We start from the raw sequence: 55,048 nt of genomic DNA, 5'->3' as shown, positions 1-55,048 counted from the left end.
GCCCGCCCGCGCCAGCATGGCCGTCAGCGTGCGCGTCGGCCGCTCGATCGGATAGACGCCCTGAGCGCCGATTCCGCCGATCAGCGACACTGTCGCGCCGTCGCCCGCCATGCGCTGTACCATGACCTGCGGGTCCGGTGTCTGAGCCTCGAGCTTCTCGGTAATGATGCGCCGGATCGCCTCGGGCGTGTTGCCGGCGGCGCGAATGCGGCCCGCGTAAGGCACGAAGATGAACCCGTCGCCATCGACCTGGACCTCCTGAAGCGCCGTGGAGTTCGCCCCCGCTGTCGCCAGAAGGCCGTCGTCGACGTTCTCCCAGATCATCAGGCCCAGCGTGTCGCCCGGCCGCACGGTGTCCGAACCCAGCACGGCCGCGTTGATGAGCCCCGAAGAGAACCCAAGCGGCGGAACGTATTCGGTCGCGCGGGTCACGCTGTCGTCGACGCTGACGATGAAGGCATTGCCCTGTTTCTGAACCGAGCCCGCGAAGATCTCGTTCTTCGTGGGGCCCGTCCTCGGAAGTCCGCATCCTGCAAGCATCGATGCGGATACGCACAGCGCCACCCAACGGGCGCGGGGTCTCGTCGAAAATGTCACTGCTCGGTCTCCTCGACCTTTTTATGTGCCTGCCTCTGGCTATTGCGGCGAGCTTACGCAGCTTCATCCGGAATTTTGACACATTTTGGCAGAGTCAGCGGCTTACGGGCCGAAGGTGTTGCGGTCGCGCCGCAGCGCCGCCCTCCGCGAGACGGGCATAGGGCGACGCCTCGGCGAGCATCAGGTCGGGCACCTGCCGCAACAGTTTCCGTCGCGAAAGGTAGCCGTAATAGCCCCCGGGCACCTGCGAGGTCGCAAGAAGAAACGCCCGATAGGTCAGGTAGGCGGCACGGTCCGGCGCGCGCGGATCCCGGAAGAACTCGGGCAGCGGCTGGTCCGACACGAACTCGGGCTTGCGATAGACGGCGTCGCCGAAGACCTTCAGCGGCAGCCCGCGCCAGAGCGCCTGCTCGGCGGCGGTGGAGTTGACTGTCAGCGCACTCCGCGCCGCGTCGAGAAGCCGCGCGAGCTTCCCGCCCGAGACGAAATGCACACGGCCTTCAAGGCCATGCTCCCCGGCCAGGCGCCGGACGAGGGGACGCAGCGGCTCGCGCCCGTCCTCCAGCGGATGCGCCTTCAGGACAAGGTGATGGTGCAGCGGCGCGCCCGCGACGAAGCCGTGGAACACCCTGTCCAGGAACTCGGCCTGAGTGCGGAAGGGACCATGCGACAGGAAATTCGCATCATGCGCCAGTTGCAGAAGGACAAGGTGATAGGGAAAGCCGCCATGCCGGATCCGCGCCGTCGCCGCCGCCCGCCCCAGGGCACGCGCGGGCGTCTCGAGAAATCGCCTCAGGTGGAGACCGAACTCGCCCCCGACGCCAGGTGTCCGGTGTGGCCGGAACCCCGGATAGCGCCGCGCCCCCAGCATCAGCCGCGCATGATAGGCCGCCCCCCAGGCCATGTGCGCCCCCATGTCGCCCCAGCGGTCCGGCGCCTCGGTATGCACCTGCGCGCCTTCCGCCAGCGACGCCGCCATCTCCGCGACCGTCATCCGCGCCGCCCTCGACCCGGCATTCGCGCCGCCGCGTTCGTAGGTCACCCAGTAGGGCCGCAGATAGCCTTCCTCGAAGACATGCGGCACCAGCCCCTCTGCCTCGGCCAGCGCCAGGGCCGTTCGATGAACGGGGCGGCTCGATCCATAGCAGGCGATGTCCGTCACCCCGAGGCGCCTCACCGTTTCGCCAAGGAAACCCGGGAACGCCTCGGGCGCGTCGCGATAGGCGACATAGCCGCCGCCCCGCCAGAACGCCTCGTCGCCCGCGTTGAACCCGATCCGGTGAACCTCGGCCCCCGCTGCGCGCAGTCCTGCGCCGAGCCCGGCAAAGAACGGCCCGTGCGGTCCCTGAAGGAACAGAAAGACCCTGCGCCGTCCCAAGTTCGCCCCCATGCACCAGTCCTAGCCTCGCGGAAGACCCCGGTCCATTTCATCTTGCCGCAAATACGCATCTCCCCGCCATCGCCCCGGGCTTGCGCGCGAAAGCCGGGGCGATTACCTCGAAAGGGTCAAATCGGAAGGGCCAGCGGCATGTTCACCGGCATCGTGACCGACGTGGGCGAGATCCTCGACATGCGGCAGGAGGGCGACCTCCGCGTCCGTATCGGCACAGCATACGACATCGGGGGCATCGACATCGGGGCATCGATCGCCTGCGACGGCGTCTGTCTCACCGTGATCGACCTCGGCGCCACGCCGCGCGGCTGGTTCGACGTGCAGGCCTCGGCCGAGACGCTGTCGAAGACCTCCCTCGGCGACTGGACACCGGGCGCCCGCGTCAACCTGGAACGCGCGCTGAAGGTCGGCGACGAGATCGGCGGCCACATCGTCTCGGGTCACGTCGACGGCATCGCCCGCGTCGTCGGTATCCGCGACGAGGGCGACAGCACCCGCGTCACCTTCGAAGCGCCCGCGAGCCTCGCCCGCTTCATCGCGCCCAAGGGCTCGGTGGCCCTCAATGGCACCTCGCTGACCGTGAACGAGGTCGACGGCGCCCGCTTCGGCGTCAACCTCATTCCCCACACCAAGGAAGTCACGACCTGGGGCCGCGTCTCCGAAGGCGACGCCGTGAACCTCGAGGTGGACACGCTGGCCCGCTACGTCGCGCGGCTGGCCGAGGTCGCGGCATGACCATGCTCGGCCACAACCAGGGACCCACGATGGAGCCGGGCGGCGCATGGCGCCGCTATGCCTGGGGCAGGGCGCGGGCCGAGCTTCTGCCGAAGATGCCGCTCGAGGTCGTGCGCCGCCGCGTGAAGCGCGCCCGCGAACTCGGCCTCGACTACAAGTCCTACGCCGGCATTCGCGCCGCCACGGGACGCGACATCGTGGCTCTCCTCTTCTCGGACAATGCGCTCCGGATGCTGCGCGACGCCCGGATCGACCCCCGGCGCGAGGCGAAGCTGGCCGACCTCGACAGCGTCGACATCCTCGCCCTCCTGCACCTCCCCCACGACCCGCGCGAGGCGCTCGACCGCAACGCGATCCTCCTCGATGCCGACCGCGCCCCTGGCCTCGCCGAGACCTGGGGCGAGACGCGCCGCCGCATCCTCGACCTCGCCGGCCGCACCCCGCGCGACGCCATCGTCGTCGTGGGCGAGACCCACATCGAACGCGGCTGGGCCGAGACCGCGCGCCTCGCCGGCTACGTCCCCGCCGAGCGCTACTTCCCCTGACGTCCCGCACCCCCGCGCCCTCTGGCCAAGGCACGGGCCATCCGCTATGGCGTGCCCCATGAATTACGAGACCCCCGGACCCGTGGAAGACGGCTGGCGCGATGCGATTTCGACGATCGAGGAGATCATCGACGACGCCCGCAATGGCCGCATGTTCATCCTCGTCGACCACGAGGACCGCGAGAACGAGGGCGACCTCGTCATCCCCGCCCAGATGGCCACGCCCGAGGCGATCAACTTCATGGCCACCCACGGCCGCGGCCTGATCTGCCTGTCGCTTCCGGGCGAGCGCATCGATGCCTTGGGCCTACCGCTCATGGCCTCGCAGAACTCGTCGCGCCACGAGACCGCCTTCACCGTCTCCATCGAGGCGCGCGAGGGCGTGTCGACCGGCATCTCGGCCCATGACCGCGCCCGCACCGTCGCCGTCGCCATCGACGCCGCCAAGACCGCGCAGGACATCGCCACCCCCGGCCACGTCTTTCCCCTCCGCGCCCGCGACGGCGGCGTCCTCGTCCGCGCCGGCCATACCGAGGCCGCGGTCGACGTCGCCCGCCTCGCCGGCCTCAACCCCTCGGGCGTGATCTGCGAGATCATGAACGACGACGGCAGCATGTCGCGCCTGCCCGAGCTCGTCGCCTTCGCGCAGCGCCACGGCCTCAAGATCGGCACCATCTCCGACCTCATCTCCTACCGCCGCCGCCACGACAACCTCGTCCGCATCACGCGCGAGGAAACCGTGCGCGCCGAATTCGGCGGCGAATGGCAGATGCGCGTCTTCACCGACACCGCCCACGGCGACGAGCACATCGTCCTGACCAAGGGCGACATCCCCGGCGACGGACCCTGCCTCGTGCGGATGCACGCGATGGACCCGCTCCTCGACGTCGTGGGCCTCGGCCCCACCGGCCGCCGCGACGAGTTCGGCGACGCCATGACGCTCATCGCGCGTGAGGGCAGGGGCGTCCTCGTCCTCCTCCGCGACACCACGATGAAGCTCGTCCCGGGCGGCGCGGCCTCGCCCCAGACGCTGCGCCAATACGGCCTCGGCGCGCAGATCCTCTCCTCCCTCGGCCTCCACGAGATCGTGCTCCTGACCAACTCGCCCAGGCCCCGCATCGTCGGCCTCGACGCCTATGGCCTCTCCATCGTGGGCACCCGCCCCGTGACGGCCGACTGACATGGCCGGACAGTCGCACCACACGCTCGACCTTCCGGCCTTCGACGCCCCCGTCCGCGTCCTCATCGTCGTCGCCCCCTACTACAAGGACATCGCCGACGACCTCGTGACCGGAGCCCGCGCCACCCTCGACGCCGCAGGCGCCGAAGCCGAGGTGATCGAGGTTCCGGGCGCGCTCGAGGTCCCCGCCGCCATCGGCATCGCCCGCGCGGGTGGCTTCGACGGCTTCGTGGCGCTCGGCTGCGTCATCCGGGGCGAGACCACGCACTACGACACCGTCTGCAACGACTCGAGCCGCGCCCTGACCCTCCTCGGGCTCGAGGGCGCCTGCATCGGCAACGGCATCCTGACGGTCGAGACCTACGACCAGGCCGCCGTCCGCGCCGATCCCGCGGGCCAGAACAAGGGCGGGGGAGCAGCGGCCGCGGCCCTCCACCTCGTCGCCCTCACGCGCCGCTTCGCGAAGGCCCGCGCATGACCCGCACCACTCGCCAGATGAAAAGTGCGGCCCGCCTCTACGCCGTGCAGGCGCTCTTCCAGATGGAGCACTCGGGCCAGGCCGCGCCCCGCGTCCAGAAGGAGTTCGAGGATTTCCGCATCGGCGTCGAGATCGACGGGGACGAGATGGCCGAGGCCGACCTCGACCTCTTCCGCAAGCTGATCGACGACGCCGTCAACTGGCAGGGCCGCATCGACCAGATGACCGACCGCGCGCTCGTCGCCAAATGGCCCATCGCCCGCATCGACCCCACGCTGAGGGCGCTGTTCCGCGCCGCCGGAGCCGAACTCGTCGAGGGCGCCGCCCCGCCCCGCGTCATCATCACCGAATACGTCGACGTCGCCCACGCCTTCTTCCCCGAGGGCAAGGAGCCCAAATTCGTCAACGCCGTGCTGGACCACATGGCGCGGGAGGCGAAGGGGGAGATTTAGGGGGGAGCGTTGGCTTCCGAAGCTCTAGTAAGCGCAGTTGACAAGGACCAGCCGGGTTAGCGCGTCGATACCGAACGCGGTATCAAGGTCCAGGTCATGCGCGTCCAGCCACTTGGCCTGAAGGTCATAAGCCTCTGCTTCGCCTGCAGAAGCACAGGCCAGCCGTCGACCGGACAACGCCTGTGCATGATGGACGAGCTCGTGCACGATGACGGATTGGTCGACGGCGTCGGCAGGGTTCCAATACCTGCTCAGAAGAATGCGGTGCCGCGCTCTGTCGTAGAGCGCCACTGTATCGAGGGCCGTGCCGGGGCGCATGGCTTGGATGACGTCGCTGTCGACGCGGCACACCTGTGGCGGGGGCAGATCATCCTCAAAGCTGAGTTCGCCTCGCACCCAGTCCCACAGGTCCGCAAGGTCTGGTCCGGGTCCATGCTGTCGCAAATTGTCGGCAGGACATTCAGCGGCATACGGCTCGGCGATGAGCGGGGGTGCCACTGAGAATGACAGGGACATGAGAATAGCGGTCCGCGACGCAAGGGATACCATCAGATCTCTCCATCAAGTCTTTTGGTTTGCATGGGCGGAATGATGGGACGGCCCGGGCTGGCTGTCGTGATCGGTGGGTGAAATCTTCCTAAAAATGCGCTAATATTCTGCTGAAAATCATTCTTGGCTCCGCCATCTTCAGAGCTGCACGGCGATGCGCTATGTGTTCGCAAACTTTCTTCTCGACACGGCCACGTGCGAGTTGAAGCGCGGCCAAACACTCGTCGCGCTTCGTCCCAAATCGTATGACCTTCTCAACCTTCTCGTCGAAAGGGCAGGCAGCGTCGTCGGCAAGAACGCCCTGCAGGATGCGCTCTGGCCGGATGTCACCGTACAGGAAAACTCGCTTACGCAGTGCGTTGCAGACTTGCGCCGCAGACTTGGTGACGAGGAAGGCCACCTGATTCGGACCGTGCCGAAACGGGGATATATGTTCACTTCGAGCGTCACCCGCGAAGACGATTTGCGCGGACGCAGCAAGGTCCGCCCCCTTGGCGCGGCAGCAGGTCTATTGATCTTGGGCGCGCTGCTGTGGCTTAACCTGCTGCCGAAGTCGGAAGCGAATATTCCACCTACCAAGGAACCTCGAGTTCTTCTGGACACGAAGTCAACGGTTCTTGATCAGCCTCTGGTCTGGCCCGCGTCTTCGGCCCGGCTGATGGCCGGGATCACCGTCATCGCGCCGGGTGAGGCATCGGAATGGCACACTCATGCCGCCCCGCTTTTTGCCTATGTGATCTCCGGCGAGATCGTCACGGATTACGGCACCCCCGGAGAAAGACGCTACCGCGCCGGAGATGCACTGATCGAGGCGGTCGATTGGCCTCACCAGGCGCGCAACGTGGGAGCGGAGTGGGCCGAGGTCCTGTACGTTCTTGTTGGTTCGGACGATACGCCCTTGCGATCTTCCGCCGATATTCTTCCGGTCCGCTAGGTGCGTGCATGGTCTCCCCTGCCCACTGGTTCCGCCCCGCGCACGGTATACAGCGAGCGGCGTCGCAAGGTGGTTTCCGACCTCACGCTTGAGAAGCGGCCGGTCTGAAACCGGGACAGGCCAGCTTCCGGTTCCTAGCTTGATGTTGCCATCGACGCTGCAGCGAAGGACAGCTTCCCGCCCTGCTGAGACCCTGGTCCCACCCCCTACCGCCCATCCAACCCGCACCGACGCAATACCGACGCAATACCGACGTGATACCGATGGGACGTTTCTCTCGGAATCCAGACAAATCAGAGGGTTGACGACCCCCGCCCCGGGACGCCGACCCGGGCCCCGTAGCCTCAGCAGTTCGGCACGTTGACCGCCAGCCCGCCGAGCGCCGTTTCCTTGTATTTCTCGCTCATGTCGGCCCCGGTCTGGCGCATCGTCTCGATGGCCGCGTCCAGTGGAACAAGGTGGGATCCGTCCCCCCGCAGCGCCAGCGAGGCGGCCGAGACCGCCTTGATCGCCCCCAGTCCGTTGCGCTCGATGCAGGGCACCTGGACCAGCCCCCGCACCGGGTCGCAGGTCATCCCGAGGTGATGTTCCAAGGCGATTTCCGCAGCATTCTCAACCTGTTCCGGGCTACCCCCCAGAACGGCCGCCAGCCCCGCAGCCGCCATCGCCGCTGCCGATCCGACCTCCGCCTGGCACCCGCATTCGGCGCCCGAGATCGACGCGTTGAACTTGATCAGCCCCCCCACCGCCGCCGCCGTCAGCAGGAACTCCGGCACCCGCGCCTGCGACGCCCCCGGCACATGGTCGAGCCAGTAGCGGATCGTCGCCGGAATGACCCCCGCCGCCCCGTTGGTCGGAGCCGTAACCACTTGACCTCCCGCGGCATTTTCCTCGTTAACCGCCATGGCATAGGTCGAGATCCAGTCGTTGATGACATGCGGCGCCGTCAGGTTCCGCCCCCTCTCGGCCTCGAGCGCCCTGAGGATCGCCGGAGCCCTCCGCTTGACGTTCAGACCCCCCGGCAGCACCCCATCCGTGGCCAGCCCCCGGTCCATCGTCCCCTTCATCACCTCCCAAATCCGAGCCAGCCCCCGGTCCAGCGCCTCGGCCGTCCCGCGCGACATCTCGTTCGCCCGCTTCATCGCCGCGATGGACAGCCCCGACGCCCGGTTCATCTCCAGCATCTCTGCCGCCGAGCGGAACGGGTAGGGCACGGCCGGCCCGCGGTCGGTGTCGCCCCCGGACGCAAGCTCCTGTTCTGTCAGCACGAATCCGCCCCCGACCGAATAGTAGGTCTGCGCCAGGATCACGTCGCCCTGCGCGTCGGTGGCTCTCAGGATCAACCCGTTGGCATGGCCGGGCAGGGGAGGCCCGTAGTCGAACACGAGGTCCGACGCGGGGTCGAAGGCCAGCGCCGGCAGCCCCTCGGGCGTCACCGTCCGCTCCGCCGCCACGCGCGCCAACTCGCTCTCGGCCCGCTCCGCGTCATAGCTGTCGGGCCTGAACCCCGCGAGGCCGAGGATCGTCGCGCGATCCGTCGCATGGCCCACGCCCGTGAAGGCAAGCGAACCGTGAAGCGAGGCCCGGACGCCGAAAGGCGTGAAGGCCGAAGCGCGCAAGAGGTCGAGGAACCGTCCGGCCGCCACCATCGGCCCCATGGTGTGGGACGACGAGGGACCGACGCCCACCTTGAACATCTCGAAGACCGACAGGAACATGCGCCCAACAACGCCGCAAGACCCGGCGAAGGCAAGTCCCGCTGCGGCATGTTTCGCGCGATTTCCGCCCTTTGTCCCAGTTTCGGCCACAAAGCCGGGCTAGGGCGAGACAGGATTCAGGAAAGGTGGGATATGTCGATACTGGAAGAGGTGGCCGACGGCCTCGCCAAGCGGACGACCGAACTCATGGCGCGCACCGGAATAGACACGATCGAGAAGCGGATCGCCGACGAGATCGGCTCGTCCTCCCCGACGTTGCAGGAGACCTACCTGACCGCGATGCGCATTCGGAAGGCCGAGGCGCGGGGTCACAGGCTTCTCGACAAGTACGAGAAGGGCGATGCCATACCCAAGGCCGGCATCAGCTCGGCGCCTCAGGAAATGGGGCATTAGCCGTCAGCCGATAGTCTGCGCCAGCCAGACCAGAAGGACGCCAAGCGCTACCGCGCCGAGCCCGTAGGCCCGGCGCGTCTCGATCGGTATCTCCGTGATCATCCGGATCAGCTCTTCCAGCCGGTTCGGCAGAAGTGCCAGCACCAGACCCTCGAAGACAAGGACGAGCCCGATGCCGAGGAGGACGAGGGTCATGCCGCCGTCCTCCCTGCCGTCAGTTGCCGCCGAGCGTCACACCCGAGCCTGGAGCCGGCTGGGGTTCGGGGACAGAGGCCTCGTCCTCAGGCGCTGCTTCGGGCGACGTCTCGACAGCGGCAGGTGCGTCACTCGCACCGACGCCTGACGAAACGCCCGCGCTGTCGAGGAATTCGAAGAACTCGCTGTCCGGCGTGATGACGAGCGTCGAGTTGGAACCCTTGAGCGCGTTCTCGTACGCCGTCAGCGAACGATAAAAGCGAAAGAAGTCCTCGTCGGCGCCATAGGCTTCGGCGAAGATCCCGTTCCGTTCGCCGTCTGCCTCGCCTCGCACGATCTCGGCCTCGCGGGTCGCTTCGGAGACGATCTCGACCACGGTGCGGTCAGCCTGCGCCTGGACGCGCTGCGCCGCTTCGGCGCCCCGGGCGCGCTCGTCGGTCGCCTCGCGCTCGCGCTCGGCCCGCATCCGGTCGAACGTTGCGGCAAGGTTCTGCTCCGGCAGGTTGGTCTGCTTCAGCCTCACGTCGACCACGTCAAGTCCCAGGGCGGCTGCTTCCGCGTCGGCGTTGGCGCGGATGCGGTTCATCAGTTCGGCACGCTCGGAAGACAGGATGGTGTTCGACGTCACGCCCTCGGCACCGAGGACCGCACGGATCTCGTCGATGAGAATCGAGGCAAGACGATCCTCGGCCGACTCGAGACCGCCCAGGCCGACGGCCTGGCGGAACTGGATCACCGCGTCGTCGGTGTCCCCGATCCGATACCGCGCAAAGGCATCGACCACGAGGCGACGGTCATCGGATGGCGTGATCTCGATGGCGGGTGTGTCGAGAGACAGGATGCGGTCGTCGTAACGCACGACCTCCTGAATGAACGGGATCTTGAAACCCAGTCCGGGGTCGTTCTTGACCTGCTTGATCTGGCCGAACTGGAGGATCAGCGCCTTTTCCCGCTCTTCCACGATGAAGACCGAGGAAAGGGCGACGACGAGCAGAACGACGACGGCGGCAAGGGCTATGGTAAGCCTGTTCATGTCAGTTTCCTCCGCCGTCGGCAGGCGCGTTGCGGCGCAGTTCGTTCAGCGGCAAGTATGGCACGACGCCCTCCCCACCACTTACGTTCTCGTCGAGGATGATCTTGTCGACGTCGCCAAGCACCTTTTCGAGCGTCTCGATGTAAAGGCGGCGGCGCGTCACGTCCGGGGCCTGCTGATACTCGTTCAGGACGGCGAGGAAGCGACTCGCCTCGCCCAGAGCGTCGTTCACGACCTGGGCGCGATAGCCCTCTGCGTCCTCGAGCACCTGCGCGGATTGACCCCGCGCCTCGGCAAGGACGCGGTTTGCATAGGCGTCCGCCTGGCGTTCAAGCCGGTCGCGTTCCTGCTCTGCGGCCTGCACGTCGCGGAAAGCGTCGATGACCTCGTTCGGAGGGTCGGCCTTGTTGAGGTTGACGCGAACGACGTTGATCCCGGCCTGATAGCTGTCCAGCGTCGCCTGGATCAATTCCTTCGCGCGCTGTGCGGTCAGCGCGCGGTCGCGGTTCAGGAGAGGCGCCAGTTCAGATCCCGCCACGATCTCGCGCATGGCGGATTCGGAAACCGCGCGCACTGTCTCGGGGCCGTCGCGAAGGTTGAAGAGGTACTCGGCAGGATTGGTGATGTTCCAGACCACCTGGAAGTCGATATCGACGATATTTTCGTCGGTGGTCAGCATCAGGCCATCGTCGCCGTCGCGGCCCATTCCGATGTCTTCGGATTGTTCGCGGGTGACAGGTATGACCTCGTAGGTGACCAATGGCCAGGGCGCGAAGTTGAGGCCGGGATCGCCGATCCCGCTTTGCTCGCCGAGGAACAGTTCGACCGATCTTTCTTCCGGCCGAACGGTGTAGAACGAGGCGAAGGCCCAGACCGCCAGCAGCGCCAGAGCGCCGAGGCCGATGGTCCCCTTCGAGAGGCCCGGTCCGTCGCCGCCGCGATTTCCGCCGCCGCGACCGCCCATGAGCACCTTCAGGCGCTCCTGTCCGCGCTTCATGATTTCGTCGATCTCGGGAATTTGCGGGCTGTCCCTGTCGGGCCGCCGCGGGCCGCGATCGTCGCCGCCGCCGCCGCCCCAGGGTCCGCCATTCTTACCGGCCATGCGTGGTCCTTTGTCCGTTTTCTGTCCTTGACGTGCTACCTGATCGTTCCAGCATTGATTTTCAAGCTGTTCTGACGGGAGCGTACATCGTCACCAGTTCCTCGGAAATGGTCGGGTGAACCGCCACGGTACGGTCGAAGTCCTCTTTCGTCAGCCCCGCCTTGACCGCGATGCCGACCATCTGGATCAACTCGCCCGCGCCGTCCGCGACGATGTGGCACCCCAGGACCTTCCGGCTGGCCTTCGAGACGACGAGTTTCATCAGCACTCGGTGCGGTCGTCCCGCGAAGGCCGACTTCATCGGGCGAAACGAGGTGCAGTAGACTTCGATCTCTTCCTGGTCGCGCGCCTGCTCCTCGGTCAGCCCCACGGTCCCCAGTTCCGGCTGCGTGAACACGGCAGACGGGACGAGGTCGTGATCCGGCTTCGTCGGATTGTCCTTGAAGACCGTTTCGGTGAAGGCCGCGCCTTCTCGGATCGCCACGGGGGTCAACTGAATGCGATCGGTCACGTCGCCGATGGCCCAGATCGACGGGACCGCCGTGCGGCTGTAGTCGTCGACCTCGATCGCGCCGCGGCGGTTCACCTTGACGCCCAGTTCCTCGAGTCCGAGGCCCTTCACGTTCGGTTGGCGGCCCGTGGCGAAGAGAACGTTGTCGAAAACCTGTTCCTTCCCGTTCGTCGCCTTGACCCATACGGGCTTGCCTGCTTCGGACGAGGGGTCGGTCTCGGGCTCCGGTCCGAGGCCCGAAGACCCTCCGAATTCCACCGGCGCGCCCATCTCGGCCGGACCCGACGGACGCGACGCGGCCGGACACATCTCGACGATGTTCGTGCCGAGGTGCAGATCGATGCCCTGCTCGCGCATGGCCTCGGCCAAAAGTCCTCGCGCCTCTTCGTCGAAGCCCCGCAGGATCTGCGCGCCGCGATAGAACTGCGTCACCTCGACGCCGAGACCGTTCAGGATGCAGGCGAACTCGCAGGCGATGTAGCCACCGCCGATGATGAGAAGGGACTTCGGAAGCTCTTCGAGAAGGAAGATGTCGTCCGACACCAGTCCCAATTCGGCGTTCTGCATGTCGGGCCGGACCGGATGGCCGCCCGTGGCGATGAGGATGTGCTTCGCCGTGATCGTCGCGCCCGTATCCAGCTCGACCTCGTTGGGCCCTGTCACCCTTGCCCGCGCATCGTGGATGACGACGTCGTTTCTCTCGAGGATGCCGCGATAGATCTGCTCGAGCCGGTCGAGCTCGGAGTGGAGCCGCGCGCGGAAGACGGGCCAGGCGAAGGTGCCGGGTTCGGCCGACCAGCCGTATTCATGGGCAAGCTTGACCTGCTCGCGGAACTCGGAGGCGAAGACCATCAGCTTCTTCGGCACGCAGCCGCGGATGACGCAGGTGCCCCCCATCCGGCTGTCCTCGGCCAGCGCGACGCGGGCGCCCGTTTCCGCTGCCGTGCGTGCTGCACGCACCCCGCCCGAGCCACCGCCGATGACGAAAAGATCGACGTCGAAGGCCATCAGTCGGCAATGTCGACGAACACGTTGTCCGTCGCCACCTCGTGGACCATCCGCCCGGTTTCGCCCGAGTTGATGTCGCGGGTCTCGACAGTGCCGTCGCCATGCCCGATCACGATGACGTCGCAGATGTCGATGAAGAGCCCGTTCTCGACCACGCCCGGCACCTGGTTCAGGATCAGCGCCAACTGCCGCGCATTGCCGATGCGGCCGAGGTGCAGGTCCAGGATGTGGTTGCCTTCGTCGGTGCGGAAGAGCGTGCCGTCCTTCATCCGCGGCACGGCCTTGTTGCCCATGACGTCCAGCCCCTCGAGCATTTCCTCTAGCAGCATCTTGGTCGTGTTCATGCCGAAGCCGACGACCTCGACGGGAAGGGGGAAGGCGCCCAGCTTCTCGACCCGTTTCGTCGCGTCCGCGATGACGATCATCCTGTCCGAGGCTGTCGCGACGATCTTCTCCTGCAGAAGAGCCCCGCCGCCGCCCTTGATGAGGTTCAGTTCGGCGTCGCACTCGTCCGCCCCGTCGATGGTCAGGTCGAGCCAGCGCGCCTCGTCGAGCGTGGCCACCGGTACGCCGACTTCCCGCGCGAGGGCGGCCGTGGACGAGGACGTCGGCACACCGACGATCTGCAAGCCTTCGTCGCGCACCCGCTCGCCAAGGCGCCGGACAAGCCAGGCCGCCGTCGATCCGGTGCCGAGGCCTACCTTCATGCCGCCCTCGACGTAGGTCGCGGCCTGCCGGGCGGCGGCATACTTCGCAATCTCCTGGGGGGACGTGGGACCGGTCATCTGCGCTCTCCGAAAGGTTCGCCAGACTTATAGGTAACTTGCGCATCGAGGGCGAGAGGGAAGGGCGAGGAAAATCCCCTCGCCAGGCGTAAGGGGAGTTGATACATGACGCCCCGGATGCGGGTGTGGCGAAACTGGTAGACGCACCAGATTTAGGTTCTGGCGCCGCAAGGCGTGGGGGTTCAAGTCCCTCCACCCGCACCATATTATAATCAAAAAGAAAATTTGGCTACAGCCCAGAAGAGCCGAGGGTGCGAGACTGCTACTGCTACAATTCTGCTACAGTCCGGTTCACGCCTGTAGCACGATGACATTTGACAAGCGAAGTGAACATTCGCAAAGATTTTGGACGAGATTTGTGATACACGATGAGCCATAGGAGCCATGCATGTTTCAGTACGAAGCCGTAAAGATCGTCGGAATGGACGCCGACAAAACAAGAACCTACGATGATAACGACTTGTTAGGAGTCCATCTTACACTGACGCGGGCACCTGATCGTCAGTGGATGGAAGACTTCAACGCCACTTGGCACAGTCACAGCCTAGGTCTTTTGAGGTCTGCTTCGATCAAAGACGGTGGGCTATTCATTCAATGTCTGCCGGACGAATTGGAGAACGAATACATGCCGCGTCTTCGAAAGGTTGTATCGGAAGTCGATGAACGTCAGCGGCTCACTGCGATGCGGGCCCACGAAGCCGCAGAGGCCAAATCTAAGGCGGACGTAAAGCAGCGATCCGAAATTTCGGAACTCGCAAAACGAATTAACAAGACGTAGCGCCTCGCATCGTACGCGCGACAAGCATCCTGTGCGCACGCTCTTCACCGTCAAAGCCGAAGACCTCCCAGACTTCGTAGAAGGCGGTGTTTGCCCCGTCAGGGGATCTGATGGCGGTGTTTGCGCTGGAACTTGAACTCTTTGCTCCTGCCCCAAGTTATTGTAGTAATGCAAAAAATTCGAATTTCGGAAGCGACTTTGCTTCTAACACAGAATCGCTAAAGTAGTGCACGTCATGTCCCATTCTCATGCACATTTTGGAAGAGGTCCTGCGAGTTGAAACACAAGACGATTGACTTAGCGTCCGAGGTTAAGCGCGCTGCGTTGCCCGATGGTCTCCACGGCTTTCTTTTCCCCATGTACGAAGGGATCTCAAACGCCCTTCACTCAATTGAAGACCGTTGGGAAGATGAGCTTGAAGAAAAGGGCCGCTTGGATGTGATTTTCAACGAACTCAAGCACGAGTTGGTAGTGGCCGACAACGGCAACGGGTTCGATGAAGGCAACTTATCGGCCTTTCTCACGCCATTGACCGGCAATAAGTACGATCGCGGCGGCAAGGGTTTTGGACGGTTCATGGCCTTCAAGGTCTACACAAAAGTTTTTTACTCCTGCGCTCAGAAGCAAGCCGATGGTACTATGACCAAAGGCTGTTATCGGTACGATCCATTCTCGGAGAATGACAACCTGATTGTCGTCAAGGAGACAGACGGCGCTGGTGCGCATCGCTATGACTCGGGCGTCACGATCTTGCTGCAGTCACCCAAAGCCGATTTCGAAGACTTCTTCATCTTGGAAGGGAAGGAACGCAAGCTCCACCACACTGCCGAAGACATCGTGTCTGCCGTACTGGATCATTTTCTGATCGATTTCATCCAAAAGAAAGTCCCGAAGCACTTCACCCTTTCGATCCAAGGGGCAGAGTTCAATCTATACAAGTACTTCCAAGAATCGCTTACAGTGGCAGGCAAGCGAACAGAGGAGTTGCGTATCGGAACGGAGACTGTCACATTCACATTCGACTACTTCAAGGTTGGTGAAGAGCACGCGAAGAAGCACCGCTTGTATTTCTATGCCAACAACCGGGCCGCTAGTGAGCTGGAAAATATTTCTTCAGGCCTCAACCCCAAGCCCTTCACTGAAAGCAACGGCGATGAAGAAGAGAGCTACTATTATCTAGTCGCCGTATCGAGCGACTTCTTGAAATCGTCTCAGTCACGCGACCGCATTACCAATCTCCATGGCAGAGTCGAGTATAACAAGTCTAAGAAATCAATTAAAGATCACCTTATTTCAATTGCCAAAGCGCATATCTTGGACCTTGAGCAAGGCTACACAACACGCCGAAGAACGAAGATGAAGGCTGAAGTTGATCACCTAATTGCGATTGATCCCCTGTTGCGTCGGGGCCTTGCAGGAAAGACGACCGAAGAGTTTGTGAGGAAACGAGGCATTACCGAAACCCGCGAACAATTGGCGCAGGACCTATTTGTTGAACGTTTCCGCCAGAAGTTTGATTTTACAAAGCTGGACAAGGACACAAGTATCGAAGACCTTGTTCACATAGTCCGAAACAAGATTCCCGAGGACGCAAAGGAAGCTCTTGCGGTTTATGTTGCATATCGGAACCACGTCATCCAAATCTTTCGTCAACTTCTCAATCGCGATGAAGATGGTCTTGCGACAGAAGACAAGGTCCATCAGCTAATCTACCCACGCTATCGCGATAGTGAACAAACCGATTACTCGTCTCATAACCTCTGGCTGATTGATGACGATTTGGCCTATGCCCGGTACATATCGAGCGACCGTACTCCCGAAGGAAACGCGCGCAAGAAGGGTGAATATGCACACGATCTGCTCATAAACAACGAGAATGAGCTTATGGTTGTCGAAATGAAACGCCCTCAGAAAAAGGATTACGACGGCGCGAGGGAAAGCGACACGAAGAACCCAGTAGATCAACTCAAGACTCAGATTTTGGATATCCGTGAGCGAGGCAAGGTTAAGACGTCCGGCGGGAGAGAGGTTGTCATTGACCCCGCTTCGATGGTTCGCGGATATATCCTTGCAGATTGGAACGATAAATTAGAACGCTACCTAAGATACGAGGACTTCATCCTGACCAATCTTGGCGGTCAAATGGCGTACCGCTATTACAAGGAACTAAATCTGATTATTGAGGTCTTGGCGTTCGACCGGCTGGTAGACCGGGCCAGCAATCGCAATGAGGCGTTTGTGAAGATGTTAGAAGGGCAGTCGAACTATGATCGGAAGCCCAAGACCGCGCTTTCCGCCGCTGAGTAGTGATGAAGGGATCATTTGCTTTACGCTCACCGTCGCCAAGACTGCTACTTTGGCGGAGCTAGGAACCAGACTGGTAATACGCCTTGGACGCATTCTTCGCGATACTTCTGTTCGGCCTTGTCGCGTTCGGGGTCTGGTACGTCGAGTCCCCCGGCTTCAAGGGTGCGGTCGGAGAGAACCGGGTCAATGCCGGTCTTCGAAGGCATCTGTCGGAAGAGTACCAGATCTTCGCTGACCTGACCCTTCCGTCACGCGGCGGCACAACGCAAATTGATCATGTTGTGGTCTCCCGGTTCGGTGTCTTCGTGATCGAGACGAAGAACATGAAGGGCTGGATCTTCGGTAGCGCTGATCAGGCGAGTTGGACGCAGATTATCCACGGGCACAAGACGCGGTTTCAGAACCCGCTCCGCCAGAACTACAAGCATGTGAAGGCGGTCGAAGAGGTGCTGGGAATAGACGGGCGTCGGGTACACAACCTCGTCATCTTCGCGGGCTCCGCCGAACCTCGAACGTCCATGCCTCTGGATGTCTCATGGAATGTGCAGGAGCTTGTTGGGTCTATCCTGTCCCGGCGACAGGTCCTTCTTGATGAAGGTCAGGTCGCTGCTATTTCAGCGAAGCTTTCCAGCCAGAACTTTCAGGCAAGTAAGGATAGCAAGCGAGCGCACATCCAAAACGTGAAGCAGTCAGCGGTCAGTTGTCCAAAGTGCAGATCGAAGCTCGAAGTACGGGTTAACAGACGGTCAGGGAACCAGTTTCTTGGGTGCTCCCAATACCCGAAATGCGATGGAACGCGGCCCCTGTGAAGCAGCTATGCAGCGCGTTCTATGGCGCTGCCAAGTCCGGCGCGAGAATCTGAATCTACTAAGAGCCGATCTAGCGTCCGATAGGAAAAGACGGGTTACCCACGGGTCCCTGTAGCGGCTGCGGAGCCGCCCCCTGTCGCGCTACGCGGCTAAGAATCCGTTCACATTGGCGCATACACCTACTGCGCGTGCCGGGCACCCCCAGAGGGTACCTCCCCTGCGGGTCCCCTGCCTCGTTACAAGCATGATCGGCTTCGCGCTAACGCGCGCACCCTAAAGCAGGACAGCCTGTCAGCGCCTCTCTCCGAGCCTGTGAAGACACGTGCGGCGTACGCGTCAGGCGTCATTGTCAGGCTGATAGTTGAAAGGGTGAGCGCGCGTTAGCGCGGCATTGGCGGTCCCGCTGACGCGGGCTTGGTATAGAGGGACATACTGACCGATGGCAGGCGGTCAGCTTCCTACAAGCAACAGGATGTTCAGCCAGAAGGCTGTGAGGGCGAGGGAGTAGAGACGTAGGAGCATGGTATATGCCCGCGTCAGCGGGCACCTTCTGCGTTGATAGTATGGCCCGCGTCAGCGGGCGCGGCAGGCTGATACACGCCAGCGCGTTCAAGCATCTGTCGAACAGAACCCGGATTGTAGACCTGCCCACTAGGTGCGTGATGCCCGAGCTTCCCTAGTTCTTCCGCGATATCGCGCAGGGAACGCCGCTGACCGGTCTTCGGGCTGCGCCTATAGAGACGACGGGCTTCCTGTATAGTCGCGTCAGGGACAGGCTTCCTGCCCTCGCAGGCCCGTCCTAGGGCGGCGCTACGGCGCTTCCTAGCCCCACGCAGACGGGCGACAAGCTGCTTGCGTTCGAATGCGCTGATCGCCCCGAGGATATCACGGACCAGTTCCGCCGTAGGCGTCTCTTCCGTGAAATAGTCGGGAGCAGTTGTCGGTATCAGTTCGACGCCGTGTTCCTTGAGCATACGATGTCCGAGGGTCTGCACGATAGGATCACGGGCAAAGCGGTCAGGGGACTCGCATAGGATCACGCGGGTACCGTTGGCGAGTACGGCGTCCAACAGCGCCAGCATGCCGGGGCGCTCGTCAATCGGATCAGCGCCGGATACGGCTGCGTCATAGAAGGTGCTTTCAATGATGTATCCGTTCGCGTCAGCGAAGGCCTCGATAGCAGCGGCCTGCCGTTTGTCGGAGTCCTTATCCGGGCCGGTGTTTGCGGCGCTTGAGGTGCGCATGTAGGCGAAGGCAGCGATCTTCTTAGCACTCATATCCGTTTTGCTAACTGAGGTTAGCCCTTCTTAGCGATTCTATTCCTAAGAAAAGTAACACTCTTCGGCGCGGATTTCAGCCCTGAATTTCGGAAACAATGGAGTTTGGTGCGGTTTTGACGCTGCCTTGAATCGTTAGTGCGGCACGCCGTCCGCCCTGTTGAGTTCGCGCGCAATCGCGATGGTTGAGGCATGCCAACATTTTTGCACATTTCGTTCACTATTTGGACGTTAAGTGCTTTTTTGCTATAACGAGGAGATCTTTGGCGATGATCGTGCGGCGGGCGGTGAAAGGGGGTTTTGTGAGCACTCGGGAATGACCGCTATGTGGACAAAGCAGACTTGGCCATTTCCGCAGAGGGCGCCCCTTCCTCCAGCCTTGGGCCATTCCGACAATCCAATCGTGAGCGGGACCGCCTGCCGCGCCATTGCAAAAGTTCAAGGAAACGGCGCGGTCTATTCCATAGAAACCAAAATTCCTCCGCAATCGTTACAACGGTCCATCTCACGGAAAATCTCATCGATCGCGGGCTCTTTGGCGAAAAAAGTCGTGCCGTCCCTCAGTTGAAACCCTACCCAGAGACTGTGTGATTGTGATACAAAAACAACGTTTCCTTCGTTCAAGACGCGTATTGCTTCGTTCCACGATATTGTGTTTTCCTGTTCCCAATCTTGATTTTCTGACACCTGCTCTGCACACGCTGCGAGCAGGAAAACTGCCAGTAGCGATCGAAACAGTAGTTGCATCACACTCACGCTCCAATTTGGCTGGACCGTCATCGATTCACTGAGTCCTTCCCATTCGGTACCCTCATTTGTGCCAGCAGTTGTCCTTGGGCCTTACTCGCTGACAGAGCTTTCAACCATCTAAGTCACCCTCGTCCTTGGACGCCTTCTTGATTATACGAAGATAGCCAATAGGGACGTCAAGAATTTTTTCCGAATTCCAGAATTCTACAACCACGACCATATCTGTGCGATCAAATGTGTGAATAATTCTGCCACGCTGACCGGAGCAAGCTTCCTCGAAGTCAGTAGAAAGCTCCACCTCGTCATATAAACCGAAGATGCTCATTTTGCGGAAAAACCCTGCAGTCAATCTGAAAACTCTGAACCTAGTACAATTTTGGAACACAAAGTCAACAGGCGCAAATAAGATCGCCAAAAACGTGGAAAATGATCTGGGTGATTGTGCCGGCCAGGCAAGCGGTCGTTCGTGAGTGGTGCAGCGTCGGTCAAAGAGGGCTCAAAGCTGCCGTTCGCTGCGGGTGCAGCGTTGCCGGTGTGCCTGAAGGTCTGCTATGCGGACAGAGCGGACGTCATCAGTACCAGTTGACTGTCAAAGCTTTGAGACGACAGACCGACCACGAACCATCTCCCAGAAATCCGCTTCTGACAGATTCAACTGATCATCATCAAGCAGTGAATACAGCTCGAATGTCGAGCTTCTACCATGGTAGTTAATACCCATGGCGTTACCTTCGAAAATGCAGTGCGCCTTACTAGCAAGCTGCTTTCTGAGGGTCTTTTCTACCGCTTCGCGATCCCATGTCGGTGTCTCTCTGTAAAAGGAGAATACAAGCGGCGGCAGTTCGCTTATCGGAATTTCTCTCTTTCGAGTTTTCACCAGCGTTCATCTCGCCTTCATGCCGTCATTTCTTGGTAACATCAGTCCCGAACGTTGTCACTCTGGGCTCATAGCAGACGTTCGCCTCACGTGAAGCCCGCTGACGCGGGCAAGTATATGCGGCGGCGTCACAGGTGTTCAAGGCACCACGTATGATGTCGGGGCGGCCCGCTGCACGATCGCTGCGCCGTAGGCTTAAGGGACCATGGTCCCGCTGACGCGGAGTTATGACGCGGGATACTGTACCGGGTCGGCAGCGTCATAGGTTGCCGCTCTAACTGTGTAAGCCCGCGTCAGCGGGCATGGCGGCGGCGTCACAGGTGGTCGTTCTATCAATTCTAACCGCGTGCGGTGCCGGGTTGGGGCGGTGCGCGGGGAGACGGGCTTGATTTGCGGGGAGTTGGGCGGATTCTGCGGGGAGTCGCGCGCGACACCCGCAAGATTTTCTCCCTAAAGATCAGTAACTTGACTGACATTTGCGGGGAGTGCGGAGAGTCGCGGCGCGAACGCGGAGGGCCGTGGAAAAAGATTCATTCTACCCTTTCAAAAGAATCTTTTTCTTCTCTGCTAAAAGAACCGCACTGACTCTCCGCACTCCCCGCAAGTGTCATTCAAGTATTTGTTTTCGTTCAGTAAAAAGTTGCGGGGAGTCGTGCCCAACTCCCCGCACGACTCCCCGCAAATCGCTGCGCACTCCCCGCAAATTACCCGCAGAGGCTCTTGAAGTCGGACCCGTCAGGGTCCGTGATCCACTTGGAAGAACCGGGCGCACGCATCTTGAGGCAATAGAAGTTGCATTTGCGGTGCGAGTCATAACCCACGTCAAACCCAATCTCTACCGTCACGAAGCCCGATCCCGCCTGACGGCGGGCCAATCGCGGCTTCTTGGCGAAGTTTTCGAAGCGACGACCGACGCGCTGAGGGTTGGAGTAAATGCCATCCACATAGTCCCACCCGTTGATCAGGATCGGCACCGGGTCAAGGTCCTTAGGACCATTGTTCAGAATGCCCATGATCGTGGGTTCCAACTTCCCGGTAACGTAGAACGTCTGTCCCGGCGAATACTCAGAAAGTGTGCTTGCCAATGTCTCAAGGCCATCCTCTTCGGCGTCCGTCGCAACCTCGCGAAGTTCGGCCTCATTGGTGTAGAAGCCTTCAATTCCAGCGTCACGGAGAACGCCACCGATACTCTCCAACCACTCGTCAAAGCCACCCTTGCGCAAGTCGCCTGCAAGCGGCTCGCGCCCCTTCGCGATCCAGTTCTGTATCAGGGTAAGACACGCCCAGACGATACGCGGACGGTTCTCCAGAACCCAACGCTTCAGATTGGCATGACGCCAGCCGCCACGCGTTTCAGGGCGCGCCATGCGTGCATCAAGTGCGATTAGGGTCATGCGGCGGATAAGCTCGTCAGACATGTTGACGTTGTTACCGGTGATAAGCCATGTTACTCTCACCTCGATTTCATCCACAGCACTGGCGTCGTTTTTGCCAAGCACGCGGGCATCAATCACGCCCTGTGCCAGTGCCATCGCCAGATCGTCGGAATCGAGATTGTCGGGAATATTGTCGAAGCAGAGATAAGATGCGCCGGAGCGCAGCTTGGCAATGATCGTCTTCCCGATCTCTTCCTTTCGCTTCGGGATCGTCATCATCGTGGCGTTCTTCCCGGTCCAGATGAGAGACGTGACGTCGAGAAGAAGCCCGGCACCAGTCCCCGGCGCAGGCTTGTTGACCAAGTGTCCCGGCGTCGGTCCATCGATCATGTCTCGCATGAAAGGGAGAACCACCATTCCAACGGTATTGGCGTAGGACGCGCTTTTTCCGTTCTCGATATCTTCTCGCGGCAGGCCGTCGAACGGAAAATCGCCGAAAACCTCAAGGAAGTGTTTGCGGCACTGGTCCAACTCATCATCAGTAGGTCTCGCGCTGACGCGCGGAACCTCAAATCCGGGCGGCAAGGCAAGGTAGGTCTTCGATCCCTCATGGTATCCCGGATTACTCACAAGGGCGCCGCCAGAGTCGAAGAAGGGTGTCGTCGCGATAACGCGCAGCGGCAGCGTGTACTTATCCAAGCTCTGATGATGGATGTTCTTTACCACATCATACGGCGGCGCGGTGCTGACCGTCTCACCGCCAGTCGATTTCTCGTACTTTACTTCGCGCGTAATAACTTCCGACAGACCGTCATAGGTCAGTGCCTTAACGGTAACGCTTCCGTCAGGGCGGCTACGCAGTTCGACCGGTTGTTCAAGGTAGCCAAAAAGGAAAGGGTCCGCTTCATTGGCTGTATTCAGGACACGCTTTGTCTCAGACACCAAGAACTCAAAACCGGAATCGATGTTCAGAACGCCATGCTTCTTGCGGCGTTTTTCTTTCTTGGCCTGCTTCCAGAGCTTGTTGACTTCGCGCTTGCCGAGCTTTGTATGCTTGACGATTACTTCCGTGATCGCACTCTGCATGCTCATGTCCGCGCCGTTCTTGGCCCATTTGGTGAGGTGCACCAACATTTCGGCGTCCGAGTTGTCGCCGAACGTGGCCGCGACTAGCAAAGGGTCGTCGGGTTGCGGTTCGTCTTCCAGTTCGGAGTCTTCTGCGGCCAAGTAATACGCATCATCATCCAATACGGATTCCTCGAACCAATTCTGGTCGAGCATTTCCTTGATGAATTCGAGCTTGTTGCGACTGGCGCACGCATCGTGGCGGCAGAATACGGTCCAGTACCCGTGTTCGGTTTCATCCGGGTTACGGGCCATGGTGCCGGTGCCGCCAGTGGAAGAGTGCTCATGTTCGAACGGGCATTCAATATGGCAGGTGCCAATGCGCTCGCCGCCCGCGACGCGGAGCTTGTCTTGGCAGTGATCTTCAAGGACGTCCACGACAAGGAAACGTTCCTTGTTTGTGGAATGCCAGTCGTTCAGCTTCCGCCCTGCAGGCGTCAGAAAAGTCTCCCGCTCCACGACCTCTTCAGTGCCCGCCGTGAAAGCATTGTCATCGCGGTTGTGTAGGTACGCGTTTTTGGAGTGCGGCGCGATATCTTCGAAGCGCAGCGGACGACCCCGGATGACCGCACAATAGGCGTCCGTACCTTTAGGGTGACGAGGCGTGAAGAAGAGACGGTTGACGTCACAACAGGTCGCGTCGAAGGTCACGCCTAGCGTATTCACGGCGAAACCTGTCACGGCGTCGGCCCACTTGTCCTTATATTGTGCCAAGGACAGAGCGAGGCGTTTCAGTTCGACCGGCTCCCAGAGAGGGACGATGACGCGGAATTTTTCCAGCGGCGGCGTCTTTACGATAGTGCGGAGCCCGTCAGCGGTTTGCTTACGGGCGTCCGTTACCTCGATTTGATCAATGAAGGACTCGTCGTAACGATCCTTGTGATGCGCGCGAAGATATTCCTGAACATGAATACGTGTGAGCGGGACTTTCAAGTCTAGCTTCCGAATGATGTCGTCATGTTTAAGCTCGATCACTTCCTTGCCGTCATTGTAGGAGGTGTAGACAAAGGCGAAGATGTCTTTGTCTAGGAGTGTGTCTATCACGCTGCCGAGCGTAGGCCCGGAGTCGATGTCGAGGCAGATTGCCTGCATCGTGGCGATGGCGCTATCCTTGCGCGCGCCGCCCAAGGCTTCGGCGAAGACAACAGACGCACCTTCCTTATGCTTGGAGGCGACGTGGTTCGAGAACCCTTTGTCAAGCCAATCCCCCCACGTCATGGTGACCGCTTTCCAGTCCCCGTCGCGTGTATTCCGGCGATCCCCTTGCCCGTACATGTCCCCTTTCATGAAGGTGGCGTTACGGCAGAGTAGGTCTTGCATTTCCTCGTTATCGTCGCCGAGGATTTCTGCGTCGTTCAGATACTGGAATTCTTCGCTATCGTTCGCGTCGCCGGTATCCAGCGCGTCAATTACGTCTTCGTTTTCAAGCGACTCTTGCGCCAGCAAGCCGTCTTGCACAGTGGGCATTACGATTTTGGAATGTACATTCTTACTCATATTCTCCAGTCTCTTTCGGCCCCTTGAGGCCATAGGTAATCGTTCGCGGAAAACCGCGTTGGATTGGTTGCTGTTGTTTAGGTGCATCTTTGCTGGGATACACCGATGGACCACTGGTCCGCTGGTTGCTACGTAGCCTCGAATCGAATCGGAGTCAAGCTCCCAGTTCGGATGGTCTACAAAAAAGTCAAGAACTTTGTGACATTCTGAGATAATTTGGCACATGACGCGCCTAACTATCTGTCATAAAAGTACTTTTTGCCCTCCGTAGTGGCTTGCACTCTGTCGGCTATGATGGTAGAAGAGGGACGCTGGGATACAGATAGGCGGCGTGCGGGATTTTCAGTCTCCCGTGCGTCGCCTTCTTCTCCCGACATCAGGACGTCAGGAAGCCTTCGTACAGCGCACCTCTAGTGTCGTGTCGAGAAGGCGGGAAAAAACCCGAATAATCCCTCTCACCCGGTCGCTCCAAGATGTAGCTGAGCACTTCTTCGACTATGAAGCGGGCATCGGGTTCCGCGCATCGAAGTTCCAGCGCGATCCGCACGCCAGCGTCGTCGTGAGCTTCGACCCGCCAATTCGAGTCTTCATGATCACTTCTCAGTACACAGGGTAAGTCTATGAAGTCGATTTCCTCTGTCTTATAGAAGACGCCGGTTCTAGAAATGCGGTAGAAATTCATTGGTAGTGCCTGATCCATTGAGACAGAAGGTCCCCGTCTAGCGTCAAGGTCGGATCGTTCTGACCCGCATCCCCTTTGCGCCATACCGTGACCGTTCCTCGTGCGACGGACTGACATCCGGCTATACGCAGTGCGAGTACTGTTGCCGCTCCCCCGTGTTTCTTTCGCAGAGCGTCCGCGTTCACGTAGCAGTGCGGCACATTGAATAGCCGAATTTCGGTATCGATTGCTTCAGCGAGCATCAGAACGGCTGGCAGGTCGTCGCTGAATGCCACGGCTTCGGCGAAGGCACCGAGCGGCCCGAGCGGCCCTTCATCGCCCAATTCTAGCCCGAGGGCACCGCGCATCCCACACAAGAGGGCAGCCCTCTGCGGAACGGAAAGATCGTCGTACATATTATGCCTTCATAGTTCGTCTCCGGTCGGGGCAGAGTGAGTGGGGGTTATCGGGTAAGCTTTGTCTAGTTTTCGGTTTGGTCTTGAGCGCGCTCACGCGCGCGGGCGATCGCATAGGATTCAACCGCCCCTGCTGTATCCGTCGCATTATTGGAGCCATGATCGCGGACGCCTTCACAGTGCCCACAAAGCCCGAAGATCGAAGCGCAATGAAGTCGCCGAACCAGTTCATAGCGGCCACCATCAACATCCGGCTCCCGGTTCACCTTATCGTCGGACTCGCCATCAATCTGATCGATGTCGTACGAGCTTACGCGCGTTAGCGCGGCACTCAGCGTGTCGGCAGTTTTGCTCAAAGACCTAAGAATGCCCTCAAGCCTGCGGGACTCCGCATTCTCAAGATCGCGCACGAGTTCCCGAAGACGGGCGGACTCCTCGCGACACACGAAAATGACTGCTTGAATGGTAGTTGGGCTAGTCATTACAGCGGCACCAAGAAAGGCGCGTTAAGGCCAATTCTGTATCGAATGTTAGATCAGCCTTTTCCTCCACAGGGGCTCTGACAGATGCCCGATTGCTTCGCCCGGAGTGGGTCAAAATCACTCGATTCAGTTGTTGGGCAATCGCGCCGGACCCAGCCCGAGAGGCAGCTTCAGAACCGGCGCGAAGTGCGGCGGTTACTTCTTCAAGCAGAGAGTGAATGGCTTGACGCGTGACCGGCTCCGCATTGACACTACGCGCGTCAGCGCGCTCGCGCTTCAGGAAGGCCACGCGGTCGCGAACGTCTTCCCTGTTCGCCAAGCGACTGGCGGCTACTTGTCGTCCCTTGGAAGGGGGCACGGGAGGCTCTGCGCTCTGACAATACGCAGGAAGCTGAGTCATCCCATCACACAGAAGGACGGCGAACCGTTCCGCCCTTGGCTTGAGAGCCTGACTACCCGGCGCGTTAGCCACAACTACGACAGTCCAAGTTTGCGCGCCATCGCGATCCGGTCACCGCCGCGAAGCTGCGACACCATCTTAATAGCCGCTGCTTGCTCTTCGACCGAAAGTATCTTGGGCTTTGCGGTCTTCGGCTGTGCGGCTTCTATCTGACGGGCACGGCGAATCTTCTCATGAGGCGAAAGACGATTCCATTCGTTACGCGCATGGTCGTGCGCCGGGTCTTTCTGATCCGCCAGAATGCGAACTAGCTCTCGCTCTTTCGCGGCTTGCGCCACGCCGGGATGACGCTGAATCTCAGCGTCGAATGTAGTCAACAGATCTTCGTCACCGGAGAGCACGGCAAGGCGCACGCACAATACTTGTGCCAGTTCTTCCTTCGGTACCTCAACGCCGAAGTCTTCGCGGACCTTGGCAGCAAGGCGGTCGGTCATAGTGTGCCAGCGCGCCTGCAACTCGGGCGATGTAGCGACGATGCGGCGGAATTCTTCAGACATCACCATACGCCTCCGCGTTCTGCAACGCCAAGGTGCGTAGGTTCCTCTCGGTCACATTGTCCATATGGGCATATGCAGTCCAGAGCCACGAGACCACATTCTCAATATCGTAGAAACGTGTCGGCAAATGCGATCCATTAAGCTTGATGCCCTTGTAAGGCATAGACTTCGGGCGGGACAGAGCAGAAAACATGTTCACACTACTGATACTTCTACGGGTGGCGACAGCGATATCGCCATAGGATACAATCCCGGTCATTTCTATCTATCCTCATAAATAGGTGATTTAAGGAATAGATCGAGCCCCCGGCACAAAAATATCCCATGTAGCTCGCATTGTATTAAATGACATTAGATACGTCAAGTAAAATTAGCATAACGGGTCATAGTTAGAATTTTCGAAATGCGAGCTTAGTCGACTAATTTCTTGTTGTATTCATGGGCTGCAATCTTGCTTTGTTGTTTGAGCACATAATCCACGAAATGCGGTTCTGTTTCTGCCTCGTCATCTTCAAGGAAGGTGCTCCAAACTGCCAAGTGTTTTGCCGCCGTCTGGGGGTCCAGTCGAGCGTAAATTTGTTGCGTCACAAGAGTGTTGCTATGGCCCAAGAGCTTGGAGACGACCTCCAACGGCACGTTCTTGTTGAGCAAGAGGTGGCCAATCGTCCGCCGAAGAGTATGCGCGCCCAAGGGCTTCGGTCGGACCTTCTTCCAGACATGAATCTGATGGTTCTTGGTTACCGGCAAGTCGCTGTCCGTTTGAGCGGTCTTTGTCCGACCGACGCCGATACTGGACGGGCGCGGAAAAACGTATGTGTCCGACCAGCGGGGCAGGTTCCGAAGATGGTCCACTTGGAGTGGTCCTAGTGGAAAAACTTTGTCTTGGCCGGTCTTGTATCGGTCGGCGGGGATGGTCCATGTCCCCGCCTCAAGATCGACGTCCCTCCACAGCATTTCGCGCGCCTCGATACCGCGACACGGGAAGATCATAAGGAACCGTATCAACGCCGCACCGATTGGGTACCTGTTTTCTATTCCGGTCAGGTTGTCGCCAAGGGTCCTGATGTCTTCTCGGTTAAAAAGGTCCAGCCGCCGACTTGGAGTTGCCATCTCCAAGCCTTCGGTCGGATTTCCAACCATGTAGCCGAGCTTGCGGGCGATGGCGCATAGCTTCGAAACGTAAGCTATCCAGCGCCGGACCGTCGCCGCCGAATTAGGTTTGGTGCGCGCCTTGCCCTTGGGCGAAAGGGGGTATTCAGTGCGCTTCTTGTTGTACCAGCCTTGGAGCTTGTTGTGGGTGAGGGCGGTCAGCTTCAAGTGACCTAAATCGGGCTCAATGTGCTTGGCCCATGTTCGGCGGAACTCTTCCGCATGCCCGGCGCTGACTGCCGACGAGTAGGTCTGATCCCAAACCTTGAAAACGTCCCTCAAGGTTTCGACGGCACGGGGTAGATCTTCTGCGACGATCTTGCGCGCGCGGTCTCGGGCTTCGCTGACGCTTATCTCTCCGACGCGGGCAATCTTACGGGTAAGGACGCGCCCCTCCGTCTTCGACGTCCAGCGAGCTTCGTAAGTCTTCGCCGTAGGTGTGAGGCGCACCTTCAGTTCGGGTACCTCAAGGTCGCTGACCTGTCCGCCGTCGCGCTCATAGTGAAGGCCGTCGATTACCGCTTTAGTCAGCTTGATGCGTTTGGTCATTTCTGGCCCTCCAACCGATCCTGCTACAATTCTGCTACGCGCGGAACGCAGAATCGGGGGTTATCCACAGAATGCGGCCAAACTATGAGGAAACGCTCACACGATCAAAATAATGCATCTTTACATAAACTTACGGGCTGCGGACCCTTTCGCCAAAATGTCACATCTGGGGGGTAAAAAGGCAAAATCACCAGATTTAGGTTCTGGCGCCGCAAGGCGTGGGGGTTCGAGTCCCTTCACCCGCACCACTGCCCCTTTTCGCCCGGAACCGCCGTCAGGGGATCGCGTTGTCCTGCCGCTCAGTCAGGACACCCAGATGAATCTCCAGACCCAACCGGACGCGGACACCGGCGCCATTTATGCGATCGTCAACCAGGGCTCCGGCACCGGCGAAGGCACGGACTGCGCCTCGCGCCTTCAGCAGGCGCTCTCGGCCACGGGGCGGTCGCTTGAGGTGCATGCCGTCGCGCCCGGCGACGACCTGACCGAGATTGCCCGCGCGGCGGCCAAGAACGGCTTCACGACGGTCGTGGCGGCGGGTGGAGACGGCACCATATGCGGCGTGGCTGCGGGTCTTGTGGACTCCGGCGTGAACATGGGCGTGCTGCCGCTTGGAACGTTCAACTTCTTCGCGCGAAGCCTTAATATCCCAGAGGAATTCGATGACGCGGTCGAGGTGATCCGGTCTGGCCGCACGGAACCCGCGACGCTCGGCGACGTGAACGGCAAGGTGTTCATCAACAATGCCAGCATCGGCGCCTATGCGATGATCCTGAAAGAGCGCGAGGACGTCTACAAGACCTGGGGCCGGAGCCGCATGGCGGCCTATTGGTCTGTCCTCAAGGCCATGATCACCCTCTACAAGCCCCTGACGATGGCGGTGACCGTCGACGGCAAGAAGGTTCGGACCAAGACCCCCATGGTCTTCGTCGGTATCTGTGCCTACCAGCTCGAAGAGTACGAGCTCGACGGCGCCGAGGCTGTGCGTGACGGCAAGTTCGCCGTGATGATCGCGCCCGACAGCGGACGGCTCATGCTGATCTGGCGCGCACTCAAGGTCGCCTTTCGCGGGGCCCGCAAGGATCACGACTTCACGCTTCTCACGGGCGAAGAGGTGTTGATCGAAACGCGCCGGGCCGAGCGCCTTGTCGCGCGCGACGGCGAGAACGAGCGCATGAAGGGTCCTTATCGTTTCAGGGTCTTGAAGGACGCCGTGCAGGTGCTGGTTCCTGAAGGATGAGGCTGGTCCAGATATCCGACCTGCACTTCGGGCGGGAACGGCCCGACCTTCTCGTCCCCCTGTCCGATGCGATCCGTCAGGCCAGTCCCGACCTCGTCGTCATGGCGGGCGATTTCGTCCAGCGCGCCCGCGCCTCGCAGTTCCGCCCGGCAAGAGAGTTCATGGATCGGCTCGAGGTGCCGTGGCTTGCCGTCCCGGGAAACCACGATATTCCGCTTTACAACCTGTCCTCCCGGCTCTTCGCACCCTACGCCGCCTACTCGAAGTTCATCGCTGCAGAACGCGAGCCGGTGCGCAGCTACCCAAGCGTCGAGATCGTGGGTCTCGACACCACCGATCCCCGGGCGCACCAGCGAGGCAAGGTCACCGCTGCCCAGATCGACCGCATCGCCGAGCACATCACGCGCAATGTCGGCCGCAAGACGGTCATCATCGTTGCGCACCACCCGTTTCACCACGCGGAACTGATCGAAAAGAAGCTGATGCTCTGCGCCCCGGACGCGCTCGAGACATGGTCGCATTGCGGCCCCCACGTCATCCTTTCAGGGCATCTGCACCACTGGCGGGTGGAGCCATTCGTGGCGCGCAAGGGCGTCCAGCAGACCCTTCAGGTCCACACCGGGACGGGGCTTTCGTCGCGCGTGCGCGGCGAGCCGAATGACTTCGCGGTGATCGACGCGAAGGGCGACAAGCTGAGGGTGATGCAAATGGCGGTCCCCGAAGGAAAGGCGCAATTCGAGACCGGGGAAATCCACGTCTTCCGCCGCGGCGTCTCGGGCTGGACCGTGGTCAGCGACGATGCTCTGGCCCGGGCCATCTGACGCCTTCCGGAACGCCCGTTTCCGCTTGCGCCCCTGCCGTCCCCGCCCTAGAAGGGCCGCTGATTTTCCGGCCCCGCGCCGCACGCGCGCGGGACAGACACGAGGATACCCATGCAGGTCACCCAGACGCTGAACGAAGGGCTGATGCGCGGCTACAAGCTGATCGTCACGGCCGAGGAACTGGACGCGAAGGTCAACGAGAAGCTCGCCGAGGCCGCCCCCGAGGTCGAGATGAAGGGCTTCCGCAAGGGCAAGGTGCCGATGGCGCTTCTGCGCAAGCAGTTCGGCCCCCGCCTTCTGGGCGAGGCGATGCAGGAAAGCGTCGACGGCGTCATGGCCAAGCACTTCGAGGAGTCTGGCGACCGTCCGGCGATGCAGCCGAAGGTCGAGATGAAGAACGAAGGCTGGAAGGAAGGCGACGACGTCGAGGTCGACATGACCTACGAGGCGCTGCCCGACATTCCCGAGGTCGACCTGTCGAAGATCAAACTGGAAAAGCTGGTCGTCGAAGCCGATGACGCATCGATCGACGAAGCGCTCCAGAAGCTTGCCGAAAGCTCCCAGAACTTCGAGGATCGCAAGAAGGGCTCGAAGTCCAAGGACGGCGATCAGGTCGTGATCGACTTCGTCGGCAAGGTCGGAGGCGAGGCCTTCCAGGGCGGCGCGGCCGAGGATTTTCCGCTGACGCTTGGGTCGGGTCAATTCATCCCCGGCTTCGAAGAGCAGCTCGTCGGCGTGAAGGCCGGCGATGAAATGACGGTCGAGGTCAGCTTCCCCGAAGCCTATGGCAACAAGGAACTCGCCGGCCAGGCCGCGACCTTCGACGTCACCGTCAAGGCCGTGAAGGAACCGAAGCCTGCAACGCTCGACGACGATCTGGCGAAGAAATACGGCGCGGAAAGCCTCGACGCGCTGAAGACCCAGGTGTCGGAACGGATCAAGTCCGAATACGACAGCGCCTCGCGCGCGGTGATGAAGCGGGCGCTTCTCGATGCGCTCGACGACGTTGTGTCGTTCGACCTGCCGCCGTCTCTGGTCGAAGCCGAGGCAGCCCAGATCGCACACCAGCTCTGGCACGACGAGAACCCGGATCACCAGGGTCACAATCACGACAAGATCGAGCCCACGGAAGAGCACAAGAAGCTCGCCGAGCGCCGTGTGCGTCTCGGACTTCTCCTGGCCGAGCTTGGTCAGAAGGCCGAGATCAAGGTGACCGACGCCGAGATGACCCAGGCCGTGATGAACCAGGCCCGCCAGTATCCCGGGCAAGAGCGGCAGTTCTTCGAATTCGTTCAGCAGAACGCCCAGATGCGGCAGCAGCTTCAGGCGCCGATCTTCGAAGACAAGGTCGTCGACCACATCTTCGAGCAGACGACCGTGAAGGAAAAGAAGTCATCCAAGGATGAGCTTCAGAAGGCGGTCGACGCGCTCGACGACGAATAGGCCCCGGCCGATCCGACAACGAGAAGGGCCGCCCCGAGAGGCGGCCTTTTTCTTGCGACGTCTGCGGGTGGCTCAGGTCAGCGCAAGAACGACCCGCTGACGCTCGTAGGCCGCGAGGGCGACCTTCATCGTCGGCGGCAGAAACGGATTGGGCGAGCCCGCTCGGCGCCACGTCGAATAGCGGCAGAGGCGGATGGAGGTGACGAGGTAGAGCGCAAAAAGCCCGAAACCCAAGACCCTCTCAAGGGCATCCGATCCGGCGACTTTCTTCATTCTTGTCTCTCCCGTCACTTGTAATGTGGTCACACGTTCCCATTGGCCCGGGATTGCGGTCGCTTCGTGGTAGGTGAGGGGAGTTTTCACGAAATTTCTGCGGAAGTTCCGTGCGCAAAACCAAATGTGGTCAGAATAAGGCAGTCTTGCCCCAATGTCGCCACATACGTGCAAAAACTGCGGAAATTACATGTGGAGATTGCAGCGCGTTTTTGGTAAACGGGAGTCACAGTGTCAGTCTACGAGTTATGTCCCATGTTCGACTTCATCTCCGACCACGCCAGCCGGTCCGTCCCTCTCGACAGCGTCGATGCTGAAACCCTCTCACAGGCTATTTCGTCGCTTGCCGACGACGAGCTCGCAGCACTTGAGGACGATCTGGACTTCTGCAGTTTCGCCGGGGTTCCCTCGACCCGCATCCTCAGGGTCCTGAGCAAGGTGACCGACCTCGACGCCGGCTGGGACCGCCAGCTGCGCGTTGAGGCCGATCCCGTGGTCCCTCAAGTCTATTGACGCGTCACAGGGGTTGGCCGCCGAACGGCCGAACCTCGATCCCGGCCTCCGTCAGGCCGTCCCTCACTGCCTGCGCCAGCGCCACCGCCTCGGCACTGTCGCCATGAACGCAGATGCTGTCGATCCTCGTCTCCAGTCGTGATCCGTCGCCTGCAAGGATCGCTCCAGCCTTGACGAACTCCACCATCCGCTGCGCAGCCTCGCCCGCGTCGTGGATCATCGCGCGGGGCTGGCGCCGGTCGACGAGCGTGCCGTCGGCGTTGTAGGCGCGGTCCGCGAAAATCTCTCCCGCCCAGTTGCAGCCGAGGTCGCGCGCCACCGTCTCCATCACCGTCGCGGCCAGCCCCATGATGACGATATCGGGCGCAACATCGAGCGCCGCCTCGAAGCAGGCGCGCGCCATCGCCTCGTCGTGGCAGGCCATGTTGGACAATGCGCCGTGCAGCTTCAGATGCCCTACCTCGCCTCCCGCCGCACGCGCCATCGCCTGCGCCGCTCCGACCTGATAGCGGACCATGTTGGCGAGCGTGGGGATCGGCACCTGCATCTGCCGCCGTCCGAAGCCCTGAAGGTCCGCAAAGCCTGGATGCGCGCCAATTCCTACGCCGTGCTCGACCGCCAGCCGCATCGTCGCCGCCATCGTGTCGGCGTCGCCCGCATGGAACCCGCAGGCAATGTTGGCCGAGGTGACGATCCGCAGAAGCCCCGCGTCGTCGCCCATCTTCCAGGGCCCGAAGCCCTCGCCCATGTCCGAATTCAGGTCGACCGAAAGTGCCATGCCGGAAGGATGCCTTGGAGATCCTCCGAAGCGCAAGACCACAGCACGGCCCAAATCGCACAGCGAGGGCCTTTCGGTACAAGGCGCGTTGTCCTACGAACGGGGCAGGAGATCGGAATGGACACCCCGCCACCGCAGAACTGGGTCGCCTTCCTGGCCGACAAGGTCAGGGAAGAAATCCTTCGGGCCTGGCGCCTGATGCGGGAACGGGGTCCCGACAAGGTCCAGTTCTGGTTCATCGCCCTTCTCATCGGCCTCGCCGCAGGATGCGCGGCGGTGCTGTTCCGGCTCGGGATCAACCTTCTCCAATCGGCGCTCTACGGCACCGACGAGCCCCGGCTGATGCGAACCTATGCGGAGACGCTGGCGTGGTACTGGATCGTCGCCATCCCGGTGGTCGGCGGCCTTGTCGTGGGCCTGATCCTGAACCGCTTCACCGCCGACCACAGGGCCAAGTCGGTGGCCGAAGTCATCGAGGGCGCCGCACTGAACGAGGGTCGCGTCCACACGAAGGAGGGCCTCGCCTCGGCTGCGGCCTCGCTCATCACCCTGTCCACGGGAGGTTCGAGCGGACGCGAGGGCCCGGTCGTTCACCTCGTCGCCGTCATCGCATCCTGGGTGTCGCGCCGGATCAACGCTGATGGCATCACCGGACGTGATCTTTTGGGATGTGCCGTCGCGGCCGCCGTTTCAGCCTCGTTCAATGCACCGATTGCGGGCGCTCTCTTTGCGCTGGAGGTCATCCTGCGGCACTTCGCGGCCCATGCCTTCGCGCCAATCGTGATCGCCAGCGTCGCGGGCACGGTCATCTCGCGCCTCGTCTTCGGCGACGTGACCGAGTTCACCCTGGCGCAGGAGGGCAGCCTGTCCTTCTACGTCGAGCTTCCGGCCTTCCTCCTTCTGGGTTTGCTGTCGGGACTGGTTGCAGCCGTGATGATGGGCACCATCTTCCTCGCCGACGACCTGTTCACCCGCTTCAAGGAACGGACCGGCCTTCCACGCGTCTTGCGGCCGGCACTTTCGGGCCTGATCCTCGGCCTGATCGCGCTCGCCTTCCCGCACATCATCGGCGTGGGCTACGAGACGACCTCGGCCGCGCTGACGGGTGCGCTCGGCTGGCGCGAAGCGGTAGTCTTCTGCGTCATCAAGGTAGTCGCGGTCGCCATCACCTTCGCGGGCCGAATGGGCGGGGGCATCTTCTCGCCCTCCCTGATGGTGGGGGCCCTTCTGGGCCTCGCCTTCGGGTTGACCGCCACGGCGATCTTTCCCGACAACTCCGGGTCGGAAACGCTTTACGCACTTGCCGGCATGGGCGCTGTCGCCGCGGCCGTCCTTGGCGCGCCCATTTCGACCACGCTCATCGTCTTCGAGCTGACCGGCGACTGGCAGACGGGACTTGCCGTCATGGTCGCGGTGTCCATGTCGACGAGCCTTGCGTCACGCCTCGTCCACCGCTCCTTCTTCCTGACCCAACTCGAGCGGCGGAACGTCCACCTCTCGCAGGGTCCGCAGGCCTATCTTCTGTCGCTCTTCCGGGTGGCAAACGTCATGCGCAAGCCGGAGGACCCGCGCTATGCGCCCGAGGACGCCGTCTGGTCCGCCATCGAGGACGGCCACTGGGTCGATCCGAACGCCACGCTCGAAACAGCACTTCCGCAGTTCGAGAACACCGGCCGCGCCTTCCTGCCGGTGGTGACGCTCGGCGCCGAGGGCGAGACGCCCCGCATTCACGGTGCACTCTTTCACGTCGACGCTCTGCGCGCCTACAACCGCGCGCTGGCCGCGACTGCGGCCGAGGAACATCGCTGACCCGTCAGACCTGCTCGATGGCGACCGTATCGGTCGCGTAGAAGGCGATGTGCCCGGCGATCTGCGAGACTTCTGCCTTGGGGCTCTCGTAGGACCACGCCGCGTTCTCGAGGACGGTGCTGCGCGTGACGATCGAATAGTGCGCCGCCTGTCCCTTGACCTGATCCGTCGTCACCTTGTCCGTCACGTCGAGGAATTCCATCGCGATGTCCTCCCGCGGGAAGTAGACGACGAAGGGATAGCCGTCCTCCTCGAGCTTGAGCGCGTCGTCGCTTTCTCCGATGACGGCGCCGCCGGCGCGGACCACCCACGTTCCTTCGGCCGGAGCGATCCGGATATGATCGGCCATGTCGTCCTCCTGTCTGCTGTCGATCCTGCCTCGCGCGGGTGACGACTGCGTGTCACGCGCGGGGCAGGGGCGCCGTGGCGGCATAGAGCCAGTCCCGCGCCTCCGACGAAATTCGGTCAGTCAGCTTCTGTCGCACTTCGGCATGGTAGCGGTCAAGCCAGTCGACCTCCCATGGCCCCATCAGATCCGTGTCGATCAGGCGCCGGTCGAAGGGCACGAAGGTCAGGGTCTCGAAGTCGAGCTGATCTCGCATGTCCCCGATCTTCTCGGCGTCACGAACGACGATCAGGTTCTCGAGCCGGATGCCATAGGCGCCGTCGCGATAGTAGCCGGGCTCGTTCGAGAGGATCATTCCGGGCTCGAGCGGCACTTCCGAGATGCGCGAGATGCGCTGTGGCCCCTCGTGGACCGACAGGTACGCACCGACGCCATGCCCCGTGCCGTGATCGAAGTCCTGCCCCGCCCGCCAAAGCGCCGCACGGGCCAGAGGGTCGATGTCCCGCCCCGAGACGCCGCGCGGGAAGCGCGCCATCGACACGGCGATTAGCCCCTGAAGCACGCGGGTGTACTGCGTCCGCATCTCCTCCGTCGGCTCGCCCACGATCACCGTTCGCGTGATGTCGGTCGTGCCCTTCAGGTATTGACCGCCGGAGTCGATGAGGAACAGTTCGCCGTCGCGGATCTCGCGGTCGGTCTCCTCGGTGACGCGATAATGGATGATGGCGCCGTTCGGCCCTGCGCCAGAGATCGTCTCGAACGAGATGTCCTGAAGCTGGTTCGATTGACGGCGAAAACCTTCCAGCGCCTTCACCGCGCCGATCTCGGTCAGCCCGCCCCTTGACGCGCGGTCGTCCAGCCAGCGCAGGAATTCGACCATCGCCGCGCCGTCGATCAGGTGGACCTCGCGCATCCCCTCGATCTCGGCCGCATTCTTCCGCGCCTTGGGCAGGCTGCACGGATCGTCGCCCCAGGAGACCTCGATCTCGGCCTCGCTCAGGATGGTCGAGACCGCAAGGGGCGCCGTCTTGCGATCGACGCGCACAGGTCCGGAGAGTTGCGTGAGAGCCGCCTCGAACGCCTCCCAGTGATGAAGGTCGACGTCCAGATGGTCAGCGACGCCATCGAACTTCGGAGGGTCCGAAAAGACCGAGACGTGCCCGTCGTCGAAGAGGATGGCGAAGGCCTGCACGACCGGGTTCCGCGCCACGTCCGAGCCGCGGATGTTCAGAAGCCAGCAGATCGAGTCGGGCAGGGTGAGGATCGCTGCCCTTTGACCGGCGCGCCGCAGCTCTTTGGCCAGCCGGTCCCGCTTCGCGCTGCTCGTCTCGCCCGCGACGTCCAGCGGGTGCGCCCTGACCGGGGCCGACGGTAAAGGGGGGCGGTCCTGCCAGATGCGGTCGACGAGGTTGTCGCAGGCGACGAGCCCGATCTCCGGCGCGGCCTTGCGCGCCGCCTCGATCTCGTCCGTGGTGTGCAGCCAGGGGTCGAACCCCACCCGAGCACCTGCCGGCAGATGATCGGCGAGCCAGGGACCGAGGCGGACTTTCGGGAAGTCGACCGGGCTGAAGTCCGACGCCACCTGCGCGGTCACCTGAAGCCGATAACGTCCGTCGACGAAGACCGCGGCTTCCTCTGCCGTCACCACGGCGAAACCGGCGGATCCGGTGAACCCCGTGAGCCAGGACAGACGCTCGTCCGCGGGCGCGACATACTCGCCCTGATGACGGTCCGAGCGGGGGACGAGGAAGGCGTCAAGCATCTCCGCCGTCATCTCGGCGCGAAGGGCTGCGAGACGTGGCGGTCCCTGCTCGGGCGAGGCGGTGGAGGCAAAGCTTTGGAACATGCGCGGAGGGAACAGGAAGGGCCGCGAGGGCGCAAGCGCGATGTGGGGCCGCGCGGTGGTCCATGCCCTCGGGAAGTCGCCCGTGTTCACGAGCTTGCCGCATTTCTGTGCTGTCCTCGGCCGCGGACTTTATGGAGCCGGACCGAAACGGGATGCTTGCCAGCCTGAAGTACTCCATCGCCGCGATCCTGCTGTGGCTCGTCGGCGCAATCTTCGCGGGCGGGGCGCAGGAGTTCACCAATAGATCCGATCCTGCCACGCTCGTGGTTCTGAAGATCGACTCGCGACGGGATGCCGACGGCCGCACCACCTACCGCCCCGTCCTTGCACTCGACGGCGTCGGGTCGGACAGCTACGCCGGAAACATCTGGTCTCATCCGGCCAAGCACAAGGTTGGCGACGTCGTTCCAGGGCGATATGATCCGGACAGCGGCGAAATGCGCAGCGACGAGATGCTGGACGACGCGTCCTGGATCGGGCGCTTTGCCAAGATCCTCGCCATCCTCGTCGGCATCGAGGCCTTGGCGCTTCTGTTCGGATACCCCGAGCACCTGCTGCCGATCCGCGTGAACCGCCGTCGGCGAAGGTACTATGGTCTGTCGCTGCGCGATCCGTATTGACGTGACCCGGCTGGAGTTGCCTAGGACACCTTCTGCAACCGCTTCAGCCGCTTGCGCGCGCGCGGATCGCTTTCGAAGAGCGACGCAAGCTGTTCGGTCATGGCGCCGGCAAGCTGGTCGACGTCCGTGATCGTCACGGCGCGATCGTAGTACCGCGCCACATCGTGGCCGATCCCGATGGCCAGAAGCTCGACCCGCTTCTTCCTTTCGATCATTGCGATCACGTCGCGGAGGTGTTTCTCGAGGAAGTTCGCGGGGTTGACGGACAAGGATGAATCATCGACCGGCGCTCCGTCCGAGATCACCATGAGGATCTTTCGCGCCTCGTTTCGGGGTGCAAGGCGGCGGTGCGCCCACTCCAGCGCTTCACCGTCGATATTTTCCTTCAGAAGGCCTTCCTTCATCATCAGCCCGAGGTTCTGCCGGGCCCGCCGCCAGGGCGCGTCGGCGGACTTGTAGATGATGTGGCGCAGATCGTTCAGGCGGCCCGGCACTTGCGGACGCCCCTCGGCCACCCACTTCTCGCGCGAAAGACCGCCCTTCCAGGCCCGCGTGGTGAAGCCCAGGATCTCGACCTTGACGTTGCAGCGCTCGAGCGTCCGTGCCAGCACGTCGGCGCAGATCGCGGCGATCGAGATCGGGCGGCCGCGCATCGAGCCCGAGTTGTCGAGGAGAAGCGTCACGACGGTGTCGCGGAACTCGGTGTCCTTCTCCATCTTGTAGGCCAGCGGCACGGTCGGGTTCGCGACGATCCGCGCCAGACGCGCGGCGTCCAGGATGCCCTCGTCGAGGTCGAACAGCCACGACCGGTTCTGCTGCGCCAGCAACCGGCGCTGAAGCTTGTTCGCCAGCCGCCCGACCGCCCCCTTCAGGGGGTCGAGCTGCTGGTCGAGATAGGCGCGCAACCTCTCCAGTTCCTCGGGTTCGGCCAGATCCTCGGCCTTGATCTCCTCGTCGAAGTCGCCAGTGAAGACCTTGTAATTCGGGTCGGCATCGCTGACCGGCATCGGCTGCGGCGGCTCGATCTCGGCCTCGCCCTGCGGCATCTCGGTCTCGTCGCCGCCCTCGGCGTCTGACAGGTCGTCCATCGAAACCTGTGCCTGCGCTTCGTCGTCCGCGCGATCCTGACTCTCCTCGGGGGCCGCGTCGCTGTCGTCCTGCGTGTCCTGGCTGTCGTCCTGGTTCTGGTCGCTGTCCTGCTGGTCGCTGTCCTGCTCGGCGTCCTGCTCCTCGTCGGCATCCTCGCTGTCGGGATCGTCGCCGATCTGGTCGCCATAGCCGAGATCGGTGATGACCTGGCGGGCGAAGCGCGCAAAGGCGGCTTGGTCCGAAAGCTTGTCCTTGAGCGACTCGAGCGTGCCTCCGGCCTGCGTCTCGATCCTGTCGCGCCAGAGGTCGAGAAGATGAGCTGCCGACGGAGGCAGGGGCCGCCCGCTGGCCAGTTGACGGACAAGATACCCCGCAGCTACCGGAAGCGGCGCCTCGTTGATCTCGCGGACCTGGTCGTAGCCCTTCCGCTTCGCTTCGTGCTCGATGCGCGCGTCGATGTTGCCCTGCGTCCCGGGCATCGCGCGGGCGCCCACGGCTTCGCAGCGGGCCCATTCCATCGCCTCGAAGATCTCGCGGGCGAGGGGTCCTTGAGGCGCATAGCGGCTGGCGGTCGCCTCGTCATGGAACTTGCGGCGCAGCGCATAGCTGTCGGCGGTTCCGCGCGCCAGAAGCACCTCGTCCCGCGTCATCCGCCGCGTGACCTGCGGCAACCGCATCCCTTCGGCCGACATGCCCGGAGGGTCGACCGAGAACGTCACGTTCAACTCGGGGTCGTCCGCAAGCGTCTTGGTGGTCTCGGCCAGCGCCTTCTTGAAGGGATCGGCCGGGTTGTCGTTCGGGGTGCTCATGTCTTGCGGTAAATCACTCTTGCCGGGTCGCATCAATATCCGTCGGTCAGGCGGCGTCGCGTCCGCCCGCCTGCGTCACGTCATACGCGGCACGCGCGGCATGGATGCGCTGTGCATTCTCGCCGGTCCATTGTGCGAGGGCGAACACCGGGCGCTGGAGGTCCTCCCCGAGTTCGGTCAAGGCGTAGGTCACGCTCGGCGGTTTGGTGGGCTCGACCGAACGGCTGACGAAACCGTCGCGTTCGAGGTTCCTCAGCGTGCTGGCCAGCATCTTTTGCGAGATATCAGTGATTTCACGCCTGAGAGCATTGAAGCGCATGGGCCCCGCTGAGAGGGCGCGGATGATCTGGATCGTCCACTTGTCGCCGACGCGGCTAAGAAGTTCGCTGATCGTCTGGCAGGTTTCGTTCGCGTGACCTTGTCTCATCGCGGTCTCCTTGTCTCGTCCTCGTGCCTTCTTGCGTCGGCGCGCGTGGGTTCCAGATTGCAGATGGTAACCATTCCACACCATGCAACGCAAGGATACCAACATGGACCCGAAACCCCGCATGGCCGTCATCTACGGCTCTACCCGGTCGTCGCGCTTCGTCGAGAAGCCCGGACGCTGGATCGCCGACCGCGCCCGCGCCTTCGGTGCATGGGACGTCGAAGTCCTGGACCTGGCCGAGATCGACCTGCCGTTCTTCGACGAAGCCACGTCGAACCTCTGGGCGCCGTCGAAGGATCCGAACGCCGTCGCATGGCAGAAGAAGCTCGCGACGTTCGACGCCTTTGTCTTCGTCACGCCCGAATACAACCGTTCCATCTCGGGCGCCCTGAAGAACGCGCTCGACCAGGCCTATGTCGAGTGGGTGCGCAAGCCGATGGCGATCGTGGGCTACGGCATGACCGGCGCGTCACGCGCGGCCGAGCACCTCCGCACCATCGCCATCGAACTCCAGATGGTGCCGATCCGCTTCGGTGTCCACATCCAGGGCGAGAGCTTCCTGAAGGTCCACCCCATGGGCGGCGGCGGCGAGATGAGCGAAATCGAGGCGGCGATTGCGCCCTCGACAGATGCGATGCTGACCGACCTGGCGTGGTGGACGAAAGTCACCGCTGACGCGCGTGCCGAGGCCCGCGCCGAGGCGGCCTGAGGTACTAGCCGAGCAGAAGGCCCACGCAGGCGGCGATCTCGGCCTCCGAGCGCCGGAGGGCCCAGTCTGCATCGTCGGGATCATCGTTGAAGGTGGCGCGGGTCAGTAGACGAGCCTGCGCCTCTTTCGCCTGGATGCGGTGCGACAGGGCCGGACGCAGCTGCTCTGCAGGTGTGGTGGCTTCGAGGAGCGTCATCATCGCCGCACGTTGCGCCTTCGTGCGGTCGGAGGCGGGATCGGACATGAGCCACTGATGTTCCATCAAGGCCGACAGGCGGCCGGTGCAGCCTGCAAAGGTCCAGAAGATGTCGGGCGCGGCCCCGAGGGGACCGGACGGAAAGGCGACGACTGCAAGCGCCGCGATTGCTTTTCTCAAAGCGCCCATGAATCGAACATAGGGCGTGAAAATTGCCGATCCATTGATCGGATCGTGTTCAGTTCATGGCGCGCGCAAAACCGCAACACCCTGGATTCGGTGCGCGAGGATGCCTTTCAGGGAAGAGAGTGATGCCTCAGACCGCGAGAGACGCAGCACTTTCCGGCAGTTCCTGATCGAAGCAGCGCTGATAGAACTCGGCCACGGTCTGGCGCTCGAGCTCGTCGCACTTGTTCAGGAACGTCAGACGGAAGGCATAGCCCACGTCGCGGAAAATCTCGGCGTTCTGCGCCCAGGAAATCACGGTCCGCGGGCTCATCACCGTCGAGAGGTCGCCGTTCATGAAGGCGGTCCGGGTCAGGTCGGCCACCGTCACCATCTGGCCAATGACACGTCGACCCTTCTCGGTGTTGTAGTGCGGCGCCTTCGATAGGACGATCGCGGCCTCGGCGTCGTGACTGAGATAATTCAGCGTGCAGACCAGCGACCACCGGTCCATCTGCGCCTGGTTGATCTGCTGCGTCCCGTGGTAGAGGCCCGTGGTGTCGCCCAGACCCACGGTGTTCGCCGTGGCGAAAAGCCGGAAATATGGATGCGGGTCGATGACCTCGTTCTGGTCCAGAAGCGTCAGCTTGCCATCGACTTCCAGCACGCGCTGAATGACGAACATGACATCCGCGCGGCCGGCGTCGTATTCGTCGAACACGATGGCCGCGGGATTGCGTAGTGCCCAAGGCAGGATGCCTTCCTGGAACTCGGTGTACTGCACGCCCTTGTCGACCTTGATCTGGTCCTTGCCGATCAGGTCGATCCGGCTGATGTGGCTGTCGAGGTTGACGCGCACACAGGGCCAGTTGAGCCGCGCGGCGACCTGCTCGATATGGGTCGACTTGCCGGTGCCGTGATAGCCTTGGATCAGGACGCGGCGGTTGTACTGGAAGCCCGCCAGGATCGCGAGCGTCGTGTCGGGGTCGAACTTGTAGGTCGGATCGATCGGCGGCACGCGGTCGTTCGCTTCGTAGAAGCCCTTGACCTTCATCTCGACATCGATGCCGAAAACCTCGCGGACGTTGATTTCCTCGGTCGGCTTTGCGTCGACGTCGATCCGGCGATAGTCCATGTCAAACCCTTCGCTTCGCGGCGGGCAGGATGCCCGATCACCACCTGCCCGATTTGGCCCGGGGGTGCAAGGCGTCGGGTCCAGAATGCGGCATCTATTCAGGGTTAACCGATTGTTCGCCCGAATCTGGGACACCTCGCCTCGACCGTATGCGGATCGTTTGGTCGTGTAACGATTTGCCTGGTGCGTGGGGCGTCCCCGCCTGCAAGGGCGGGGCGTTTCCATGTGCGGCTTCGTAACAATCCGACGCGGGAACGTGACTTCGTCGTGTGCGAGCCACTGCGTATATATAGGGCAACGATTATTCAGTGAGGATACCATGAACCGACGTGCATTCCTGTCCACCGCAATTGCCGGATCGGCGGTCGCCGCCGTCATCGGGCGTCCTGCCTTCTCCCAGACCTTCGAGGTCTCGCGGTCAGAGGCCGAGTGGCGGGCCATGCTGACGCCAGCGCAGTACGACGTCATGCGCGACGAAGGGACCGAGCGTGCCGGGTCTAGCCCGCTCGACAAGAATTACGCCGACGGGACATACCTCTGCCGGGGATGCGAGCTTCCGGTCTACTCGTCGAAGCACAAGTTCGATTCCGGCACGGGTTGGCCCTCTTTCTGGCAATCCCTGCCCGACGCCGTGCGCACCAAGGACGACCGCTCGCTCTTCGGTCGGCGGACTGAGGTGCATTGCCGCAGGTGCGGCAGCCACTTCGGCCATATCTTCGACGACGGACCGGCGCCGACCGGAAAGCGGCATTGCCTGAACGGCGTGAGCCTGGTGTTCCAGGCCGCCTGACATTTCGTCTGCGCATCTGGCGCTGAACGCTGCACGCCCCGACGACACTCTGCACGAACGCTGTCCGCATCCGCCACGCAAAGACCACCCTGTGGTGCGACACAGAGGATGTCCCTCTGAGGCGTACGACAAGCGTCCCGTCGAGCATCTCCCAGCCCGCCTCCGGTCCTCTCACCGGGGGCGGCCCTGCTTCAGGACTCGAAGTTCCGGCTTTCCTTGATCTGGTCCCAGGCCCACACGACCTCGGCCAGTTGATCCTCGTGCCCGCGGTCGCCGCCGTTCATGTCGGGGTGAAGAACCTTTATCAACCCCTTGTAGCACTTTCGGATTTCGGCCTTCGTCCAATGATCCTTCGCGTCGAGGATGTCGAGCGCGCGGCGCTCGGTCGGCGGCAGCTTTCGAGTGCTTCCGCTGATCGACTTGCCCGGATTTCGAGTGGCGTTCTCACCGAGGATCTGGTGCGGGTCGTCGATCCCGAGACGGGACCAGGCCCGTTGCTCGTCGCCCTTCTTGCCGAAAGGCTTGGTCTCGCGGCCCCAGACGCGATCGCTGTCGACCTGCGCCGAAAACTCTTCCTCGGTCTGGCCGTGGAAGAAGTTCCATTTCAGATTGTACTCGCGGACGTGGTCCTTGCAGAACCAGAAATACTCGTCGAGGTCGTCGGGAGACTTCGGCGCCCGATATTGCCCCGTCTCCTGACATCCGGCGTGCTCGCAGACACGGGTCGAGGTTTCGAAGGCACCGGACATGCCGCGCCGCCCGCGGGAGCGCTTTTTCTTGTCAGCCGATACCCGGAGATCGAAACCGAACGGGTCATCCGTCATCTGTCACCTGCCTTTCCGACTCGGACCAAAGAGTTTAGCTACGCCGTCAGCGGTTTGAAGGGGTATTCGGGAAAAATGAGCGTGATAGAGGAAATCCGTACGAGGCTGGACGGCGCATTCGCGCCAATGCTCCTTGAGGTAGAGGACGAAAGCGAGCAGCACCGCGGTCACTCCGGCTGGAAAGAAGGCGGCGAGACGCATTTTCACGTCCGCATCCAGGGCCCGGCCTTCCAGGGGCTGTCGCGGATCGAGCGGCACCGTGCCATCCACGAGGCTCTCGGGCGGGAGCTTCTGACCCGCATCCACGCTCTTCGTCTGACCGTCGGCCCCTAGTCCGAGCGGCGGGCGGCCCCGAGACTGGGGACGATTCCCGGCTGAGGCGGGGACGTCGTCACCCGGCGCGGCACGACCGGCTCGGACGCATGATGCGCAAGCTCGGGCTCGGGCGCAGCCGACACTGACGCGCGCGCGTCGGTGAGAGCCATGGCCTCGGTCAGGAAGCGCTTGAAGACGAGGACGTTCTGATACGTCGTCTGCGTGCCGGTCAGCCCCTTGCGCTCGTCGCACGGAAGGGTCTCGGCGCGGACGTATTCCCAGCCTTCGTCCGCCATCTCGTTGAGAAGCGTCGAAAGCGAGAGGGCGAACCGCTCCTCGGTGGTTTTCAGCCCGCGCGCCTTCGTGCCGGTGGCCGGGGCGGGAACGGCCTTGTATTCGAACTTGCGCATGGAGGCCTCTCGTTGATCGAGGCGTTGTTTACCAAAGGCAGGCGCGCGACGGAAGAGCAGGAGGCCGGGCGCGCGATGCGACGCCGTGCCAAAGGGCGAATTATCCACAGGTCCGCCGGTCAAAACCCGCCTATCGCAGCGTCAGCCGCACGACTTCGGATCGCACCTTCAGCAAGAATTCATTAAGTAGATCGCAAAAGAACGAGCAGCATCTTCAAGATTCGAGGTCATCATGAAGCAGGCATTCCATAATTCTTCGACAACAATCATTACGGCGGTCGCCCTCACGATCGCGCCGCTCCCGCTCCTCGCGGGGGGGTACGGCGCGGCCGGCGTCTCGGACGCGAACGTGGGGCAGCAATCGGCGCAGGGAAGCCAGGTCTATTGCGAGAGGCTGGACGCCAGCGTTCCCGAGGACCTTTACGCCCAGATGGATTGCGGCCCGTCCGGCGTCGCCCGAAGCGCCGTGGCGCCCGAACGTATCACGAATGGCGGCATCGCCGGCTTCCTCAGCGGTCTGTTCCGCCCGGCACCGGCCGAAAGCGACAGCCCGCGCGGGCAGCGGACGGTCTCCCGGGACGACAACGACTCGGGTCCGAACCCGAATCCCGGCCCGAAGCCTACGCCCCCGGACGAGACCACCAGCGTCGCGAAATGGGAACGGCTCGAGCAGCTCGGCGTGACGCGCGGCAACCTGTCCGAGCAGCCCAAGGAGTTTCGCGAGCAGGTGATGGAGTACCGGTCCACGCACGGCGCCCAAGGCGACTGGTCGGGCTTCGACCCGGAATAGGGCAGAGACCTTCGGCGCCGCCGGGGCCTAGAGCCCCAGCCGCGCTGCGACGATCTGATTGACGGCGGCGGGGTTTGCCTTGCCGCCCGTCGCCTTCATCACCTGGCCCACGAACCAGCCTGCAAGCTTGGGATTGGCCTTGGCCTTCTCCACCTGCGCGGGGTTCGCCGCGATCACCTCGTCGACTGCCGCCTCGATGGCGCCCGTGTCGGTAACCTGGGTCATGCCGCGCGCCTCGACGATGGCGGCCGGATCGCCCCCTTCCGTGTACACGATCTCGAACAGCTCCTTGGCGATCTTGCCGGAAATTGCGTCGGAAGCGATCAGATCCAGGATGCCGCCCAGTTGCCGGGCCGTCATCGGACTTTCGCCGATCTCGTGGCCTTCCTTCTTCAGCCGGCCGAAGAGTTCGTTGATGACCCAGTTCGCCGCTGCCTTGCCGTCGCGGCCCCGCGCGACCTCTTCGAAGTACGCGGCACTTTCGACATCGGCGGTCAGGACGCTCGCGTCGTATTCGGTCATGCCGAAGTCCGTCACGAAGCGGACCTTCTTCGCGTCGGGCAGTTCAGGCAGCGAGGCGGCGATTTCGTCGACCCAGGCCTGCTCGATCTCGAGCGGGAGGAGGTCCGGGCAAGGGAAATAGCGGTAGTCGTGCGCCTCTTCCTTCGACCGCATCGACCGCGTCTCGCCCTTGTCGGGGTCGTAGAGACGCGTTTCCTGGATGACGGACTTGCCGTCTTCCAGAAGCGCGATCTGGCGGCGCGCCTCGTACTCGATGGCCTGCTGAATGAAGCGCATCGAGTTCATGTTCTTGATCTCGCAGCGCGTGCCGAGGTGCGAGAAGTCCTGTGTCGCCTGGTACTTCTCGTAATCTCCGGGCCGGCATACCGAGACGTTCACGTCGGCGCGCAGGTTGCCGTTCTGCATGTTCCCGTCGCATGTCCCGAGATAGCGCAGGATCTGGCGCAGCTTGACGACATAGGCCGCCGCCTCTTCCGGCCCGCGGATGTCGGGTCGGCTGACGATCTCCATCAGGGCCACGCCGGTGCGGTTCAGGTCGACGAAGGACATGTGCGGATCCATGTCGTGGATCGACTTGCCCGCGTCCTGCTCGAGGTGGATGCGCTCGATCCGCACGCGGCGCGCGACGCCGGGGGCCATGTCGACGATGACCTCTCCCTCGCCCACGATGGGGTGGTAAAGCTGGCTGATCTGGTAGCCCTGCGGCAGGTCCGGGTAGAAGTAGTTCTTGCGGTCGAAGGCCGAGGTGAGGTTGATCTTCGCCTTCAGCCCCAGCCCCATCTTCACGGCCAGCGCCACGCAGCCCTCGTTGATGACGGGAAGCATTCCGGGCATCGCGGCATCGACGAAAGCCACGTTCGAGTTCGGCTCCGCGCCGAATTGCGTCGACGCGCCCGAAAAGAGCTTCGCCTTCGAGGCGACCTGCGCGTGGACTTCGAGGCCGATCACCAGTTCCCAGTCACCCGTGGCGCCTGCGATCACCCTTGGCTTCGGAGCCTCGTAGGTCAGGTCGAGCATGGGTCTTCCTCCATCACGCGGAACGGGCGGGTTCTAGGACGGGGTGGGGGTCCGCTTCAAGGGGGAACCCCTGCGCGAGACGTCCGTTGACCGGGTGAACCAACGCAATTCACCACAAGGAGTCCACCATGCCGAAGGTTTCGGAAGCAAAGATCGCCATTCTTTCCACCCACGGGTTCGAGCAATCCGAGTTGGAAGTCCCCCTGCAGAAGCTGAAGGACGCAGGCGCGGAAGTGCATGTCATTTCGCCCGACGGCGAGGACATCAAGGGCTGGGACCAGAAAGACTGGGGCCGCAGCGTCGCGGTCGACAAGCCGATCCGTCAGGCGCTGGCTTCGGATTACGATGCCCTCGTCCTGCCGGGTGGACAGATGAACCCCGACCTTCTGCGCGTCGAGGAAGAGGCGCTCGAGTTCATCAAGTCGTTCTATGATGGCGGCAAGACCGTCGCCGCAATTTGCCACGCGCCGTGGCTCCTGGCCGAGATCGGCGTCGTGGAAGGCCGCAAGATGACCTCCTACAAGTCGATCAAGACCGACATGATCAACGCCGGGGCCGAATGGGAAGACAGCGCTGTCGTCGCCGACAACGGCATCGTGACGAGCCGTAACCCCGGCGACCTCGACGCCTTCGTTGCGAAGATCATCGAAGAGATCGAAGAGGGAACGCACGCCCGCGAAGCGGCATAAACCCGCCTATGCACTGGAAACAATGGCCTCCGGGGCTTGGCCCCGGGGGCTTTTCCATGCTTCGTTCCCCGCCGGGGCGATGTCAGGGACAGTCGGCACATGCGTCGGATCGCAGTTTTCGCAGTCGTTCTCGGAATGGCCTTGTCGTCATGCGGCCGAGCCCCCGAGGCAGCACAGATCGCACCCTTGCCAGGCTCGCTCTGGGACGGGCGGCCGGAAGCCGGGGCCTGGACCAAGTCGGCGATGGATGCGCTCGATGGATACGGGACCTCTCTCGTCGACACCGTGCCGGGTGACATCGACACCTACTGCCCTCAATACAGGCATCTGGACCGCGAAGGCCGCAAGGCCTTCTGGGTCACGTTCCTTTCGGCCCTCGCCAAGCATGAAAGCACCTGGCGGCCCGAGGCCGCGGGCGGTGGCGGAGCATGGCTTGGCCTTCTCCAGATTTCGCCGCAGACCGCGCAGGGTTACGGCTGCCGCGCGGCTTCGGCTGGGGCATTGAAGGATGGCGGAGCCAACCTGTCCTGCGGCATCCGCATCATGGCCGTGACCGTGCCGCGTGATGGCGTGATCTCGGCCGGAATGCGCGGCGTCGCCGCCGACTGGGGACCGTTCCGCACCGCCTCCAAGCGAGCCGACATCCAGGCCGCGACCCGGTCGCAGCCGTGGTGTCACGGATGAAACGCCTCGCCGCAGCCGCCGCCGCGCTCGCGGTGTGCGCCAGCGGTGCCTGGGCGCAGGCCGAGATGCGGCCCTCGCCTTACATGACCCCTCCGATGACGCAGGCGGCTGCCCTAGCGCCCGCTGTCGTGCCCGACGTGGCCCGGCCGGCGCCGCGGGACAATGATCTGCCGCGGGCGAGATGGGAGAACCGCAGCGACGGTGATCTCTGGACCCGCGTCGTGCTTTCGGCGGTCGAAACCCATGGCGAGGAGTTGCTGGACGTCGTCCCGCAGGACATCGAGGACTGGTGCCCCGCCTATGCCGAGAACGATCGCGAGGATCGCGCCGCCTTCTGGGCCGCCCTTCTGTCGACGCTCGCACGCTATGAAAGCACATGGGATCCGCGCGCCGTGGGCGGGGGCGGGCTGTGGTATGGCCTGCTTCAGATTTATCCGCAGACGGCCGAGTTTCGGAAATGCCGCGTCCAGTCCGGCGAAGGTCTGAAGCACGGTCCGTCGAACCTGAATTGCGCCATCCGCATCATGTCGGTGACCGTTCCCCGCGACCGCGCCATCGCGGTCGAAGCGAGCCGCTGGAAAGGCGTCGCCGCCGACTGGGGCCCGATCCGCACGGACTGGATGCGCTCGGACATGCAGCGCTACACGCGGTCTCAGACCTATTGCAGGTCACTGGCCGAGGTGCGCCCAAAGGAAAGACCCTGACGCCGTCCCGCGACAAGTTGGCGGCGAACCGCCTGTTTTCACGGGACTTTGCGGGAGGAACAGGCTAAGATCTCGCCGGGCGGCGAGGGCAGTGCTAGATAGGGGTCAGGGGGCTGCGATGGGCTGTTGCACAAGCCTTGGCGAGATGAGTGCGAGGACACCTGTGTCCCCACCCGACCGTTTCGTCGTCGTTCCCGTCACGGAAGTGTTGCACCTGTCGGATCTAAGCCTGCCATGAAAAATCGACTGAACCCCCTGATCGAAGAGCGCGCGCCCTGGCTCTATCGCGACACCGTCCACGGACGGCTGGCACGACGGGCGCTGATGTCCGTTCTGGGCTACGACCGCACCGTCGCCGTGGGCGAGGTCGTGCAGGACTGGCCGACCGAGCGGATCATGACGCATGTGGCATCGCTTCTGGCGAAAGACGTCACGGTGAAGGGGCTCGAGAACGTTCCGCGCCAGGGCGGCGCGATCATCGTCGCGAACCACCCGACGGGGATCGCGGACGGCGTCATGCTGTTCCATGCGCTTCACTCGATCCGGCCTGACATGTTCGTCTATGCCAACTCGGACATCCTGCGGATCCTTCCGCAATTCGAAAGCATGATCGCGCCTGTCGAATGGAGGCTGGAAAAGCGCACCCGCGCCCGAACGCGCGAGACGATGGAATACACCCGGAGAGCGTTCGAGGCTGGGCGCCTGGGAGTTATCTTCCCGTCGGGCCGTCTTGCGAAGCGCCGCGGTCTGAAGCTGCACGAACGACCCTGGATGCCCTCGGCCGCCATGATCGCGCGCAAGTACGATCTGCCCGTGATCCCCCTGAACATAAGGGCGCGCAATTCCGCGTTGTTCTACCTCTTCGACCTGATCCATCCCACGCTCAGGGACATCACGCTGTTCCACGAGACGCTGAACAAGGATCGCCAGCCCTACCGGCTGACCTTCGGCGAACCCATCAGCCCCTCGGCTTTGCCGGAGAAGTCAGAAGAGGCGATCGAGGTCTTGAAGACTGCCACGCTGGCGCTTGGTGGGCGTCACGCTCCCACGGTGTCCCTGATCCAGAATTCGCGGCGTCCTCTCTGGGTCAGGTCCGTCTAAGGGCCAGCAATTAGGCGCATTTCCTCCAACAATCGCCATAAAGTTGACGAATTGGCTGGTCAGGGTCCCGATACCAATCGGAGAGGCCCATGCCGTCCTTGCAAGCGTTTTCCGTCCAGATGCTGCTGGCCCTGGCAGCTTTGGTCGCCGCCGCGGTCGCGGTGTGGTCGGTCCTGCGGTCGCGCGCCCGGACGCGCGCGATTCTCCGTGAGGGCAGGCTGGAACGCGCCGCCGCCGCCGAAAGCCGGGCTCTGAATGGGCGCTATCCCGTTGAAGAGAACGATCCGGACCTGCTTGAAAGGCGGGGCGTCGCACGGCTGACGGCCGACCTGATGATGTCCGACGAGTGGACGCAACTCGGCGATCAGATCGCGGAATGGGAGCGGACGCTGGAATCCACCCCGGGCGGTCTGAGGTTTCACGACGTCGGTGTAAAGACTGCGCTGTCCGGCCTGAAAGGCCTCATCGACGAGATGCCGCGGACCGCTCTTGCAGACCTCAAAGCGGCTGAAGACGAGCTTGGCCACTTCCTCGACACTCACCGAAGGTCGGCCGACTGCCACGTGCTGGCCCTTCTGGCCGCACGCGCGCACCTTATGATCGGAGAAGCCTGCCGCGCCGAAACCTGGCCCGAGGAGCTTCACCGCGACCTCTGGCGCCGTATGGCGAAGCACTTCGTGCAGGCAGGCGAAATCCTCTCGGACTTCGACCCGCTGGCCTACATGTCACCCCTTCTGGCCGAGGCGCATTATCTCCAGGCCCTCGGGTCACCGGGCGGCGCACACCGGCTTCAGCAGCTCTTCGAGGACTGGATCGACCTCGATCCGTCGAACCCGCTGATCTACGAACGTCATGCCGACTTCCTCGCCGACGATATGCTGGTGGACGACGCGTCCATCATGGCCGAGGCGGACAAGGCGCTTGCCCGCACCGAAGGGTCGCTCGGCTTCGGCGGTTACGCCCTTTTCTTCCTGCCGCTTCTGTCCCGTCGCGACGGCGCGCGGTCCATGATGGACGACGACCTCTTCGCCTCGGCCGTTCTCGACCTCGCGTCGATGTCGGCGAGCCAGGCCGAGGTCAATCAGGCCGCCAACGTCCTTGCCGTCGAGATGAACAGCGGCGAGGGCTCGCTCGCGATGCGCGACATGTTCTGCATGATCGTCCAGAGCCAGCTCGAGGTCATCTATCCCCGCCTGTGGTCCCTGCCTCTGGCCGAGGTTCAGGCGCTTGTCTCGGGTAGTGCCGACATCGTGACGGACGAGGACGACTACGCCACAGCGCCGCTGCGCGACGCCGTCATGTCGCGCGCCGCCTGACGAGAGGCAGTCCATGCACATCATCGCCGCCGTTCTCGCCCTTTTGGCCGGGGTCTATATCTTCGTGAACCGCGCCCGGAACGCCGCCGAGATGACCCACGAACTCATGGGCGTGGCAGACGACGTCCGGGCTGCCGCGCGCCGGCTGGGTTTCCGCCGCAACAAGGCGCAGCACCCGGTCGAGGCTATCGAGGACCCGAACACCGCCGCCGTGACCGTCGCCACCGCCTTCATGGAACTCCACGGCCTTCCGACTGAGGAGCGGCGTCAGGCGCTTGTGCGGTCGATCCAGAGCGAGCTCGAGGTCGGATTGCCCGAGGCCGAGGAACTGATGATCCTCGGACGCTGGCTGATGACCCAGTGCAACGGTCCCGAACCCGCCATCACCCGCGCCTCGCGCCAGCTCTGCAAGCTGACGAAGGGCGACATGGGCCCGCTTCTTGAGATGCTGAAGGCGGTGTCCGCCGATCCCCTGACCGAGAAGCAGCGCGAGGCCATCGAGGAAATCCGGCGCATTTTCCGAAAGTAGGCCCTAGCGGCCGCCTGAAATATCGAGCGTCGTGCCGGTGACATAGCGCGCCGCGTCCGAGATCAGCCATACGATGCCCTCGGCGATGTCCTCGGGCGTGCCAACCCGGCCCATGGGCACGCGGTCGGCCAGACGCTCGGCCCGCCCGGGCTGGCCGCCCTTGCCATGGATCGCGGTGTCGGTGAGACCGGGGCGAAGCGCCACGACCCGAATGCCCTCGCGCGCGACTTCGTCGGCAAGGCCCTTCGAGAAGGTGTCGATAGCGGCCTTCGCGGCGGCGTAGTCGACATACTCGTTCGCCGAGCCAATACGCGCCGCGACGGACGAGACGTTGACGATCACGCCGCCCGCTCCGCCGTGGCGCGTGCTCATCCGCAGGACCGCCTCTCGCGAGCAGAGGATCGGGCCGATGGTGTTGATGTCGAACATCCGGCGCAGGCGCGCCAGGTCCACCTGATCGACCCGTATCGGCCTGTCGACCACGCCGGCGTTGTTCACGAGCGCGTCGAGGCGCGGAAACGCCGCGTCGCACGCCCCGAAGACGCGCGCGATGGCCTCCGGGTCCGACAGGTCGCCCTGAAGAAGAACGGCTTTTCGACCAAGGGCTTCCACTTCGGCCTTCGTGCGTTCCGCTCCCTCATGGTCGCTGTTCCAGCCGATCCCGACATCCCAGCCGTCGCGCGCCGCAAGACGCGCGGTCGCCGCACCGATCCCGCCCGAGGCGCCCGTGACGAGGACGGCGCGGGTCATGCGGCGTCTCCAAGAAGGCGCGTGGCGATTTCGGTCACGTCGCGGCTGGGGCCCGTCGCGAGGATCCGGCGAAGCTGGTCGGTCATCATGCCTTGTCGGTCTCCGTCATAGCGCCTCCATGTCTCGAAGGCGGTGGTCATCCGTGCGGCGGTCTGCGGGTTGATCGGGTCGAGCACGATCAGCCAGTCGGCGAGGAAGCGGTACCCCTCGCCAGACGCATGGTGAAAGGCGGCCGTGTTGGCCGACAGGGCGCCCACGGCCGAGCGGAACCGGTTCGGCGTCTTCGGATCGAACTCGGGCAGGGCGGTCAGCCTGCGCGCGACGGCCACAGCCTCGTCCGGGGCCGCGTTCCCGATCACGGTCGAGAACCATTTGTCGAGCGTGTTCGGGTCATCGTACCACCGGGTGAAGAAGGTCCCGCTTTCCGCCTCGCCCGTTCCGCGTCGGATCAGGATGGCAAGCGCGGACAGGCTTTCGGTCATGTTGTCGGCGGTGGCGAAGACCTCTGCGGCTGCGTCTCCGCCGTCGAGACGTGACAGCATGTCGAGCGCGCGAAGCCGGAGCGCCCGCCGTCCTGCCGCCTCGGCGTCCGGGCTGTAGGGGCCGTGGGTGACCAGTGCGTCGACGAGCGCCCGAAAAAGCGGCGCCTGCGCTTCGGCGAGGCCTTGCAGCACGTCCTCGCGAATGGCGTGGATCCGGGCGGGATCGGGCGTCCGCCCCGCGTCGTGCAGGGATTGCGCGATGTCGTCCTCGGATGGCAGCCCAAGCGCGAGCGCCCGGAACGCGGGCTCGAGGCTGTCGTCGGAAACGAGGCGGCCAAGCGCGTCGAACCACGCCGGGTCGAGGGCTCCACCGTCGAGGGCGCGCAGAAGCTGTTCCTTCGCAACCTGTCGTCCGGCCTCCCACCGGTTGAAGGGGTCGGTGTCGTGGGCAAGAAGGATCAGCCGTTCCGCGTCAGTCACCTTGCGATCGAGGATCACCGGGGCCGAAAAGCCCCGATTGAGCGAAAGGATCGGCGCTGGCTCGACGCTGGCGGGGAGGGGGTCGGCAGCCGGTCCGTCGGAGGGCCGCCAGATCCCGCCCTCCAGCCTGAATGTGGCTTCCGAGGTTTTGAGGGTCAGAACCTGCGTGGGTGCGACTTCCTTGCCGTCAGGCGACAGCACGCCAGTGGCGAGCGGGATCCACACTGGCCCCTTCTGCGGCTGACCGGGCGTCGCGGGTGTCGACTGGCGCAGCGTCAGCGTCAGGACATCGCCGGACCAGTGCGTGACGGCGGTGACGCGCGGCGTGCCGGCCTGGCTCCACCACCGCTCGAATCCGGTCAGCGCATTGCCTGTCACTTCCTGGAAGCAGGCGAAGAAATCCTCGATGGTCGCCGCGTCACCGTCGTGGCGGTCGAAGTAGAGCGTCAGCGCCCGGTCGTAGGCCTCTGGCCCGGCAAGGGTGCGCAGCATCCCGATGACCTCGGCGCCCTTCTCGTAGACCGTGGCAGTGTAGAAGTTGTTGATCTCGACGTATTCCTCGGGCCGTACCGGATGCGCCAGCGGCCCCGCATCCTCGCGGAACTGGCGGGCGCGCAGCATCAGGACGTCATCGATCCGCTTGACCGCGTGTCCCCGCACGTCGCCCGAGAACTGCTTGTCGCGGAAGACGGTCAGCCCTTCCTTGAGGCAGAGCTGAAACCAGTCGCGGCAGGTGATGCGGTTGCCGGTCCAGTTGTGGAAATACTCGTGCGCGACGATCCCCTCGATCAGTTCGTAGTCGCGGTCG

General features: G+C 62.8%; 58 protein-coding genes and 1 tRNA gene (2 of these 59 running past the window's edge). 27 read left to right on the top strand and 32 right to left on the bottom strand.

All coding sequences use genetic code 11. The annotated features are described in order from the left end of the window. A protein-coding gene (locus C8D95_RS16475; protein WP_109760284.1) for a polysaccharide biosynthesis/export family protein crosses the window boundary here: on the bottom strand, window positions 1–540 show its 5' portion. 531 nt of this gene lie to the left of the window's left edge; only the first 540 of its 1,071 coding nucleotides appear in the window; it begins with the start codon at window positions 538–540; its stop codon lies off the left edge, out of view. Window positions 541–691: 151 nt separating this feature from the next. Continuing rightward, window positions 692–1,987 carry a capsule polysaccharide biogenesis protein gene (locus tag C8D95_RS16470; protein ID WP_109760283.1) on the bottom strand — a complete coding sequence of 432 codons (1,296 nt, stop codon included), beginning with the start codon at window positions 1,985–1,987 and terminating at the stop codon, window positions 692–694. A 138-nt stretch (window positions 1,988–2,125) separates the two neighbouring features. Here C8D95_RS16470 and C8D95_RS16465 point away from each other — a divergent pair, with 138 nt between their 5' ends. The 5 genes from C8D95_RS16465 to nusB are packed head-to-tail and all read left to right on the top strand — an operon-like array spanning window position 2,126 to window position 5,380. After that, window positions 2,126–2,725 (top strand): riboflavin synthase, encoded by a 600-nt coding sequence (locus tag C8D95_RS16465; RefSeq protein ID WP_109760282.1) that lies wholly within the window; start codon window positions 2,126–2,128, stop codon window positions 2,723–2,725. Then, the gene (locus C8D95_RS16460; RefSeq protein WP_126918521.1) at window positions 2,722–3,270 is read left to right on the top strand and encodes a hypothetical protein; all 549 of its coding nucleotides are present in this window, start codon (window positions 2,722–2,724) and stop codon (window positions 3,268–3,270) included. The genes C8D95_RS16465 and C8D95_RS16460 overlap by 4 nt, the downstream gene beginning before the upstream one ends. Window positions 3,271–3,328: 58 nt before the next feature. Then, window positions 3,329–4,450, top strand: a complete 1,122-nt coding sequence (gene ribB / locus C8D95_RS16455) for a 3,4-dihydroxy-2-butanone-4-phosphate synthase (protein WP_206508449.1) — start codon at window positions 3,329–3,331, stop codon at window positions 4,448–4,450. A gap of 1 nt (window position 4,451) precedes the next feature. Next, window positions 4,452–4,928: a 6,7-dimethyl-8-ribityllumazine synthase gene (locus C8D95_RS16450; RefSeq protein ID WP_109760279.1), complete on the top strand. Its 477-nt coding sequence runs from the start codon at window positions 4,452–4,454 to the stop codon at window positions 4,926–4,928. Next, entirely contained in the window at window positions 4,925–5,380 is a 456-nt protein-coding gene (nusB, locus tag C8D95_RS16445) for a transcription antitermination factor NusB (protein ID WP_109760278.1), read from the top strand. Before C8D95_RS16450 ends, nusB begins: the two co-directional genes overlap by 4 nt. Window positions 5,381–5,404: 24 nt before the next feature. On the opposite strand, the gene C8D95_RS16440 is transcribed toward nusB, so the two are convergent. Next, complete coding sequence (locus C8D95_RS16440) at window positions 5,405–5,929, bottom strand: DUF6647 family protein (protein WP_109760277.1); 525 nt, start codon at window positions 5,927–5,929, stop codon at window positions 5,405–5,407. Window positions 5,930–6,083: 154 nt separating this feature from the next. On the opposite strand from C8D95_RS16440, the gene C8D95_RS16435 reads away from it, so the two are divergent. After that, entirely contained in the window at window positions 6,084–6,863 is a 780-nt protein-coding gene (locus C8D95_RS16435) for a winged helix-turn-helix domain-containing protein (protein WP_109760276.1), read from the top strand. A 344-nt stretch (window positions 6,864–7,207) separates the two neighbouring features. Here the strand turns inward: C8D95_RS16435 and C8D95_RS16430 are convergent, their stop codons facing one another. Beyond that, window positions 7,208–8,581 carry an L-serine ammonia-lyase gene (locus C8D95_RS16430; protein ID WP_109760275.1) on the bottom strand — a complete coding sequence of 458 codons (1,374 nt, stop codon included), beginning with the start codon at window positions 8,579–8,581 and terminating at the stop codon, window positions 7,208–7,210. Between the two features lie 132 nt (window positions 8,582–8,713). On the opposite strand from C8D95_RS16430, the gene C8D95_RS16425 reads away from it, so the two are divergent. Continuing rightward, entirely contained in the window at window positions 8,714–8,974 is a 261-nt protein-coding gene (locus tag C8D95_RS16425; RefSeq protein ID WP_109760274.1) for a hypothetical protein, read from the top strand. Between the two features lie 3 nt (window positions 8,975–8,977). Here the strand turns inward: C8D95_RS16425 and C8D95_RS16420 are convergent, their stop codons facing one another. The 5 genes from C8D95_RS16420 to rpiA form a co-directional block, all read right to left on the bottom strand. Further along, window positions 8,978–9,169: a DUF2065 domain-containing protein gene (locus C8D95_RS16420; protein WP_109760273.1), complete on the bottom strand. Its 192-nt coding sequence runs from the start codon at window positions 9,167–9,169 to the stop codon at window positions 8,978–8,980. Window positions 9,170–9,188: 19 nt separating this feature from the next. Then, window positions 9,189–10,202 carry a protease modulator HflC gene (gene hflC / locus C8D95_RS16415; RefSeq protein WP_109760272.1) on the bottom strand — a complete coding sequence of 338 codons (1,014 nt, stop codon included), beginning with the start codon at window positions 10,200–10,202 and terminating at the stop codon, window positions 9,189–9,191. A 1-nt stretch (window position 10,203) separates the two neighbouring features. Beyond that, entirely contained in the window at window positions 10,204–11,304 is a 1,101-nt protein-coding gene (gene hflK / locus C8D95_RS16410; RefSeq protein WP_109760271.1) for an FtsH protease activity modulator HflK, read from the bottom strand. A gap of 61 nt (window positions 11,305–11,365) precedes the next feature. After that, window positions 11,366–12,823, bottom strand: coding sequence for an FAD-dependent oxidoreductase (locus tag C8D95_RS16405; protein WP_206508451.1), 1,458 nt, complete (start codon window positions 12,821–12,823; stop codon window positions 11,366–11,368). Continuing rightward, a complete protein-coding gene (gene rpiA, locus C8D95_RS16400; RefSeq protein ID WP_109760270.1) occupies window positions 12,823–13,608 on the bottom strand; it encodes a ribose-5-phosphate isomerase RpiA in 786 nt (261 codons plus the stop codon). Before rpiA ends, C8D95_RS16405 begins: the two co-directional genes overlap by 1 nt. Window positions 13,609–13,727: 119 nt before the next feature. Between rpiA and C8D95_RS16395 the strand changes: the two genes are divergently transcribed. The 4 genes from C8D95_RS16395 (at window position 13,728) to C8D95_RS16380 (ending at window position 17,502) form a co-directional block, all read left to right on the top strand. After that, window positions 13,728–13,812 (top strand) — tRNA-Leu (locus C8D95_RS16395). Between the two features lie 184 nt (window positions 13,813–13,996). After that, entirely contained in the window at window positions 13,997–14,386 is a 390-nt protein-coding gene (locus C8D95_RS16390; protein ID WP_109760269.1) for a hypothetical protein, read from the top strand. Window positions 14,387–14,662: 276 nt separating this feature from the next. Further along, window positions 14,663–16,693 (top strand): ATP-binding protein, encoded by a 2,031-nt coding sequence (locus tag C8D95_RS16385; protein ID WP_241239822.1) that lies wholly within the window; start codon window positions 14,663–14,665, stop codon window positions 16,691–16,693. Window positions 16,694–16,776: 83 nt separating this feature from the next. After that, the gene (locus C8D95_RS16380; protein WP_109760317.1) at window positions 16,777–17,502 is read left to right on the top strand and encodes a nuclease-related domain-containing protein; all 726 of its coding nucleotides are present in this window, start codon (window positions 16,777–16,779) and stop codon (window positions 17,500–17,502) included. A gap of 536 nt (window positions 17,503–18,038) precedes the next feature. Here C8D95_RS16380 and C8D95_RS16375 read toward each other — a convergent pair. From C8D95_RS16375 to C8D95_RS16340, 10 genes are all read right to left on the bottom strand, one after another. Continuing rightward, window positions 18,039–18,779 carry a recombinase family protein gene (locus C8D95_RS16375; protein ID WP_109760268.1) on the bottom strand — a complete coding sequence of 247 codons (741 nt, stop codon included), beginning with the start codon at window positions 18,777–18,779 and terminating at the stop codon, window positions 18,039–18,041. Window positions 18,780–19,235: 456 nt separating this feature from the next. Continuing rightward, complete coding sequence (locus tag C8D95_RS21790) at window positions 19,236–19,559, bottom strand: hypothetical protein (protein ID WP_146203006.1); 324 nt, start codon at window positions 19,557–19,559, stop codon at window positions 19,236–19,238. 79 nt (window positions 19,560–19,638) lie between these two features. Beyond that, window positions 19,639–19,854: a hypothetical protein gene (locus tag C8D95_RS16370; protein ID WP_109760267.1), complete on the bottom strand. Its 216-nt coding sequence runs from the start codon at window positions 19,852–19,854 to the stop codon at window positions 19,639–19,641. Window positions 19,855–20,118: 264 nt separating this feature from the next. Further along, the gene (locus tag C8D95_RS22335; protein WP_126918522.1) at window positions 20,119–20,406 is read right to left on the bottom strand and encodes a hypothetical protein; all 288 of its coding nucleotides are present in this window, start codon (window positions 20,404–20,406) and stop codon (window positions 20,119–20,121) included. 704 nt (window positions 20,407–21,110) lie between these two features. Next, a complete protein-coding gene (locus tag C8D95_RS16365; protein ID WP_109760266.1) occupies window positions 21,111–24,404 on the bottom strand; it encodes a hypothetical protein in 3,294 nt (1,097 codons plus the stop codon). A 678-nt stretch (window positions 24,405–25,082) separates the two neighbouring features. After that, window positions 25,083–25,481, bottom strand: coding sequence for a hypothetical protein (locus tag C8D95_RS16355; protein WP_109760264.1), 399 nt, complete (start codon window positions 25,479–25,481; stop codon window positions 25,083–25,085). Window positions 25,482–25,546: 65 nt separating this feature from the next. Then, window positions 25,547–25,837 (bottom strand): hypothetical protein, encoded by a 291-nt coding sequence (locus tag C8D95_RS21785; protein ID WP_164721597.1) that lies wholly within the window; start codon window positions 25,835–25,837, stop codon window positions 25,547–25,549. 600 nt (window positions 25,838–26,437) lie between these two features. Further along, window positions 26,438–26,920: a hypothetical protein gene (locus tag C8D95_RS16350; protein WP_109760263.1), complete on the bottom strand. Its 483-nt coding sequence runs from the start codon at window positions 26,918–26,920 to the stop codon at window positions 26,438–26,440. Further along, window positions 26,913–27,179, bottom strand: a complete 267-nt coding sequence (locus C8D95_RS16345; RefSeq protein WP_109760262.1) for a hypothetical protein — start codon at window positions 27,177–27,179, stop codon at window positions 26,913–26,915. The genes C8D95_RS16350 and C8D95_RS16345 overlap by 8 nt, the downstream gene beginning before the upstream one ends. 152 nt (window positions 27,180–27,331) lie before the next feature. Next, a complete protein-coding gene (locus C8D95_RS16340) occupies window positions 27,332–28,618 on the bottom strand; it encodes a tyrosine-type recombinase/integrase (protein ID WP_109760261.1) in 1,287 nt (428 codons plus the stop codon). 316 nt (window positions 28,619–28,934) lie between these two features. On the opposite strand from C8D95_RS16340, the gene C8D95_RS16330 reads away from it, so the two are divergent. The 3 genes from C8D95_RS16330 to tig all read left to right on the top strand — a co-directional run bounded on the left by C8D95_RS16330 (window position 28,935) and on the right by tig (window position 32,122). Continuing rightward, complete coding sequence (locus C8D95_RS16330) at window positions 28,935–29,858, top strand: diacylglycerol/lipid kinase family protein (RefSeq protein ID WP_109760260.1); 924 nt, start codon at window positions 28,935–28,937, stop codon at window positions 29,856–29,858. Further along, on the top strand, window positions 29,855–30,679 hold the full coding sequence (locus C8D95_RS16325) for a metallophosphoesterase family protein (RefSeq protein WP_109760259.1): 825 nt from the start codon (window positions 29,855–29,857) through the stop codon (window positions 30,677–30,679). The genes C8D95_RS16330 and C8D95_RS16325 overlap by 4 nt, the downstream gene beginning before the upstream one ends. 111 nt (window positions 30,680–30,790) lie before the next feature. Continuing rightward, entirely contained in the window at window positions 30,791–32,122 is a 1,332-nt protein-coding gene (gene tig / locus C8D95_RS16320) for a trigger factor (RefSeq protein WP_109760258.1), read from the top strand. A gap of 72 nt (window positions 32,123–32,194) precedes the next feature. Here the strand turns inward: tig and C8D95_RS16315 are convergent, their stop codons facing one another. Then, complete coding sequence (locus tag C8D95_RS16315; RefSeq protein ID WP_109760257.1) at window positions 32,195–32,395, bottom strand: hypothetical protein; 201 nt, start codon at window positions 32,393–32,395, stop codon at window positions 32,195–32,197. A gap of 255 nt (window positions 32,396–32,650) precedes the next feature. Between C8D95_RS16315 and C8D95_RS16310 the strand changes: the two genes are divergently transcribed. Further along, window positions 32,651–32,908 (top strand): hypothetical protein, encoded by a 258-nt coding sequence (locus tag C8D95_RS16310; RefSeq protein WP_109760256.1) that lies wholly within the window; start codon window positions 32,651–32,653, stop codon window positions 32,906–32,908. Window positions 32,909–32,912: 4 nt separating this feature from the next. Here the strand turns inward: C8D95_RS16310 and C8D95_RS16305 are convergent, their stop codons facing one another. Next, window positions 32,913–33,686 carry a LamB/YcsF family protein gene (locus C8D95_RS16305; protein ID WP_109760255.1) on the bottom strand — a complete coding sequence of 258 codons (774 nt, stop codon included), beginning with the start codon at window positions 33,684–33,686 and terminating at the stop codon, window positions 32,913–32,915. Between the two features lie 117 nt (window positions 33,687–33,803). Between C8D95_RS16305 and C8D95_RS16300 the strand changes: the two genes are divergently transcribed. Further along, window positions 33,804–35,495 carry a chloride channel protein gene (locus tag C8D95_RS16300; protein ID WP_420902661.1) on the top strand — a complete coding sequence of 564 codons (1,692 nt, stop codon included), beginning with the start codon at window positions 33,804–33,806 and terminating at the stop codon, window positions 35,493–35,495. 4 nt (window positions 35,496–35,499) lie between these two features. On the opposite strand, the gene C8D95_RS16295 is transcribed toward C8D95_RS16300, so the two are convergent. Together C8D95_RS16295 and C8D95_RS16290 are read right to left on the bottom strand one after the other, a co-directional pair. After that, window positions 35,500–35,844, bottom strand: coding sequence for a DUF427 domain-containing protein (locus C8D95_RS16295; protein WP_109760254.1), 345 nt, complete (start codon window positions 35,842–35,844; stop codon window positions 35,500–35,502). 52 nt (window positions 35,845–35,896) lie between these two features. Further along, complete coding sequence (locus C8D95_RS16290; RefSeq protein WP_109760315.1) at window positions 35,897–37,687, bottom strand: aminopeptidase P family protein; 1,791 nt, start codon at window positions 37,685–37,687, stop codon at window positions 35,897–35,899. Between the two features lie 131 nt (window positions 37,688–37,818). Here C8D95_RS16290 and C8D95_RS16285 point away from each other — a divergent pair, with 131 nt between their 5' ends. Continuing rightward, window positions 37,819–38,307, top strand: a complete 489-nt coding sequence (locus C8D95_RS16285; protein WP_109760253.1) for a hypothetical protein — start codon at window positions 37,819–37,821, stop codon at window positions 38,305–38,307. Window positions 38,308–38,327: 20 nt separating this feature from the next. On the opposite strand, the gene cobT is transcribed toward C8D95_RS16285, so the two are convergent. Next, on the bottom strand, window positions 38,328–40,205 hold the full coding sequence (gene cobT, locus C8D95_RS16280) for a cobaltochelatase subunit CobT (RefSeq protein ID WP_109760252.1): 1,878 nt from the start codon (window positions 40,203–40,205) through the stop codon (window positions 38,328–38,330). 46 nt (window positions 40,206–40,251) lie between these two features. Further along, window positions 40,252–40,632 (bottom strand): winged helix-turn-helix transcriptional regulator, encoded by a 381-nt coding sequence (locus tag C8D95_RS16275; RefSeq protein ID WP_109760251.1) that lies wholly within the window; start codon window positions 40,630–40,632, stop codon window positions 40,252–40,254. A gap of 103 nt (window positions 40,633–40,735) precedes the next feature. Between C8D95_RS16275 and C8D95_RS16270 the strand changes: the two genes are divergently transcribed. Beyond that, window positions 40,736–41,341, top strand: coding sequence for an NADPH-dependent FMN reductase (locus C8D95_RS16270; protein WP_109760250.1), 606 nt, complete (start codon window positions 40,736–40,738; stop codon window positions 41,339–41,341). A gap of 4 nt (window positions 41,342–41,345) precedes the next feature. On the opposite strand, the gene C8D95_RS16265 is transcribed toward C8D95_RS16270, so the two are convergent. Continuing rightward, on the bottom strand, window positions 41,346–41,726 hold the full coding sequence (locus tag C8D95_RS16265; protein WP_109760249.1) for a hypothetical protein: 381 nt from the start codon (window positions 41,724–41,726) through the stop codon (window positions 41,346–41,348). A gap of 127 nt (window positions 41,727–41,853) precedes the next feature. Continuing rightward, the gene (gene cobS / locus C8D95_RS16260) at window positions 41,854–42,837 is read right to left on the bottom strand and encodes a cobaltochelatase subunit CobS (protein ID WP_109760248.1); all 984 of its coding nucleotides are present in this window, start codon (window positions 42,835–42,837) and stop codon (window positions 41,854–41,856) included. A 319-nt stretch (window positions 42,838–43,156) separates the two neighbouring features. On the opposite strand from cobS, the gene msrB reads away from it, so the two are divergent. Next, window positions 43,157–43,627, top strand: a complete 471-nt coding sequence (gene msrB / locus C8D95_RS16255; protein ID WP_109760247.1) for a peptide-methionine (R)-S-oxide reductase MsrB — start codon at window positions 43,157–43,159, stop codon at window positions 43,625–43,627. Between the two features lie 191 nt (window positions 43,628–43,818). On the opposite strand, the gene C8D95_RS16250 is transcribed toward msrB, so the two are convergent. Beyond that, the gene (locus C8D95_RS16250) at window positions 43,819–44,451 is read right to left on the bottom strand and encodes a DnaJ domain-containing protein (RefSeq protein WP_109760246.1); all 633 of its coding nucleotides are present in this window, start codon (window positions 44,449–44,451) and stop codon (window positions 43,819–43,821) included. A gap of 75 nt (window positions 44,452–44,526) precedes the next feature. On the opposite strand from C8D95_RS16250, the gene C8D95_RS16245 reads away from it, so the two are divergent. Then, window positions 44,527–44,784, top strand: coding sequence for a BolA family protein (locus C8D95_RS16245; protein WP_109760245.1), 258 nt, complete (start codon window positions 44,527–44,529; stop codon window positions 44,782–44,784). Here the strand turns inward: C8D95_RS16245 and C8D95_RS16240 are convergent. After that, window positions 44,781–45,176 (bottom strand): DUF4177 domain-containing protein, encoded by a 396-nt coding sequence (locus C8D95_RS16240; protein ID WP_109760244.1) that lies wholly within the window; start codon window positions 45,174–45,176, stop codon window positions 44,781–44,783. The two genes, C8D95_RS16245 and C8D95_RS16240, sit on opposite strands and share 4 nt — an antisense overlap. A gap of 232 nt (window positions 45,177–45,408) precedes the next feature. On the opposite strand from C8D95_RS16240, the gene C8D95_RS16235 reads away from it, so the two are divergent. Further along, entirely contained in the window at window positions 45,409–45,966 is a 558-nt protein-coding gene (locus tag C8D95_RS16235; protein ID WP_109760243.1) for a hypothetical protein, read from the top strand. 27 nt (window positions 45,967–45,993) lie between these two features. On the opposite strand, the gene gatB is transcribed toward C8D95_RS16235, so the two are convergent. After that, a complete protein-coding gene (gatB, locus tag C8D95_RS16230; RefSeq protein ID WP_109760242.1) occupies window positions 45,994–47,505 on the bottom strand; it encodes an Asp-tRNA(Asn)/Glu-tRNA(Gln) amidotransferase subunit GatB in 1,512 nt (503 codons plus the stop codon). 128 nt (window positions 47,506–47,633) lie between these two features. Between gatB and C8D95_RS16225 the strand changes: the two genes are divergently transcribed. From C8D95_RS16225 to C8D95_RS16200, 6 genes are all read left to right on the top strand, one after another. Continuing rightward, the gene (locus C8D95_RS16225; protein ID WP_109760241.1) at window positions 47,634–48,194 is read left to right on the top strand and encodes a type 1 glutamine amidotransferase domain-containing protein; all 561 of its coding nucleotides are present in this window, start codon (window positions 47,634–47,636) and stop codon (window positions 48,192–48,194) included. Window positions 48,195–48,302: 108 nt separating this feature from the next. Beyond that, complete coding sequence (locus C8D95_RS16220; protein ID WP_164721786.1) at window positions 48,303–48,878, top strand: transglycosylase SLT domain-containing protein; 576 nt, start codon at window positions 48,303–48,305, stop codon at window positions 48,876–48,878. Next, complete coding sequence (locus C8D95_RS16215) at window positions 48,875–49,582, top strand: transglycosylase SLT domain-containing protein (protein WP_241239823.1); 708 nt, start codon at window positions 48,875–48,877, stop codon at window positions 49,580–49,582. Before C8D95_RS16220 ends, C8D95_RS16215 begins: the two co-directional genes overlap by 4 nt. Before the next feature lie 234 nt (window positions 49,583–49,816). Next, window positions 49,817–50,683 (top strand): 1-acyl-sn-glycerol-3-phosphate acyltransferase, encoded by an 867-nt coding sequence (locus C8D95_RS16210; RefSeq protein WP_109760239.1) that lies wholly within the window; start codon window positions 49,817–49,819, stop codon window positions 50,681–50,683. Between the two features lie 89 nt (window positions 50,684–50,772). After that, a complete protein-coding gene (locus C8D95_RS16205; protein ID WP_109760238.1) occupies window positions 50,773–51,999 on the top strand; it encodes a hypothetical protein in 1,227 nt (408 codons plus the stop codon). A gap of 13 nt (window positions 52,000–52,012) precedes the next feature. Next, window positions 52,013–52,528 carry a hypothetical protein gene (locus C8D95_RS16200; protein WP_109760237.1) on the top strand — a complete coding sequence of 172 codons (516 nt, stop codon included), beginning with the start codon at window positions 52,013–52,015 and terminating at the stop codon, window positions 52,526–52,528. Between the two features lie 3 nt (window positions 52,529–52,531). Here the strand turns inward: C8D95_RS16200 and C8D95_RS16195 are convergent, their stop codons facing one another. Together C8D95_RS16195 and pepN are read right to left on the bottom strand one after the other, a co-directional pair. Then, on the bottom strand, window positions 52,532–53,278 hold the full coding sequence (locus tag C8D95_RS16195; RefSeq protein WP_109760236.1) for an SDR family oxidoreductase: 747 nt from the start codon (window positions 53,276–53,278) through the stop codon (window positions 52,532–52,534). After that, window positions 53,275–55,048: the 3' portion of an aminopeptidase N gene (pepN, locus tag C8D95_RS16190; RefSeq protein ID WP_109760235.1), read on the bottom strand. The gene runs 845 nt beyond the window's last position; the window shows 1,774 of its 2,619 coding nt (coding positions 846–2,619); its start codon lies beyond the right edge, outside the window; it ends in the stop codon at window positions 53,275–53,277. Before pepN ends, C8D95_RS16195 begins: the two co-directional genes overlap by 4 nt.

The sequence above is a fragment of the Silicimonas algicola genome (assembly GCF_003148765.1).
GTDB lineage: Bacteria > Pseudomonadota > Alphaproteobacteria > Rhodobacterales > Rhodobacteraceae > Silicimonas > Silicimonas algicola.
Note: the sequence above shows the minus strand (reverse complement) of the source record. Positions and strands in the feature narration are given on the sequence as shown.

Bases quoted from the DNA above. Each gene is read 5' to 3' on its own strand.
- C8D95_RS16215 (WP_241239823.1), top strand. From the start codon at position 48,875: ATGAAACGCCTCGCCGCAGCCGCCGCCGCGCTCGCGGTGTGCGCCAGC.
- C8D95_RS16270 (WP_109760250.1), top strand. From the start codon at position 40,736: ATGGACCCGAAACCCCGCATGGCCGTCATCTACGGCTCTACCCGGTCG.
- nusB (WP_109760278.1), top strand. From the start codon at position 4,925: ATGACCCGCACCACTCGCCAGATGAAAAGTGCGGCCCGCCTCTACGCC.
- C8D95_RS16235 (WP_109760243.1), top strand. From the start codon at position 45,409: ATGAAGCAGGCATTCCATAATTCTTCGACAACAATCATTACGGCGGTC.
- C8D95_RS16225 (WP_109760241.1), top strand. From the start codon at position 47,634: ATGCCGAAGGTTTCGGAAGCAAAGATCGCCATTCTTTCCACCCACGGG.
- C8D95_RS16250 (WP_109760246.1), bottom strand. From the start codon at position 44,451: ATGACGGATGACCCGTTCGGTTTCGATCTCCGGGTATCGGCTGACAAG.
- tig (WP_109760258.1), top strand. From the start codon at position 30,791: ATGCAGGTCACCCAGACGCTGAACGAAGGGCTGATGCGCGGCTACAAG.
- C8D95_RS16265 (WP_109760249.1), bottom strand. From the start codon at position 41,726: ATGGGCGCTTTGAGAAAAGCAATCGCGGCGCTTGCAGTCGTCGCCTTT.
- C8D95_RS16200 (WP_109760237.1), top strand. From the start codon at position 52,013: ATGCACATCATCGCCGCCGTTCTCGCCCTTTTGGCCGGGGTCTATATC.
- C8D95_RS16375 (WP_109760268.1), bottom strand. From the start codon at position 18,779: ATGAGTGCTAAGAAGATCGCTGCCTTCGCCTACATGCGCACCTCAAGC.
- C8D95_RS16430 (WP_109760275.1), bottom strand. From the start codon at position 8,581: ATGTTCCTGTCGGTCTTCGAGATGTTCAAGGTGGGCGTCGGTCCCTCG.
- C8D95_RS16370 (WP_109760267.1), bottom strand. From the start codon at position 19,854: ATGAGCATCTTCGGTTTATATGACGAGGTGGAGCTTTCTACTGACTTC.
- C8D95_RS16330 (WP_109760260.1), top strand. From the start codon at position 28,935: ATGAATCTCCAGACCCAACCGGACGCGGACACCGGCGCCATTTATGCG.
- msrB (WP_109760247.1), top strand. From the start codon at position 43,157: ATGAACCGACGTGCATTCCTGTCCACCGCAATTGCCGGATCGGCGGTC.
- C8D95_RS16440 (WP_109760277.1), bottom strand. From the start codon at position 5,929: ATGGTATCCCTTGCGTCGCGGACCGCTATTCTCATGTCCCTGTCATTC.
- cobS (WP_109760248.1), bottom strand. From the start codon at position 42,837: ATGGACTATCGCCGGATCGACGTCGACGCAAAGCCGACCGAGGAAATC.
- C8D95_RS16340 (WP_109760261.1), bottom strand. From the start codon at position 28,618: ATGACCAAACGCATCAAGCTGACTAAAGCGGTAATCGACGGCCTTCAC.
- hflK (WP_109760271.1), bottom strand. From the start codon at position 11,304: ATGGCCGGTAAGAATGGCGGACCCTGGGGCGGCGGCGGCGGCGACGAT.
- C8D95_RS16245 (WP_109760245.1), top strand. From the start codon at position 44,527: ATGAGCGTGATAGAGGAAATCCGTACGAGGCTGGACGGCGCATTCGCG.
- C8D95_RS16345 (WP_109760262.1), bottom strand. From the start codon at position 27,179: ATGACCGGGATTGTATCCTATGGCGATATCGCTGTCGCCACCCGTAGA.
- C8D95_RS16350 (WP_109760263.1), bottom strand. From the start codon at position 26,920: ATGTCTGAAGAATTCCGCCGCATCGTCGCTACATCGCCCGAGTTGCAG.
- C8D95_RS16420 (WP_109760273.1), bottom strand. From the start codon at position 9,169: ATGACCCTCGTCCTCCTCGGCATCGGGCTCGTCCTTGTCTTCGAGGGT.
- C8D95_RS16355 (WP_109760264.1), bottom strand. From the start codon at position 25,481: ATGTACGACGATCTTTCCGTTCCGCAGAGGGCTGCCCTCTTGTGTGGG.
- C8D95_RS16290 (WP_109760315.1), bottom strand. From the start codon at position 37,687: ATGTTCCAAAGCTTTGCCTCCACCGCCTCGCCCGAGCAGGGACCGCCA.
- ribB (WP_206508449.1), top strand. From the start codon at position 3,329: ATGAATTACGAGACCCCCGGACCCGTGGAAGACGGCTGGCGCGATGCG.
- C8D95_RS16450 (WP_109760279.1), top strand. From the start codon at position 4,452: ATGGCCGGACAGTCGCACCACACGCTCGACCTTCCGGCCTTCGACGCC.
- C8D95_RS16295 (WP_109760254.1), bottom strand. From the start codon at position 35,844: ATGGCCGATCATATCCGGATCGCTCCGGCCGAAGGAACGTGGGTGGTC.
- C8D95_RS16275 (WP_109760251.1), bottom strand. From the start codon at position 40,632: ATGAGACAAGGTCACGCGAACGAAACCTGCCAGACGATCAGCGAACTT.
- C8D95_RS16465 (WP_109760282.1), top strand. From the start codon at position 2,126: ATGTTCACCGGCATCGTGACCGACGTGGGCGAGATCCTCGACATGCGG.
- C8D95_RS16425 (WP_109760274.1), top strand. From the start codon at position 8,714: ATGTCGATACTGGAAGAGGTGGCCGACGGCCTCGCCAAGCGGACGACC.
- C8D95_RS16405 (WP_206508451.1), bottom strand. From the start codon at position 12,823: ATGGCCTTCGACGTCGATCTTTTCGTCATCGGCGGTGGCTCGGGCGGG.
- C8D95_RS16435 (WP_109760276.1), top strand. From the start codon at position 6,084: ATGCGCTATGTGTTCGCAAACTTTCTTCTCGACACGGCCACGTGCGAG.
- C8D95_RS16285 (WP_109760253.1), top strand. From the start codon at position 37,819: ATGGAGCCGGACCGAAACGGGATGCTTGCCAGCCTGAAGTACTCCATC.
- C8D95_RS16390 (WP_109760269.1), top strand. From the start codon at position 13,997: ATGTTTCAGTACGAAGCCGTAAAGATCGTCGGAATGGACGCCGACAAA.
- C8D95_RS16315 (WP_109760257.1), bottom strand. From the start codon at position 32,395: ATGAAGAAAGTCGCCGGATCGGATGCCCTTGAGAGGGTCTTGGGTTTC.
- cobT (WP_109760252.1), bottom strand. From the start codon at position 40,205: ATGAGCACCCCGAACGACAACCCGGCCGATCCCTTCAAGAAGGCGCTG.
- C8D95_RS16470 (WP_109760283.1), bottom strand. From the start codon at position 1,987: ATGGGGGCGAACTTGGGACGGCGCAGGGTCTTTCTGTTCCTTCAGGGA.
- C8D95_RS16210 (WP_109760239.1), top strand. From the start codon at position 49,817: ATGAAAAATCGACTGAACCCCCTGATCGAAGAGCGCGCGCCCTGGCTC.
- rpiA (WP_109760270.1), bottom strand. From the start codon at position 13,608: ATGACCGGTCCCACGTCCCCCCAGGAGATTGCGAAGTATGCCGCCGCC.
- C8D95_RS16305 (WP_109760255.1), bottom strand. From the start codon at position 33,686: ATGGCACTTTCGGTCGACCTGAATTCGGACATGGGCGAGGGCTTCGGG.
- C8D95_RS16195 (WP_109760236.1), bottom strand. From the start codon at position 53,278: ATGACCCGCGCCGTCCTCGTCACGGGCGCCTCGGGCGGGATCGGTGCG.
- C8D95_RS16310 (WP_109760256.1), top strand. From the start codon at position 32,651: ATGTTCGACTTCATCTCCGACCACGCCAGCCGGTCCGTCCCTCTCGAC.
- C8D95_RS16300 (WP_420902661.1), top strand. From the start codon at position 33,804: ATGGACACCCCGCCACCGCAGAACTGGGTCGCCTTCCTGGCCGACAAG.
- gatB (WP_109760242.1), bottom strand. From the start codon at position 47,505: ATGCTCGACCTGACCTACGAGGCTCCGAAGCCAAGGGTGATCGCAGGC.
- C8D95_RS21790 (WP_146203006.1), bottom strand. From the start codon at position 19,559: ATGACGGTCCAGCCAAATTGGAGCGTGAGTGTGATGCAACTACTGTTT.
- C8D95_RS16240 (WP_109760244.1), bottom strand. From the start codon at position 45,176: ATGCGCAAGTTCGAATACAAGGCCGTTCCCGCCCCGGCCACCGGCACG.
- hflC (WP_109760272.1), bottom strand. From the start codon at position 10,202: ATGAACAGGCTTACCATAGCCCTTGCCGCCGTCGTCGTTCTGCTCGTC.
- C8D95_RS16460 (WP_126918521.1), top strand. From the start codon at position 2,722: ATGACCATGCTCGGCCACAACCAGGGACCCACGATGGAGCCGGGCGGC.
- C8D95_RS16325 (WP_109760259.1), top strand. From the start codon at position 29,855: ATGAGGCTGGTCCAGATATCCGACCTGCACTTCGGGCGGGAACGGCCC.
- C8D95_RS16205 (WP_109760238.1), top strand. From the start codon at position 50,773: ATGCCGTCCTTGCAAGCGTTTTCCGTCCAGATGCTGCTGGCCCTGGCA.
- C8D95_RS16365 (WP_109760266.1), bottom strand. From the start codon at position 24,404: ATGAGTAAGAATGTACATTCCAAAATCGTAATGCCCACTGTGCAAGAC.